A 57,671-nucleotide genomic window follows, 5' to 3' on the forward strand; every position below is an offset into this window, starting at 1 on the left:
CCGTGCCGGCGTCGGCGGGGCCGGCGCCGAAGAGCATCCGCAGCACCGCCGGACAGCCCGTGTGGACCACGGCGTTGGTCACGAGCTCCGAGATCAGCAGGATCAAGGTCTCGGCCAGCGGCTCGTCGTCACGGACGCCGGAGCCCAGCAGACGTGAACGGGCCCATCTCCTGGCTCGCCCCACCTCCGCGGGGTCGGGGCCGATCTCCAACTGCACCTGAAGCACCTGCACCGCTCACACCATCCGAACCGGCGGACACATCGCCTTGCGCCTCACTGCCATCACGGAACGTGATTCCCTTGCCGGACAGCATGGTTGACGTACAGTCACCGCAACAAGCGCTTCGGGCATATTCCAGCGAGAAGGAGTACCCGTGGTGCATACTGTGCGACGCACCGCGCGGGGACTCGAACACAGGGTCGCGGCCCGTACGCACGCCGGATGATCAGCGCGCATCGACGGCACCGGAGCGGCCGTTGTGGCCGTGCCGGGGAACTCCGTCCTCGCAGCGACTCGCATCCCATGGAGGGTACCGGAGCCGGAGGACGACTCCGGGCCGTGACGACCCCTTCCGAGGACACAACCCGGTATCGACGCGACGGTCGACGCAGGGTGACGCCCCGGAGTCCTCGGGCCACAACACTCGGGTCAGAACACGGTCAGAACACTGGGGTCGAAGCAGCGGCCGGGCTCCGGTCCCGCCCGCCTTCCGCGCGGGGTGGGACCGGAGCCCGTGCGAATCACCGCATCCGGTCGGGCCGTTGCGGATCTAGTGGGGCTGTTCCGGGGTGACGCAGTACGCCGCGAAGGCGGTCAGCACCTCCTGCTCGGAGATCCGGCCGTCGCCGTCCGCGTCCAGGGCGCGGGCGGCCTGCTCCGACGCCTCCTCGGCGACACCGAGGGCACGCAGCACGCGTGCCGCGGCGGACGGGGTGACGCCCTGCCCGTCCTCGTCGGCGACGGCGATCACGGCGTGCAGGAACGGACGGGCGATCTCGCCGAAGCGCTCGGGGTCGTCGCGCAGTCTCTTCGCCGCGCCGGTGACGAACTCCTGGCGGCTGACCCGCTGGTCGCCGTCCACGTCGGCGATGCCGGCCATGCCCTGCCAGAACGCCTCCGCCCCGCCGTAGAGGGCCTGCCCCCTGTCGGAGCGCGCCGCGACGGAGAACTCGGCGAGAACCGCGGCGGCGGCCTTGCTGAAGTCCTCTCGGTCGATGGAGCCGTTGCCGTTCTGGTCGAAGGCCGCGAAGCGGGAAGCGATCTTCCGCTCGTACTCTGCGCTGTCCATGCCGGGAGCGTACGGCCCCGGCGGCCTCCGCGGGTACCGGGCGGTCACCGGATCGGTCACGGCCTCGCCACACAGGAGCCCCTCCGGGCACCGCGCACAGCCCCGCCGGAACCGCGCAACGGCCCCGCGCACGGCACCGGCCGGCCGCGCTACGCGGAGAGGGGGCGCGCCTCCTCGTCGGCGGCCGAGTCCGCGTCCGCGTACACGTCGAAGAGGCGGCGGACGCCGAGCGCGGCCAGGACGCGGTTCACATGGGAGCCGTCCTCCGCGCCCCGGGCGGGCAGTACCAGCCGCAGCCGCCCCCGGCAGGAGCGCATCAGGCGGCGGGCCGCGACCAGCACCCCGACCCCGCTGGAGTCGCAGAAGAGGACCTCCGAGAGGTCGAGCACCACGTCCCGGCGGCCGGCGGCGACCGCGTCGTGCACCCGCTGGCGCACCACGGGCGAGGAGACGAGATCCAGTTCGCCGGACACATGCAGCAGGGTCCATCCGCCCTGCCGGGCCTCGGCCACCTTGAGCATCATCAACGGACCCCTTCGCGCACCGGCGGCCCGAAGACCGGAAGCCGCCCTTCCACTCGCCCCTGCCCTGCCGTGCATGCGTGAAACGCGACGGAGGACACCCGGAGTTCCCCCTTCCGCGACCGCTTCCGGGGCCTATCACGCGCGAGGGGCCTCTGTCCGTACTTGTCGCAAAGGGGAGCACACACGCCACATGGCGCACTACATTCGATGAGGACGTACGGTGGGCCCGGGCCGACGCGGGCAGTAGCGGGAACGGGACAGCGCCGCAGGTACGACGCACCGCAGGGACTGGGGGCAGCATGGCGAAGGACGCACCACCGCGCTGGGACCGCAGGATGCAGCAGCGTCTCGCGCGCGGCGAGGCCGCCGCCCTGGGCGAGCTGTACGACCGGTTCGCGTCCCTGGTCCACAGCCAGGCACACCGGGTCCTGGAGGACGAGGAGGCCGCGGACCAGGTCACCCGCGAGGTCTTCGGCTACATCTGGGAGAACCCCGACGCCTACGACCCCAAGCAGGGATCCATGCGCGCGTGGGTCGCCCGGCTCACCAACAGCCAGGCCGTGCACCGGCTCCGCCGGACCGAGGCGGCCGCCCTGGCCGCGGGCGGCGAGGGCACGACCGAGGAACTGGAGCAGCGGGTGCGGCGGGCGGCCGTGGCCGCCCGGGCCGACTACATCCGCACCTCCATGCCGGCCCCGCTGCGCGCCGCCCTGGAACTGGCGTACTTCCAGCGGCGGGACTACCGGCAGACCGCCGCCGACCTGGGCGTCACCGAGGACGAGGCCCGCCGCCGGCTGCGGCTCGGCCTCCAGTTGCTCTCCACCGCGCACACCCGCCCGCTGGAGGGCTCCTCGCCGCCCGGATACGGACGCGCCCTGTGAGCGCGCACGACGACGGGCCCTACAACGGCGGGACCGGCGGCGGGGACGGCGGCGACGACCGCGAACGGGGCCGCGACGAGGTCCGGGGCGCACCGCGGATACCGGGTCCGCGCGGGGCGGCGGACGATCTGCCGCCGGAGGCGTACCGTCCGCGCCGGCCCGCGCTGCCGCACCGCAAGGACCCCGCGCGGGGGTCGCGTCCGCCCGTCCTCGGCGCCCGGCCGGAGTCCGGGGCGACGGACCGCGACGACGGCCGGCCCGCCCCTGACGCCCCGCCTGCCGCGGTCGAGCCGGAGGTGCCGCCCGAACCGGGCGCGCCGGAGCCCGAACCGGCCACCCCGGCGGTTCCGCCCGAAACGACCACCCCGGCGGTTCCGCCCGAAGCGGCCACCCCGGCGGTTCCGCCCGAAGCGGCCGAAGCCGCCGAACCGCCCTCGCACGGTGTGCTGAAGTCGCTGCTCGGCGCCTGGGCGCTGTCCGCGTGCTCGGCGGAGGAGACCGCGGCCGTCGAGGAGCACCTCGGCGACTGCGCGCCCTGCGCGGAGGAGGCGCTGCGGCTGCGCGATGCCGTGGGGCTGCTGCACGCCGACCGCGATCTGGACCTCGACCCGCTGCTGCGCTTCCAGGTCCTGGAGAACTGCCTCGGCCGCCGCCCCGCCCGTATCCCGGTGCCCGACTGGGCCGACGCCTACGACGCGGAGACCGCCCGGCTCGACGCCCTGCTGTGCGACATCGGCGACGGCGAGTGGCACGCTCCCGTGCGCCTCAAGTGGTTCGACGGCGAACGGCAGGCGGACCGCGGGACCACCGTCGCCGGGGTCATCGCCCATCTGATGGGCGTCGACGGCCTGGTGGCCGCCGCGCTCGGCCTGGACGACCCGCTCGGCCCGGAGGCGCCGCGGCGGCCCGGCCGGCGGACCGAGGTGTTCTGGGAGTGCGGGAGGCTGCCGTCGGGCCGCCAAATCCGCGAACCGTGGCGGGAGCAGACCCACACGCTCATCCGCACGGTCTCCTTCGCGGGCCGGGGCGTCGCGGAACTCCCGGTCTCCTACGGCGCGTTCGCCCTTCCGCTGGGTGACGCGCTGCTCGACCGCGCCTTCGAGTGCTGGATCCACGCCGACGACATCGCGGGCGCCGTCGACTACCCGTACACCGCGCCCAGCGGCGCCCATCTGCACCGGATGATCGACCTGGCGGCCCGGCTGCTGCCCGCGGCCCTCGCCGACCGCCGCCGGGCCGGACTCGCCTCCCCGGCGCGGCACCTGGTGACGCCCGGCTCACCGGGGCGTTCGCTGCACCTGGAGGTCGAGGGCCCCGGCGGCGGGAACTGGTACATCGCGCTGGACTCCCCCGCGGCGGTCGGCTCGGCGGACCGGGCGGTCGCCCAGGTGGCCCTGGACGGGGTGGAGTTCTGCCGGCTGGTCGCCGGGCACGTCTCCCCGCAGGAGGCCGCGGCCGGGCAGGACGGGGACCGCGAGGCGATCAGCGACGTCCTCTTCGCGGCGGCCGCGCTCAGCCGGCTCTGAGGCCTGTCCGAGGAGGTGTCCGGCCCCGGCCTGTCAGGAGGTTGCCGGCCCCGGGCCTGACGGCCTCATGGCCTCACGGCCTCATGGCCTCACGGCCTCATGGCCTCACGGCCTCAGGCGAAGACGACCGTGCGGCGGCCGTTGAGCATGATGCGGTGCTCCGCGTGCCACTTCACCGCGCGCGCCAGCGCCTGGCACTCCACGTCCCGGCCGGTGGCGACCAGTTGCTCCGGGCTGACCTGGTGGCCCACCCGCTGGACCTCCTGCTCGATGATCGGGCCCTCGTCGAGGTCCGCTGTCACGTAGTGGGCGGTCGCGCCGATCAGCTTCACCCCGCGGTCGTGCGCCTGGTGGTACGGCTTGGCGCCCTTGAAGCTCGGCAGGAAGGAGTGGTGGATGTTGATGATCCGGCCGCTGAGCTGCTTGCACAGGTCGTCCGAGAGGACCTGCATGTAGCGGGCCAGGACGACCAGTTCCACGTCCTCCCCGCGCACCAGCTCCAGCAGCCGCGCCTCGGCCTCGGCCTTGGTGTCCTTCGTCACCGGGATGTGGTGGAAGGGGATGCCGTAGGAGGCGACCAGGTCCGCGAAGTCGGTGTGGTTGGAGACGACCGCGGCGATCTCCACCGGGAGGACCCCGGTGCGCGCCCGGAAGAGCAGGTCGTTGAGGCAGTGGCCGAACTTGCTGACCATCAGGACGACCCGCATGCGCTCGACGGCGCTGTGGATCTCCCACTCCATTCCGAAGGAGTCCCCGACGGCGGCGAAGCTGGCGCGCAGCTTCTCCACGGTGACCGGCGTCTCGGCCGAGAAGTGCACCCGCATGAAGAAGAGGCCGGTGTCCTGGTCGCCGAACTGCTGGCTGTCCTCGATGTTGCAGCCGGTGATGAAGAGATAGCTCGAGACGGCGTGCACGATGCCCTTTTTGTCCGGGCAGCTGAGCGTGAGGACATACTGGTCGGTCATCCCCGTAGCCTGCCACAGTCCCCGCCCCGATCCGCACCACCGTCCGACCGGCGGACGCGGCCCCTGGCGCGGACGCGGCGGCCCCGGCCCGGGCGGCGGCCGTCAGGACGCCGCGCTGGTCATGATCCGCAGTACGTCCAGCGAGCGCGGCGGCGCGTCCGGGTCCTCGCCGTCGCCGGCGGCGAGGCGGACGTGCGCGTCCCGCGCGGCCCGCACGGCCTCGGGCCAGCCGTGGTGCTCCAGGTACGCGGAGACCGGGGCGTCCGCGCCGACCTGGTGCATGATGCGCAGCACCCGCAGCACGGCGACGTCCACGAGGGCGGCCTCGCCGGAGTCGCGGAAGATCGTGCCGACGTACTTCTCGGCCGACCAGTTGTCCAGCCAGGTGTCCTCGACCAGGCGGTACACGGCGTCGGTGACGTCGCCGTACCCCTCCCGGCCCGCCAGCCAGCACTCCTGGTGGAAGACGGGGTCGGACAGCATGTGCAGCGCCGAGCGCACGTTGGCGCGCCAGCGCCACCAGGGCATGTCAGTGAGCGGCATGCCGCCCATGGTGGAGGAGCGACGGCCGCGACGGGAAGGGTTGACCGAACCTTGCTGCACGAGTTCGATCGTACGTTCCCTTTTCGATCACCCTGAGCCGCCCCCGCAATTCACTTTCCGGTCACCGAGCGTTGAAGAGCGCTCACTGCGGTGTTCCCCGTGGGGAGGAAGTGTGCGGAGTCATGACCGGTTGGCGTCGTTCCCCGTCCCCCCGCCCGTCCAGGACCGTGTCCCGGGTCCGAGTCCTCTGTACGACGGCCGCCGTGGCCGTGACGGCGGGGGCCGCGCTCGTCGCCGGGTGCGGCGTCCTCCCCGGAGACCCGAAAGGCTCCCGGGAGCCCGTCACCGTGATGACCTTCGCCCCCGTGGACACCCAGGCCACCAACATGCCCGGGATGACCGCGATGGCCCGGGCCTACGCGCGCTGGGCGGCCACCCGCGACGGGCTGGACGGCCACGAGCTGCGCGTCCTCACCTGCAACGAACGCAACTCCCCCGAGGGCGCCTCCGCCTGCGCCCGCCGCGCGGTCAAGGAAGAGGTCGTCGCGGTGGTCGGTTCCTACAGCCAGCACGGTTCGTTCATGGCCCCGCTGGAGGCCGCCGGCATCCCCTTCATCGGCGGATACGGCATCTCCGCGGACGAGTTCACCAGCTATCTGTCCTACCCCGTCAACGGCGGCCAGCCCGCCCTGCTGGCCGGCAACGGGCAGCAGCTCGCGGGGTCCTGCGGGGACGTGTCCCTGGTGCGCCCGGACAGCCTGGCCGGGGACGATCTCTCCCAGCTGCTCACCTCGGGCCTGAAGAAGGGCCGGAGCGGGGCCTCCACGGCCGACATCATCGCGCGGGACGACGCGACCGACTACACCGAGCAGGCGGAGCTGGCCCGGAAGCGGGCCGCGGAGCCCGGCGGCGGGATCGGCACCCTCGCCGGGAGCGCGGGCACCACGGGGTCCGCCGGGAAGTCCGGGAGCACGGCGCGGCCGGGCTGTGTGACCGCCGCCCTGGGCGACCGGACGGAGACCTTCTTCGACTCCTACCGCCGCCTGCCCGAGGACGGCCGGGACATCCGGATCTCCTCGGTCATCGGCAGTGTCGGCCAGCCGCTGGTGGACCGGACGGGCGGGCGCTCCGGCCCGTTCGAGGGCGCGTACATCACCAGCTGGTACCCGGCCGCCGACGACAGCCGCTGGGCGGCGATGCGCGAGGTGATCGACGAGCACGCCTTCGGCGACAACGCCGTGGACCCGGCCGACCCCGGGGTGCAGACCACCTGGATCGCGTACACGGTCCTGGAGCGGGTGGTGGCCGCGCTCGACAGCGACACGATCACCCCGCGGCGCATCGCGTACGCCCTGGACCAGGGGCTGACGGTCTCGACCGACGGCCTCACCCCCGAGCTGCGCTGGGGTCACGACGACATGCTCGGCGTGCCGGACTACCCGCGGATCGTCAACCGCAGTGTGACCTTCCAGGTCGTCCGGGAGGGGCGGCTGGTGCCTCAGCGGGAGGAGTTCGTCGATGTCGCGGACACCCTGACCGCGGCGTCCTGACGCGGCGCCTGGACGTGGGGGGCGGGGCCGGCCGGCCCCGCCCCCTCGTCGTCACAGCTGCTGGCTGCGGCGCTCGGTGAGGCCGTGTTCGCGGGCGATGGCGTTCCACAGCGGCGCGGCCTTGTTCTTGGCCCGGGTCGCCTCGCCGCTGGCGCGGTTGCCCTGCGCGGTCTGCGAGGTGGCGCGGGCCTTGCCGTTCTTGCAGACCTTCTTGCCCTTGGCCTGCTCCGCCCACGCCGCGTAGTGGTCGTCGGCGGAGGCGGACGCCCGCCACGCCTCGTTCAGTGAGGCGGTCAGCGCCGCGTGGTCGGGCAGGGCGTCGACGGTCAGCCCGCCGAGCCGGGTCACCAGGTCGCGGCGCTGGGCGGCGGCGGCCTTCAGGTCGGTGACCGCCTGGTCGAGGTTGGTGCACTGCTTGATGTTCTCGACGGAACGGATCACCGCGGCCCGGCTGTTGTTGCTGTCGGCGAGCAGCTTGTCGAGCGCCTCGGCCTGGGTCTTCGCCGGATCGGGCGGCGCCTGGGAGGACGGGCTGCTCTCGACCGGGGCGGAGGAGGACGCGGCGACCGTCTTGTCCGGTTCGTCCGAGGAGTCGTCCCCGCCGAACATCACCGCGCCGACACCGAGTCCGAGCACGGCGCAGCCGACGACCAGCGCGGCCACCACCGGCACGGCGGACCGGCGCCGCTCCGGTGGGTCGTCGTCGTGGCGCTGGGTGGGGAACGGGGGCTGGTCGTCGTAGCGGTGGCCGCCGCCGTGCCGGGCCGGCCGGCGGGGGCCGGGAGGCGGTCCGGCGTCCATCCGCGGCAGCTGGGCCGTGGCATCGACGGGGGCGGCGGCGTACGGGGCGGCGTCCGACCGGAAGAGGCTGTCGAACTCCGCGGGCGGCCGGCGGTCGCCGGGGGCGCCGGGGCGGATGCCGAAAGGGGCGCCGGCGGGGGCGGGCGGCACGGGGGCGATGTACTGCGTGGCGTCGTCCTCGCCGCCGGGGGCGGAGTGGGCCTGCGGGGCGGGGCGCTTGGTGCCGAGGAAGGTCGTGGACTCGGCGGGCCGCTCGGGCGGCAGCGCCCCGGGCCCGGCGCCGCTGCGGACGGGCGCGATGTACTGGGTGGCGTCGGACGCGTCGGGGGCCCCGGGCCCGGCGCCCGGGCCGACGGGCGCGACCCCGGTCTGTGGCGGGATGAGCTGGGTGTGGTCCTCCTCCGCACCGGACCGCCCCGGCACGGGGAACGGGCCGCCGGACACGGGCGGGATGAGCTGGGTGTGGTCCTCCTCCGCACCGGACCGCCCCGGCACGGGGAGCGGGCCGCCGGACACGGGCGGGATGAGCTGGGTCCGGTCGTCGCCCTCGGGGGCCCGAGCGGGCGGCAGGGGCCCGGGGCCGCCGTGGGTTCCCCGGTCCGCCGGCTCCGGGTACGCGCCGGTGCCGTGCTGCGGGGGCAGGGGCTGGGCGGCGGGGACGCCGTATCCGGCCTCCGGGCCGGGGTAGCCGTAGCCGGGCTGTGCGGGCGCGGCGGGGTAGCCGTAGGCCCCGGTCGCCTGGCCCGGTCCGGGAGACGGGTACCCACCGGGATACCCGGCGCCGGGCGCGGGCGGGTACCCGTAGCCGGGCGCTGCCGGGGAGCCGTAGCCGCCCGTGGCCGGGGAGCCGTAGCCGTCCGGAGCCTGCCCCGGGAGCGGGGCCGGTGCGCCGCCCGGGTGGCCGTGGCCGGGCAGGTCGGGCGCGGCCGGGGAGCCGTACGCAGGGGAGCCGTGGCCCGTGCCCGGGCCGCCGGGGGCCGGGGGCTGTCCCTGGGGCGGGCCCCAGGGCTCCCCCCACGGCCGTCCGCCCGTGGGAGCCGCCTGCGGACCCTGGTGGGCGCCGGGTATGAGGGGCTCGCTGCCGTCCGCGGGCAGCACGACGCCCTCGTGCGCGGGCCGCGCGGCCCGCGGGTGCTGCTCGTCACCCTGTCCGCTGTGCGTCACCGGGACTCCTACATCTGGACCTACGGAATCGTCGGTTCACGCTACCGGGTGCCCGGAGGCCGCCGCACACACGTGCGGCAGCAGTGACACGATGGGGACACAGGACGCTGTTCGCGCCCCGCCCGCACGGCCGTTCACCGGGAACGCCCGCCGCCACCCCGCTTCCCGGGGCGCGCGCCGGGGCGGGCCCGCGCCCCTCACCCGCCCTCGCCCCAGGGCCGGTTCGGGGTCGGACACCCGCCCCCGGGAGGGACGGTCCGCGCCGATCAGGCCGCCGTGCGCAGATCCAGCCGGGTCGTGAACTCGCGGACCGCGGCCTCCCGCGCGTACGGCTCCAACCGCTGCCGCAGGTCGTCGAGATACTCCGCGCCACGGCTGGAGCGCAGGGTGTCGAGGAGTTCCACGGCCTGCATGCCGGTGCGGCAGGCGTGGTCCACCTCACGTTGCTGGACCTGCGCCGAGGCGAGGAGGACCAGCCCGATCGCCCGGCGGCGCGCCTTGGCCTCCGGGAGCCCGGCCAGCGCGGTGCGCGCCTGCCGGGCGGCCGCGTCCGCCTCGCCCAGATCGCGGTGGCAGTGGGCCAGTTCGTCGGCGAGGTACGCCTGGTCGAAGTGGGCGATCCAGTCGGGGTCGTCGCCCGAGCCGGGCTCGGCCCGCTCCAGCGCGGCGACCGCCCGGCCCGCCGCCTCGTGGCAGGTGTGCGCGTCACCCAGGAGGGCGTGCCCCCGGGCCTCCGCCGCGTGGAACATGGCCTCGGCGCGGGGTGTGACCCGGCCCCGTGCGCCCTCCTGCGCGGCCCGCGCCAGCTGGGCGATCTCGCGCGGGTTCCCCAACTCGGCGGCGAGATGGCTCATGGAGGCGGCCAGGACGTACCCGCCGTAGGCGCGGTCCCCGGAGGCCTGGGCGAGCCGCAGCGCCTGGATGTAGTAGCGCTGGGCGAGGCCGGGCTGGCCCGTGTCGACGGCCATGTAACCCGCAAGCTCGGTCAACCGGGCGACGGCGGCGAACAGTTCGCGGCCGACCGCCTCCCGGTAGGAGCCGGAGAGCAGACCGGAGACCACGCTGTTCAGGTAGTGGACCAGGATGGGGCGGACCTGCCCGCTGCCGAAGCGGTGGTCCAGTTCGGTGAGGGCCGCCGTGGTGGCCCTCACCGCCGCCACGTCCGAGGCGCCGACCCGGGCGCCCGCCGAGCGCGCGACGTGCGGGTCCGCGCCGGTGATCAGCCAGTCCCGGCTGGGCTCGACCAGCGCGGACGCGGCGACCGCCGACCCGGAGAGGAAGTCGCGGCGGCCCACGTCGGACCGCCACAGCTCGCAGACCTGCTCGATCGCCCCGGGCACGGTCGGCGCGAACTGGAGGCCCACACCGGTGGCCAGGTTCTTGCCGTTGGCCATGCCGATCTCGTCGATCGTGACCGTGCGGCCCAGTTTGCGGCCGAGCGCCTCCGCGATGACCCCGGGCGCCCGGCCGCGCGGCTGCTGCCCGCGCAGCCAGCGCGCCACCGAGGTCTTGTCGTACCGCAGGTCGAGGCCGCGCTCGACGCCGACCACGTTGACCCGGCGGGCGAGACCGGCGTTGGAGCACCCGGCCTCCTGGATGAGCGCCTGCAACCGTTCGTTCGGCTGTCGTGCGACGAGCGGCCTGGCTGCCATGAAGTACCCCCTGGTGCCTGGATGATCGATGAGTCGATCACTGCCCGGCTGGTATACGGAGAATGCACAGTTGGTCGGATTGATTACCTTTGCTGCTGTTGCCGCGGTACACGTACTCCCGGTGCGAGTGCTCCCGTTACGAGTGCTCCAGGTACAAGTGCTCCCGGTGCGCGGGCTGCTGCCGCCCGCCGGGCGCGCGCACGGGAAGCGGCCCGCACGTGTCCCCGCCGCAGTGGCTACCCGCTGCGGGCGGCCCGCCCTCACGCGCGCCCCCGGACGTGCATCCGTGCGCCCCGCATGCGGGACCGATGCGCCGACGCGCGTACGCGGGCGGGCCGTAACCGGAGGTGATCGCCGCAGTTGAGTGTGGCGTGGATGAGACCTTGGGAGTCACGGAAGCCGCTCGGATCCCCCAGCAGCGCGGCGAGCAACTGCTGGACAGTGCCGTGCGGTACGCGGAAGAGCGGCACTGGGACGTCTTCCCCGGCACCTGGCTGGAGGCCGTCGACGGCGCGGAGCGCTGCTCCTGCGGCGACACCGGCTGCGCCGCGCCCGGCGCCCACCCGGACCGGCCCGACTGGGCGGGGCAGGCGACCGGGAGCGCGTCGGCCGCCCGGCGGATGTGGACCAAGCAGCCCGGCTCGTCGATCCTGCTGCCGACGGGCCGTTCCTTCGACGCCCTGGAGGTCTCCGAGTCCGCGGGCTTCCTGGCCCTCGCCCGGCTGGAGCGGATGGATCTGCCGCTCGGCCCGGTGACCTGCACCCCGGACCGCCGGATGCTCTTCTTCGTCCTGCCCGGGGCGTCCGCGAAGGCCCCCGACCTGATCCGCAACCTCGGCTGGATGCCCTCCGCGATCGACCTGGTCACCCGGGGCGAGGGCCACTGGATCGCCGCCCCGCCCACCCGGATCGGCGGCCGGGGCGCGGTCCAGTGGGCCCGCCGCCCCACTCCCGCGAACCGCTGGCTGCCGGACGCGGAGGAGCTGATCAGCCCGCTCGCGTACGCCTGCGGCCGGGAGGCGGCGGAGCGGCGGACCCGCAAGGGCTGAGCCGGGCCGGGCCGCGCCGGCGCCTGGCCCGGCGGGGCCGTACCGATTCCGGCGGGGGACGGTTCCGGCGGGGGACGGTTCCGGCAATGCCGACCTGCTGGGGCTTCCCGCTCCAGACCCTGTGCGCTCACCAGGGGCCTCCGTAGGCTGAGGGCCGTACCGACGGGGAGCACAGGAGGCAGTGAGCATGCCGGAGCAGACGGACGGCACGGCGGGGGGCGGGGAGCACACGGTCCCGCCCGCCGTCCAGGTGGAAGGGCTGTGGAAGCGGTTCGGCGAGCAGATCGCCGTGTCCGGGATCGATCTGGCCCTGCCCGCGGGCAAGTTCATCGGCCTGGTCGGCCCGAACGGCGCCGGGAAGACGACGACCCTCTCCATGGTCACCGGTCTGCTCAGGCCCGACCAGGGCCGGGTGCTGGTCGCCGGGCACGACGTCTGGCGGGACCCGGTCCAGGTCAAGGCCCGGATCGGGGTGCTCCCGGAGGGCCTGCGCATGTTCGAGCGCCTCTCCGGACGCGAACTCCTCGCGTACAACGGCCGGCTGCGCGGTCTGCCGGGCGAGGAGGTGGACAAGCGCGCCGCGCAGCTCCTCGACGTTCTCGACCTCGCGGGCGCCGGGAACAAGCTGGTGGTCGACTACTCGACCGGCATGCGCAAGAAGATCGGACTGGCCGCGGCCCTGCTGCACAACCCCGAAGTCCTCTTCCTGGACGAGCCGTTCGAGGGCGTTGACCCGGTGTCCGCGCAGACGATCCGCGGGGTGCTGGAGCGCTACACCAGCTCCGGCGCGACCGTCGTCTTCTCCAGCCATGTGATGGAGCTGGTGGAATCGCTGTGCGACTGGGTCGCGGTGATGGCAGCGGGCCGCATCCGGGCACAGGGCCCGCTGGCCGAGGTGCGCGGCTCCGCGCCCACCCTCCAGTCGGCCTTCCTCGAACTCGTCGGCGCGCAGGGCCGCGACACGGGCGCCTCGCTGGACTGGCTCGGCGGCGGTGGCCGGTGAGCGCCACCGACGTACTGCGCCCGGCGCCCTTGGACGGCGGCGCGGGGCGGCCCGCGCTGGGCACCGCCGCACTGACCCGGGTCGTGGTCCGGCTGAAACTCGCCCTGCTGCGTAACGGACTGCACCAGTCGACCGGCCGCACGGCCGTGTTCGTGATCTCCCTGGTGTTCACCCTGCTGCTCGCGGCGGGCCAGCTCCTGGGGCTGATCCTGCTGCGCGGCGAGGAGCAGGCGTCCACCGTGGTGGTGCTGCTGGCCGGGATCGTCGCCCTCGGCTGGGCGACGCTGCCCCTCTTCTTCCCCAGCGGCGACGAGACCCTCGACCCGAGCCGGCTGGTGATGCTGCCGCTGCGGCCGGGGCCGCTGGTGACGGCCCTGCTCGGCGCGTCGCTGGTCGGCATCGGCCCGCTGTTCACCCTCTGCCTCGCCCTGGGCGCGGTCCTGGCACTGGCGCAGGGCACGGCGGCGACGGCGGTGGCCGTCCTCGCGGTGCCGCTGCTCCTGCTGGTGTGCGTGGCCCTCGCCCGGGCGGTCGCCGCCGCCAACATCCGGCTGCTCACCTCCCGCAAGGGCCGCGATCTCGCGGTGCTGAGCGGTCTGCTGGTCGCGGTGGGCATCCAGGTCGTCAACTTCGGTGCGCAGCGCATCAACCAGGCGGGCGGTCTGGCCTCGCTGGAGCCGGTTGAGGCCGTGGTGCGCTGGGTTCCGCCCGCCTCGGCGGTCGCGGCGGTCGGCTCGGCGGCGGACGGCTCCCTCGGCACGGCGCTCGTGCAACTCGCCCTCTCCGCGCTGGCGCTGGTCGCCCTGCTGGGGTGGTGGCAGCGGAGCCTGACCACGCTGATGACGGCGCCGGACGCGTCCACGATGGCGGCGGCCACCACCGACCCGGGCCGCGAGCCCACCTCCTCGGCCGGGCTCGGCCGGCTGCTGCCCGACGGCCGGACGGGCGCGGTGGTGCAGCGCGCGTTGCGCTACATCTGGCGGGACCCGAAGACCCGGGGCGCCTGGGTGACCTCCCTGGCACTCGGCCTGATCGTGCCGGTGTTCAACGCCCTCCAGGGCACCGGCTCGGTCTACTTCGCCTGCTTCGCGGCGGGCATGCTCGGCATGCTGACCTACAACCAGTTCGGCCAGGACTACTCGGGCTTCTGGATGGTCGCGACGACGATCTCGACGACCCGGGACGCGTACGAGGAGCTGCGGGCCCGCGCGCTGGCGATGCTGCTGGTCACCGTCCCGTACACGGTTCTGGTGTGCGCCGTGACGGTCGCGATGCTCGACGCCTGGGGGGACCTCCCGGAGGTGCTGGGGCTGTCGTTCGCGCTGCTCGGGGCGCTGGCGGCGACGGGGGCGGTGGCGTCGGCGCTGTTCCCGTACTCGATCCCGCAGGACAGCGCGTACAAGAACGTCGCGCCGGGGCAGGGCGGGCTCGCCTGGATCTCGATCATGGGCGGACTGCTGGCCTCGGCCCTGCTGGCCTCGCCGGTGCTGGTGCTGTCGATCTGGCTGCACGTCTCGGAGGCGGGCGGGCTCTGGCTCGTCCTGCCGGTGGGCGCGGCGTACGGGGCGCTGCTGGCGTGGGCGGGGGTCCGTCTCGCGGCCCCGCGCACGGCGGGGCGGCTGCCGGAGATCCTGACGGCGGTCAGCAAGGGCTGACGCGGGCGGGACCGGGCGGCCGGCAGACCGGGCGGGCGGGCGCGTCCTGAGCCGGTGTGACCCCGGGCCGGGGTCACACCGGCTCAGGACGGTTCATTCCGGTTCATTCCGGTTCGGGCCGGTTCAGGCTGGTTCAGGCCGGGAGAACGTTGTCCAGGAAGGGTTCGATCGCGCGGCGCCAGCCGGCGGGGTGGTCGTAGTGGACCAGGTGGCCCGCGTCGGCGACCTCCCCGTACTCGCCGCGCGGCAGGACGCGCACCATCTCCTGCGCCTCGGCCCGGCCGAGCCGCCCGTCGAGCCCGCGGACGACCAGCGTGGGGCAGCGGACCTGGGCCAGCTCGTCCCAGTGGGGGTGCAGGGCCCAGGAGGCGCGGGCGTCGAGCATCTGGCGCGGGGAGAAGACGGGCCGCCAGCCGTCCGGCCCCTCGGCCATCACCTCGGCGAAGAACTCGCCGCGGGCCGGGTTGGGGCGCTCCACCCAGGGGTCGTCCTCGCCGAACCACTTGCGGACGTCCGCGAGGGTCGCGAAGGGCACCGGCCAGGAGCGGAACCACTCCTCCCAGTCGCGCTGCGAGGCCGCGCCGAGGGCGGAGGCGCGCATGTCGCAGATGACCAGGGCGCGGACGAGGTCGGGCCGCCCGGCGGCGAGCTGCCAGGCGGTCAGCGCGCCCATCGCGTGGCCGACCAGGGTGACCGGGGCGAGGCCGAGCTGTTCGACGGCCGCCTCCGCGTCCGCCACGTACGCCTCACGGGTGAACGGTCCTTCGGCGGGCTTGTCGCTGCGGCCGTGGCCCCGCTGGTCGAGGGCGACCGCGCGGTGGCGTTCGGCCAGCCAGCGGGCGGTGGGCGCCCAGTGGGAGGCGCGCCCCATCAGCCCGTGGAGCAGTAATACGCCGGGCGCGTGCTCGTGCTCCCCGCGCCCTTTGGGCGGGTCCGCGAACTCCCAGGCAGCCAGGCGTACGCCGTCGGCTCCGGTCACGTCGATGCGCCGCACCATCTGGCCTGGCACCCCCTTCTTCCCCCGGTTCGAACGGTTGCTGTCGAGCACCGCCCACACTATCGAACCTTTATTCGAAAACGCGGTTCCGCCACGCAACACCCCTCGTTCGAGTGACTGCCGGGCGGGATTGGACGCGGGCGGCGCGGGGAGATTCCCTGCGGGAGGCGGACCGCTCGGGGATTGACCGGTCCGAGGGGACCGACCCTGGGAGCTCGGGGCTCCGGGTCGGATCGGGGAGGCGGAGTCCCGGCACCCTCGGGTGCCGGGACTTCTCCCGTCCACCCGGCCCGCGCACGGCGGGCACGGGCAGGTCCGGCGTACGGCGCAGCACCGTGGCTCCCCTCCCCGGCCGTGGGTCATATGCCTCGTCCTATGCCCCGGCTTCAGAGTGGCACGGGCCGCGCACCGGCCGCTGCCGTTCCGGGCGGAAACCGGACGCGTCACACCCCAGGGGCGCCGGGCCGGACACCCCGCCGCCCGGGGGCCTCGGGCAGCATCCCGTGCCCCCCGGGCGAGCAACCCCCGGACATACGGACATACGGACGGCCCCGGAGCGGAGTGCTCCGGGGCCGTCGCACGGCCTGCACGCGCGGGGCTACCGCTTCGCCACGAAGACGTGCGACGCGACCTCCGCATCCAGCTCGGCCGCCTCGCCGCTGCTGCCGACGAGCACCCCGCCCGCCGACTCCGTCACGCTCACCACGGACCCGGGCTGCACCCCGGCCCTGCGCAGGGTGTGCATCAGCTGGGCGTCCGTCTGGATCGGCTCGCCGATCCGGCGGACGACGACCGTCTTGCCGTCGCTGCCCGGGTCCAGCTCGGCCAGCGAAACCATGGTGTCGTCCAGGAACGGATCGGCCTCCGCCTCCTCGCCCAGCTCCTCCAGGCCCGGGATCGGGTTGCCGTACGGCGACTCGGTGGGGTGGCGCAGCAGCTCCAGGACGCGGCGCTCCACCGCCTCGCTCATCACGTGCTCCCAGCGGCACGCCTCCGCGTGGACCTGCTCCCACTCGAGACCGATGACGTCCACGAGCAGGCATTCGGCGAGCCGGTGCTTGCGCATGACACGGGTCGCCAGCCGGCGGCCCTCCTGGGTCAGCTCCAGGTGCCGGTCCCCCGCGACGGTGACCAGACCGTCGCGCTCCATCCGGGCCACCGTCTGGCTGACCGTGGGACCGCTCTGGTCCAGCCGCTCCGCGATACGGGCCCGCATGGGCACCACACCTTCCTCTTCGAGCTCGAGGATGGTGCGGAGATACATCTCCGTCGTGTCGATCAGTCCGGACATACGTGCCCCTCGATGCTGTGGCGTGGAAACAGTCGTGCGTGGCCCCGGCTCAATTCTTGCGCATCGCGCCGACAACCGTGCCGCACATGCCCTCACCCCGTATTGACAGAGCAATGGTCCAGACCTCAACGTGATCCGCGACACGGATGTTCCCCGTCCCGCGTCACCCGCGCGCACTACCCTCGTAACCACCTCCGGAAAGGGCTCGGGATGAGCGAGAGCAAGCTGGCCGGTCAGTTCTTCGACGCCGCGATCGGTCTGCTGCAGCGCACCAGGGACGAGGAGTCCGCGAACATCGCGGCCGCGGGCACGGCCGTCGCGGACGCCGTCGCCGCGGGCGGACGCCTCTTCGCCTTCGGCGCGGGGCACTCCTCCCTCGCCGCCCAGGACGTGGTCTACCGGGCGGGCGGTCTCGCCCTGATGAACCTGCTGACCGTGCCCGGGGCGGTGGGCGTCGACGTGATGCCGGCGACGCTCGGCTCCGCGCTGGAGCGGGTGGACGGCCTGGCGAGCGCGGTCCTGGACTCCAGCCCCGCGAAGGCCGGGGACGTCCTGGTGATCATCTCCCTGTCCGGGCGGAACGCGCTGCCGGTGGAGATGGCGATGAACGCGCGGGCGCTGGGCCTGACCGTCATCGGCGTCACCTCCGTCGCCTACGCGACCGAGACCCGCTCCCGGCACACCTCCGGCACCTTCCTCAAGGACCACTGCGACATCGTCCTCGACTCCAAGATCGCGGTCGGCGACGCCGAACTCACCCACGAAGGCATCGAGGCCCCGTTCGCCCCGGCCTCCACGGTCGTCACCAGCGCCCTGATGCAGGCGACGATGGCCGCGGCGGCGGAACAACTCGCGGAACGCGGCATCGAGCCGCCCCTGCTGCGCTCGGGCAACGTGGACGGGGGGCACGAGTGGAACGGGCGCGTGATGACCGAGTACCGCGACCGGATCTTCTTCCGCCACTGACCCCCACCGACCCCACCGGGCGGGCCCGGGGCCGGTGGCCACAGGTCCCGGGCGGCCCCGGGCCGCCGGGCGGGTCCGTGGCGTCGGCGAAGGACACCGGCCACGGTGGGCGGCCCGCCGAAGGCCGACGTAACGCCGAGCCGGTGACCGGAGGTCCCGTGCGGCCCGGGCCACCGAGCGGGGCATGTCGTCGGGCGGGAGCGCGCCGTCGGGCGGGTCCGTGGCGTCGGCGAAGGACACCGGCCACGGTGGGTCGCCCCGGCAAAGGCCGACGTCACACCGCGCCCACCCCCCGGCGCGTGCCGCCGGCCACGAGGCCGGCGCGAGACGCGGGCCGGTCCGGGATCCACACAGGCCGGGCCGCGCGGCCCGAGCCGGGGAACGGCCGGCTCGCCGAAGGCGGACATCGCCCCAGGGTGCGGACCACGCGCCCACGCCCGACGCGCGCCGGGCCCGGGCCGCCGGGCGGGTCCGTGCCGTCGGCGAAGGACCCTGCCCACGGGGGTCGGCCCGCCGAAGGCCGACGACACACCGCGGCCACCCCCCGGCGCCTGCCGCCGGCCACGAGGCCGGCGCGAGACGCGGGCCGGTCCGGGATCCACACAGGCCGGGCCGCGCGGCCCGAGCCGGGGAACGGCCGGCCCGAGCCGGCGGCCGAGCCGGGTGTGCGAGCCGGCCCGCGCCGGCGTACACCGGCTCGCCGAAGGCGGACATCGCCCCGGCGTGCGGACCACGCGCCCACGCCCGACGCGGATCAGGCCGCCGCCGCGGTCGTCGCGCACGAGTGCGGGCCACGCGCCCACGCCCGACGCGCGCCGGGTCCGTACCCGGCGAGACGTCCCGCCGTCAGGCGACCGGCAGGGCGAGGGCGCCCGCCGCCGTGGCCGCGAGGCTTTCCGCGTAGACCGCGTCCTGGGGGGTGAACGCGGGGCGGTTCGCGGTGCGCAGGAGGGTCAGGACGGCGACCGTCCGGCCGCGGGCGCGCAGGACCGTGCAGAGGGCGTGGACGCTGCCGGCCGGCCACTGTCGGCGGTGCGCCCAGTCGTCGGCCGCGTCCGGGTCGGGGGCGCCGGCGCGGACCGGGCCGAGGCGGTCGAGGGACTGGAGGGCCGGGTGGCCCTTGGCGTACCGGACGGGCAGACCGCCGCCCGCGGTGCCCGGGGAGGGGCCGGGCGCACGCCCCGGGGACACGGCCGCACGGACCATGCGACGGCCCTCGTCCTCGACCAGGTCGACCAGGGCGTGGTCGGCGAAGCCCGCCAGCGCGAAGTCCGCGCAGACCCGGGCCGCCTCCAGCGGGTCGGCGCACTCCGCCACCGCCCGTCCGGCCCGGTGCAACTGGCCCGCCCGGAAACGCAGCCGGTCCGCCTCCTGCTCGGCGAGCCGGGCGTCCGTGACGTCGTGGAACAGCCAGCCGACGCCCAGCGGGACCGGTTGCTCGGCCAGCGGGGACGCCAGCCGCAGAAAGCCGCTCCGCCAGCAGCGGCGGCGCTCGCCGTCGGGCCCGGCCACCGTGACCCACAGGTCCGCGAGACCCCGCGGCGGGCCCTCCGCCAGCACATGGTGCAGGGCGCCCTCCAGCTCCTCCACGCCCTGGACGACGACCTCCCCGAGCGGCCGCCCCAGCACCCCGGAGCGCCCCGCGCCCAGCACCCGCAGGGCCTCTGCGTTGACCACCGCGGGCCGCAGGTCCACGTCGACCAGGACCACGCCCCAGGCCGCGTCGTCGAACAGGGCCTCGCTCAGGGCGATGGAACGCTCCAGGTCGATCTGGGCGTGCACCTCGGTGAAGGCGCAGTACACCCCGGCCGGCTCGCCGTCCGCGCCGGGGACCCGCGCGGACTGGGTGCGCACCAGGACCCGGCCGCCGTCCTTGCGCAGCAGCGCGAACTCGTGCACCTCGCGGCCCGGTGAGTCCATCGACGCCATCAGCCGCCCCTGCACCTCGTCCGCGTCGGCCTCGCGCACGGCCCATCCGGCCAGCCCCCGCCGCCCCACGGCCTCCGCCGCGGTCCAGCCGAGGACCCGTTCGGCCTCCCGGTTCCAGTGCGTGACCGTGCCCTGCGCGTCGAACGCGCAGAGCGCCGCGTCCATCCCGTCGAGCAGCGCGGCGAGCAGATCCGCGCCGTGCGGGGCGCACTCCGCCGACCCGTCCGGACCCGCTCCGGCTCCGGACGCGGGCGCGCCCGGACCGGGCTCCCCCGGCCCGACGTCGTCGGTGATCTCACTCCTGGAAGCACTCATCCCGGCACCCCCTGCAGGACGCGTCCATGGTCCGATCCCCTCGCGTTCATTCAACGTCAACGTGACCCGGAACACATAGGGTTCCCGCAAACTTCGGCCGGTCCCCGACGCCTCCGCGCCTACGATGACCGGCCATGCCGAACGAGACGGCCCCGCACGGCCCGGCCCCCTCCCCCGCACCCGCCCCGCAGGACACCGCCCCTGCACCGCAGGACACCTCCCCTGCCGCGCAGCGGACCGCCCCGCACGACCCGGTCCTGTGCGGCCTCGCCCGCAACCCCGCGCTCTCGCCCGCCCTGCTGCGGCGTCTGCTGCGTCACCGCACGGCCCGCGGCCGGGCCGCGCACGAGCGGACGGACCTGACCGCGGAGACGGCCGAGGCGGTCCTCGCTTCCGGCGACGACTGGGCCGCCTACTGCCTCGCCGCCAACCGGCACGCCCCCGCCGAGGCCCGGTCCCGGCTGGTGCGCGGCGCGGACGCCCTGGTGCGCACGGTCCTGGCCGGCCGGCCCGAGGACCTGACGGCCGATGAGGCCGCCCTGCTGGCCGAGGACCCGTCCGCCGAGGTCCGCAAGGCCCTCGCGGCGGCGGACGGCACCCCCGGCCCCCTCCGCGCCGGGCTCGCGGCCGACCCCGACCCGGCCGTCCGGGCGGAGCTGGCGCGGTGGTGGACGGACGCCCCCGAGGAGGTGCGGCGGCGGCTGCTGACCGACGAGGCGGCCGAGGTGCGGGCGGCGGCCTGCGCCGTGAACGCGCCCCGGCCGCCCCGGCCGGTGCCGCCCGCCGACCTGCACGGGGCGCTGCTCGCGGACCCGGTGACCCGGGCCGGGGTGGTGGCTCATCTGCGCCTGGACGAGGCCCTGGCCGAACGCCTGGCGGCCGACCCGGACGAGGAGGTGCGCGCGGCCCTGGCGGAGCACCCCGCGCTGCCCGCCGCCGTACGGGACGCGCTGGCCGCCGACCCGGCCCCGGACGTGCGGGTGCGGGTGTTCCTGCGCGAGGACACTCCGCAGGCCCTGCGCGCCGCCGTCCACACCGGACTGACGGCGGGCGCGGCGGAAGGCGCGGGCGGGGCGTTCGCGGTGACGGAGGAGGGCCTGTCCTGCGAGATCGCCCTCGCCGCACTGCGGTTCACCCTGGTGCCCTGGGTGCGGGCCGACCCCCTCCCGTACGCGGCCTCGCCCTATGTCTGCTTCCGCCGCTCGGCGGCGGCCGCCCGGGACCTTCCGCCCGGGGCGCGCGAGAGCCTGCTGGACGATCCGGACGCCCTCGTACGGCACACGGCGGCCGCCGCCGCGCCCGTGCTGTCCCCGGAGGCCGCCGAGCGGGCGGAGCGCCGGCACCGGCGCGGCGGCGAGACGCGCGGCGGACCCGCCGATCACGCCGTCTTCCCGGCCGGGACCCTGCGGCGGTTCGCCGGGGACCCGGACGCCCGGATACGCGTGCTGGCCCTGCGCGACCCGGAACTGCCCGCCGCCCTGGTCGCCCGGCTGGCGGCGGACGACGAGACGCCGGTCCGCCGGGCGGCGGCGAGCCATCCGGCGCTGCCCGTCCCCGCACTGCTCGCCCTGGTCACGGACGGGGAGGAGGACCCGGAGGTCCGGGAGGAAGCCGCCGCCTCCCCGGTGCTGCCGGTCTCCGACATGGCCGACCTGCTCACCCTCGCACGCCTGTGACCTGCGGTTTCGACGGTTTCGCCGATCGGTCCGGGGCCGGTTCGGGAATTCGGCGGTAAATCGCTTGAACCACCCCCCGGGGTGTTCCTAGGGTGTGGGCACACGCGAAAGGAGGTGATCCGAAAACATGGTTTCTTTTCGGACTCGTGAGGTGACTGCGGGCTAACGGCCTGCCGTCGCACTCTGTGCACCTCGGCAGGTCGTCTGCCGAAAACCCAGCAGTCACCCGACCCGTGGGCCGCCGGTAAGTCCGGCCGGCTCCCTCCGATCCGGACGGAGGGACCAAGGCCCACGGGTCGTCTGCGTTCCCGGGCCGGGCGGGCCGGGGTTCGGATTCCGATTCGTCCGGGCGGTGCGTCAGGGCGCCAGCCACGTCCGCCGCCGTCATCGGCATGGCCTGCCGCGTCCGGGCGGCGCGTCAGGGCGCCAGCCGCTCCACCCGCCAGCCGCCCGCTCCCTGCGCGCCCTCCCCGTCCTCCGCCGTGCGCACGAAGCGCAGCCTGTCGTGGAGCCGGTTCTCATGGCCCTGCCAGAACTCGACCCGCTCGGGGACGACACGGATGCCGCCCCAGTGCTCCGGCACCGGCAGGGACCGTCCCGCCGGATGGCGGTCCGCCAGCTCCTCGTAGCGGTCCAGCAGCTCCGCGCGGGAGCCGATCACCGCGGACTGGTCGCTCGCCCACGCCCCGAGCTGCGAGCCGTGCGGGCGGGTGCGGAAGTACGCGGCCGTCTCCTCGCGCCCGATCGGGGACGCCCGCCCGTCGACGATGATCTGGCGGGCGATCGGGTGCCAGGGGAAGAGCAGCGAGACATACGGGTTGGCCGCCAGTTCCCGGCCCTTGCGGGAGGTGTAGTTGGTGAAGAAGACGAAGCCGTCGGCGTCGTACTTCTTCAGCAGCACGGTCCGCGAGGACGGGCGGCCGTCCGGTGTCGCGGTGGAGACCACCATCGCGTTCGGCTCGGGCAGCGCGGCGGCGGCCGCCTCGGCGAACCAGCGGCCGAACTGCTCCATCGGGCCGGCCGCGAGGGCCGTCTCGTCGAGCGGGGTCGAGCGGTACTGCTCGCGCATCACGGCCGGGTCGGGGATCACCAGCCCGGTCGCGTCCGGGTCGGGCGCCGGGAGGCCGGTGACGGTCACCGCGGGCGCGGGCGGCGCGGGACGGGCGGGGCTCCGGTCGACGCGCGGGGCGCGTTCACCGCGCGGGGCGCGTCCGGCGGCGGGATCACGGTCGGCGTGGTCGGTCACGGGGACATCCTGCCGCAGCAGCCCTGCCCGCCGGAGCCCGGTCTCCGGACCCGGAACGGTGGAGCAGTCTGCCCGGCACGGAGTGCCACGAACCCTCCCTCGGCGGTTGCCGGCGTGTGCCGGATGTCACGCTTCCCGGCATCGTCGGGACCGGCCAAAATCTGACGTGGGCTGCTGTGCCCTCCGTACAGCCCCGGTTCCGGCGGCGGGGTGACGACCGCCGGAACGGGGAATCACCGGGGTGCCGGTTGTCCCGCCCGCGGGTGTTCGCCCGCGCCTGCCGACCATCGTGAGGAGCCGCCTGATGTCCGACTTCGTACCTGGGCTCGAAGGAGTCGTCGCGTTCGAGACGGAGATCGCCGAACCGGACAAGGAGGGCGGCTCCCTCCGGTACCGGGGCGTCGACATCGAGGATCTGGTCGGTCACGTCTCCTTCGGCAATGTGTGGGGCCTGCTGGTGGACGGGGCGTTCAACCCCGGCCTGCCGCCCGCCGAGCCGTTCCCGATCCCGGTGCACTCCGGTGACATCCGGGTCGACGTGCAGTCCGCGCTGGCCATGCTGGCGCCCGTGTGGGGTCTGCGCCCGCTGCTGGACATCGACGAGGCGCAGGCCCGCGACGATCTGGCGCGCGCCGCCGTGATGGCCCTCTCCTACGTGGCACAGAGTGCCCGCGGGCAGGGGCTGCCGATGGTGCCGCAGAGCGAGATCGACAAGGCGCAGTCCGTCGTCGAGCGCTTCATGATCCGCTGGCGCGGCGAGCCGGACCCCCGGCACGTCAAGGCCGTGGACGCGTACTGGACCTCGGCGGCCGAGCACGGCATGAACGCCTCCACCTTCACGGCCCGGGTGATCGCCTCCACCGGCGCGGACGTGGCCGCGGCGCTCTCCGGCGCGGTGGGCGCGATGTCCGGCCCGCTGCACGGCGGCGCGCCCTCGCGGGTCCTCGGCATGATCGAGGAGATCGAGCGGACCGGGGACGCGACCGCGTACGTCAAGCAGGCCCTCGACAAGGGCGAGCGCCTTATGGGCTTCGGGCACCGGGTCTACCGGGCCGAGGACCCGCGCGCCCGGGTGCTGCGGCGGACCGCCCGGGAGCTGGCCGCGCCGCGCTTCGAGGTGGCGGAGGCCCTGGAGAAGGCGGCCCTGGAGGAGCTGCACAACCGCCGCCCGGACCGGGTCCTGGCGACGAACGTGGAGTTCTGGGCGGCGATCGTGCTGGACTTCGCGGAGGTCCCGGCGCACATGTTCACCTCGATGTTCACCTGCGCCCGCACCGCGGGCTGGTCGGCGCACATCCTGGAGCAGAAGCGCACGGGCCGGCTGGTCCGCCCGTCCGCCCGCTACGTGGGCCCGGGAGCCCGTGACCCCCGGGACATCGCGGGCTACGAGGACATCGCGGCCGCCGGGGCCTGAGCCGTCTCCGACGCCGGGCCCTGGACCGACGCCGACCCCGGGGCCCGGATCCCCGCCGGCGCCGGGGCCGCCGGGGCGGCCCCGGACTCGCGCAGCGCCAGGTCCGCGTGGTGGCGCGCGGCCACCAGGGGGTGGGCCCGCAGCTTCCCCTTCAGCTCGTTCCGGCCGTACTCGGCGAACAGCGGGTTCGCCGGGTCGGCCGTGGCCCCGGGGGCGAGGGCGGCGTGCGGGAAGTCCAGCGGCTCGATCCGGGCGTCCAGACGCGGGTTGTAGAAGAACGGTACGGAGAACCGCTCGCGTGCCCCGGGCGGGGAGACCACCCGGTGGTTGGTGGCCTTCAGATAGCCGTCGGTGGCGACCTCGAGGAGTTCGCCGAGGTTGACCACGAAGGCGCCCGGCAGCGGCGGGACGTCGTGGAAGCGGCCGTCCTCCCGTTCCACCTGGAGCCCGCCGACGGTGTCCTGGCGGAGCAGGGTCAGGAAGCCGTAGTCCTTGTGCGCGCCGACGCCCTGGCCGCTGCCGTCGGCGGAGCTGCCGGGGTAGCGCACCAGCTTCAGGTGCGGGTGGGCGCCGTCGCCGAAGGCGTCGTCGTAGAAGCCCGGGTCCGCGCCGATGGAGGCGAGGAGTTCGCGCAGCAGCCGTCCGGCGACCGAGGAGAGCCGGTCGATCCAGGCGAGGGCCGCGGTGCGCAGCTCGGGCAGGGCGGCGGGCCACTGGTTGGGGCCCTGGAGCCACCAGTACCCGGGCTCGTCCGGCCGGGGGACGCGGGCGGGGCGCTCGGCGCCGATGTCGAGCTGGTCGCGCCAGTCCCGGCTGCCGCCGGTGCGTTCGTCGCCGACGCGGGTGTAGCCGCGGAAGTGGGGCGAGTGGACGTTGTCGAGGGCGAGCCGGTCGGACTCGGGCAGGGCGAAGAAGGCGCGCATCGCCCGGTCGAGGGCCGCGGTCTCGGCCTCGGTGACGCCGTGGCCGACGAGCTGGAAGAAGCCGACGTCGTGGGCGGCGGCGTGCAGCCGCGCCCGCAGCAGGTCCCGCTCGCGTCCGCCGCGGCCGGCGGCCGAGAGGTCGATCACGGGGAGCTGCCGGTGGTCGGGGTGCGACACGGGGTACGAGGCGGCGGGACGGGCGGGCGTCCCGGGGTACGACGGGGTGCTGTGCGACATGGTGGGCATCCGCTGGGTGTGCAGGGTCCCGGGGCCGCCTGTGGGTGGGGCGGGGCCGGGGGTCGCCGGGACGGCGGGGATCGCCCGGGGAGCGGGCGGGGAAGGGGACCGCGGAGGGTCAGGCCGGACGGCGACAGCCCATGCTCGTGACGCGGACGAAGTCCACGTGGCGACGGCGTACGAGCAGAACCATGGGCACAGGATACTGCGGACGCCCCGTTTCCCAGGTGACGCGGGTCACACACCCTGGAATCCCAGGAGCGGGCGCCCGGCTGCCCCGGTGTCCCCGGCGCACGGCCCGCACCCACGGCCCGCCGCGCACAGCCCGCGCACTCCTCCCGCCGCGCACGGCCCGCGCACTCGGCCCGCCCGGGGGTCAGCCCAGCCCGTGTTCCACCAGGGCCGCCCACTGGGCGACCACCCGGCGCCGGCGGGCCGCGTCGTCGGTGAGGACGTTGGCGAGGCCGAGGCCGCGCGCCATGTCCAGGAGGCCCTGCACCGTCTCCCGGACCCCGGGCACCGACTCGTCCGCGCCGAGCAGTCCGACCGCGATGCGATGGGTCTCGCGGCCCACCCGTGCCTCCAGCTCGGTGACCCGGGGCCGGAGCTGCTCCTCGTTGGAGGCGGCCACCCACAGCTGGAGGGCGGCCCGGAACAGCGGGCCGGTGTAGAGGTCGACGAGGGCGGCGACCACCTCGGGGCGGCTGCGGGGCGCGAGTTCCCGCAGGGCCTGGGAGCGCTCCTCGGCGACGTACTCCACGGCGGCGGTGAACAGGTCCTCGCGGGTCGGGAAGTGGTGCTGGGCCGCGCCCCGGGAGACGCCCGCCCGCTCGGCGACCACCGAGACCGTGGAGCCCGCCCAGCCGACCTCGGCCAGACAGGCCACGGCCGCCTCCAGGAGCCGCTGCCGGGTCGCGCGGCTGCGGTCCTGCTTCGGGCCGGTGGCGCCCGGGGCGGCCGCCGGACCGGACGAGGGGGCCGGGGAGGAGGTCACAGCACCCATGCGGGATCCCGTCGTTCGAGGAAGGCCGTCATCCCTTCGCGGGCCTCGGACGAGGCGAACAGCTTCGCCGACCGCTGCACCAGGTCCTCGGCGTCCCGTTCGAAGGTTTCCAGCACCCTAGCCGCGACCAGCCGCTTCGATGCCGCCAGCCCCTGCGGGGAGCCCTTGCGCAGCCCGTCGAGGACCGGTGCGAGGGCCGCGTCCACGTCCTCGGCGGCGAGGGTGAGCAGCCCGCAGCGAGCTGCCTCCGCCGCCTCGAAGCGCTCCCCGGTGAGGTAGTAGCGCTCGGCGGCCCGGGGGTCCATCCGGGGCAGCAGGGGCAGCGAGATGACCGCCGGGGCGACGCCGATCCGCACCTCCGTGAAGGCGAAGTCGGAGGCGCTGGTCGCCGCCGCCACGTCGCAGGCCCCCACCAGCCCCAGCCCGCCGGCCCGGACGTGCCCCGCGATCCGGGCGACCACCGGCTTCGGCAGGGTGACGATCTGCCGCAGCAGGGCGACGAAGGCGTACGGGCTGGGCGGCGCCTTCAGGTCCGCGCCCGCGCTGAACGTCCCCCCGGTGTGCGTGAGGACGACCGCCCGTACCGAGGGGTCCTCGGCACAGGCGGTGAGCGCCCCGGCGAGGTCGCCCACCAGGGCGGCGGAGAGCGCGTTGCGGTTGACCGGGTTGTCGAGCACGAGCGTGGCGACGCCCCGGTCGGTGGTGGCGCGGACGGTCATCTGCGGCTCCTCCTTCTCGGCCTGCGGCGGCCGGACGCGTCCTACTCCTTGGCGGCCCCCGGCGGCACGGCCGCGCGCTCGCTCGCGCGCAGCTCCCGCCGGAGGATCTTCCCCGAGGCGGCCCGGGGGATGCCCGCGGTGAACTCGACCCGGCGGACCTTCTTGTAGGGGGCGACCCGCTCGGCGACGTACGCGGTGACGGACTCCGCGGTCAGGTCCTCGGCCCCGGCCTGCTTGACCACGTACGCCTTGGGGACCTCGTTGCCCTCCTCGTCCGTGACCCCGATGACGGCCGCGTCGGCGATCGCCTCGTGGGTGAGCAGCAGCGCCTCCAGTTCGGCCGGGGCGACCTGGAAGCCCTTGTACTTGATCAGCTCCTTGACCCGGTCGATGACGAAGAGCCAGCCGTCCGCGTCCACCCGGCCGACGTCGCCGGTGTGCACCCAGCCGTCCGCGTCGATCATCGCGGCGGTGGCGTCGGGGCGGCCGAGGTAGCCCTTCATCACCTGCGGTCCCCGGATGGCGATCTCGCCCTCCTCGCCGTCGGGGGCGTCCTCGCCGGAGCCGTCGAGGGCGAGAATGCGCATCTCGGTGCCGGGCAGCAGCCGGCCGACCGTGCCGGGCGGCGGGTCCTCGGCGGAGAGCGGCACCACATGGGTGCCGGGCGAGAGTTCGGTCATCCCGTACGCCTGCCGGACCGGCGGCAGGCCGAGCCGCCGGGAGCACGCCTCGCCGAGCCGGGCGTCCAGCGGGGCGGCGGCGGAGACGAGGTACTCCAGCGAGGAGAGGTCGTAGCCGTCGACCGCCGGGTGCTTGGCGAGGGCGAGCACGATCGGCGGAGCGACGTACAGGCCGTTGACGCGGTGCTCCTGGATCGCGCCGAGGAAGGTGTCCAGGTCGAAGCGGGGCAGGACCACGACGGTCGCGCCCTGCCGCAGCGGCGCGTTCATCAGCGCCGTGAGGCCGTAGATGTGGAAGAACGGCAGCACGGCCAGGATCCGGTCACCGGGGCCCATCGGGATGAAGGGCTCCAACTGGCCCAGGTTGGTGGCGATGGAGCGGTGGGTGAGCATCACGCCCTTGGGCACGCCGGTGGTCCCGGAGGAGTACGGCAGGGCCGCCACGTCCTCGGTCGGGTCGATCGCCACCTCCGCGTCGGGCGCGGTGGAGGTGAACATGTCCGTGACGCTGACATGCCCCTCCGCGCGGTCGCAGACGAAGATCTCCTCGATGCCGCCCACCAGTTCGGCGGCCCGGCGCGCGGTCTCCAGCAGCGGGGAGACGGTCACGATCCAGCGGGCGGCGGAGTCCCGGAGCTGCTTGGCGAACTCGTCCGGGGTGGCCAGCGGATGCACGGTGGTGACCGAGGCGCCGGCCCGGGTGGCACCGTAGAAGACGGGCGGATAGGCGACGGTGTTGGGGCTGTGCAGGGCCAGCACGTCGCCCTTGCGCAGCCCGGCGGCGACCAGGGCGGCGGCGATCCGGCGGTGGAACAGGTCGAGCTGGCGGTAGGTGACGGTGGTGCCGGCCACGCCGTCGATCAGGGCGATCGTGTCGCCGCGGTCGGCGGCACGGCCCAGCACGGCCTCGTGGATGGGTTCGACGACGGCGGGGACGTCGGGGTACACGCTGCGGAACACCATGACAGCCCTCCCTGCGGTGGTGGCGGCCCGCGGTCGCGGGCGGCCGGGTGCGCCGCGCCCCGGGCGGGCCGGGAGCGGCGCTCCTGGTAGACCATGCCGTCTGTCAGTAGGACTTGGGGAGACCCAGGGACTGGTGGGACACGTAGTTCAGGATCATCTCCCGGCTGACGGGCGCGATCCGGGCCACCCGGGAGGCGGTCACCAGCCGGGCGAGGCCGTACTCCCGGGTGAGGCCGTTGCCGCCGAGGGTGTGCACGGCCTGGTCGACGGCCCGGACGCACGCCTCCCCCGCCGCGTACTTGGCCATGTTGGCGGCCTCGCCGGCACCGAGGTCGTCGCCCGCGTCGTAGAGGGCGGCGGCCTTCTGCATCATCAGGCGGGCGAGTTCGAGTTCGATGTGGGCCTGGGCGAGCGGGTGGGCGATGGCCTGGTGGGCGCCGATCGGGTCCTTCCACACCTGCCGGGTCTTCGCGTACCCGACGGCCTTGGCCAGGGCGTGGCGGCCCATGCCGATCGCGAAGGCGGCCGTCATGATGCGCTCCGGGTTGAGCCCGGCGAACAGCTGGAGCAGGCCCGCGTCCTCGTCGCCGACCAGGGCCCCGGCGGGCAGCCGCACCTCGTCGAGGACCAGCTCGAACTGCCGTTCCTGGGCCTGGAGTTCCATGTCGATCGGGGTCCGGCCGAAGCCCTCGGCGTCACGCGGGACGATGAACAGGCAGGGCTTGAGCCTCCCGGTGCGCGCGTCCTCGGTGCGGCCGACGATCAGGGTGGCGTCGGCGATGTCCACGCCGGAGACGAACACCTTGCGGCCGGTGAGCACCCAGCCGTCGCCGTCCCGGCGGGCGGTGGTGGTGATCCGGTGGGAGTTGGAGCCCGCGTCGGGCTCGGTGATCCCGAAGGCCATGGTCAGACTGCCGTCGGCGAGGCCGGGCAGCCAGGTGCTCTTCTGCTCGTCGGTGCCGAAGCGGGCGATCACGGTGGCGCAGATCGCGGGCGAGACGATCATCATCAGCAGCGGGCAGCCGGCCGCGCCGGACTCTTCCAGGACCAGGGAGAGTTCGCTGATCCCGCCGCCTCCGCCGCCGTACTCCTCGGGCAGGTTCACCCCGAGGTAGCCGAGCTTCCCGGCCTCCTCCCAGAGGGTGGCCCGGTCGTAGCCGGGGCCGTGGCGGCGGGCGAGGGCGGCGACGGCGGCGCGCAGGTCCCTGCGCTCCTGGCTCTCGACGGCGCTCGTCGCCGGACCGGCGGGGGCGGTCCCGGGGCCGGTGGGGGCGTGGGTGCTGGTACTGGCGCTGGTGCTCGTGGCGGGGCTCATGGTGCGAATGCCTCCTGTGCTTCGTGGGAGTCGTGCACGACGGCGAGCAGGGCGCCGACCTCGACCTGGCGGCCGGGGGCGGCGTGCAGGGCGGTGAGCGTGCCGGAGGCCGGGGAGACGATCCGGTGCTCCATCTTCATGGCCTCAAGCCAGATCAGCGGCTGACCCTCGGTGACGGTCGCGCCGGCCTCGACACCCTCGCCGAGGCGGACCACCGTCCCGGGCATCGGCGCGAGCAGCGAGCCGGGGACGGCCCGGTCGGCGGGGTCCGTGAAACGGGGGCGGCGGGTCAGGGTGTGGTGGCCGAGGGGGCCCTCGACATGGACCGGACCGTCGTCGCCCCCGTACGCGCTGACCACGAAGTCCCGTGCCACGCCCTCGACTTCGAGGGTCACCCGGTCGGACCGCGCGGACAGCACGCGCAGGCCGGGCGCGTCCTCGACGGTGAAGCCGCCGTCGCGGGCGGGCCGGTAGCGCACCTCGTGCTCGCCGTAGACCGCGCTCTGCGGCTGGGAGGGCAGATTGCGCCAGGCGCCGCCGAAGCGCCCGGACCGGCCGGCGGCGGCCGCGAGGGCGGCGGCGACGGCCGCGTGCGCCTTTCCCGCCACGGGGGTGGTCAGTGCGTCGAGGTGCCGGTCGTAGAAGCAGGTGCCGAGGCGGGCGTCGGCGAAGTCCGGGTGGCGCAGGGAGCGCACCAGCAGGTCACGGTTGGTGGCCGGGCCGTGCAGCCGGGCCCGTTCCAGGGCGCGGGCGAGGAGCCGGACGGCGGCCGCGCGGGTGGGGGCGTACGCGACGACCTTGGCGAGCATCGCGTCGTAGTGCACACCGATGCTGTCCCCGGCCGCGTACCCGGCGTCGACCCGGATGCCGCAAGCCGTGCGGTCCCGCCAGGGCTCGCCCGGGACCTCGAAGGCGTGCAGCACACCGGCCTGGGGCGCCCATCCCGCCGCCGGGTCCTCCGCGTAGAGCCGGGCCTCCACCGCGTGGCCGTGCGGGGCGGGCGGCTCGGGCGGCAGGGCCTCCCCCTCCGCGACGGCGAGCTGGAGGGCGACCAGGTCGATGCCGAACACGGCCTCGGTGACGGGGTGTTCGACCTGGAGGCGGGTGTTCATCTCCAGGAAGTGCGCCCGGCCGTCCGGCCCGACCAGGAACTCGACCGTCCCCGCGCCCCGGTACTCCACCGCGCGTGCGGCGGCGACCGCCGACTCGTGCAGGCGTGCGGTCAGTCCGGGCGGCAGACCGGGCGCGGGGCACTCCTCGACCACCTTCTGGTGGCGGCGCTGGAGGGAGCAGTCCCGGGTGCCCAGCGCCCACACCGTGCCGTGCGCGTCGGCGAGGATCTGCACCTCCACATGGCGGCCGTCCTCCACGTACGGTTCGGTGAACACCTCCCCGTCGCCGAACGCGGCGGCCGCCTCGGCGCTCGCGGCGGCCAGCGCGCCGGGCAGGTCGGCCAGCGTGCGCACCACCCGCATCCCGCGCCCGCCGCCGCCCGCCGCCGCCTTCACCAGAACCGGCAGGTCGGCCTCGGTGACCCCGGCCGGGTCCCTGAGCGGGGTGAGGCCCATCAGCTCCTTGGCCCGGGTCTTGGACGCCATGGCCTCGATCGCGGCGGGCGGCGGGCCGATCCACACCAGCCCGGCGTCCGCGACGGCCCGGGCGAACCCGGCGTTCTCGGAGAGGAACCCGTAACCGGGGTGGACGGCGTCGGCCCCGGCGGCGAGGGCCGCCTTGACGATCAGGTCCCCGCGCAGATACGTCTCGGCGGGGGTGGCGCCGGGCAGCCGGACCGCCGCGTCCGCCTCCCGGACGTGCAGTGCGCCGGCGTCCGGGTCGGAGTGCACGGCGACGGTCGCGATGCCCAGCTCCCGGCAGGTGCGGAAGACCCGGCAGGCGATCTCGCCCCGGTTGGCGACCAGGACGGTGGAGATCGGCGCGGTGATCGGTGTGGAGTGGGGTGCGGAGTGGGGTGCGGTGGTCATGGGGGCCTCACATCCGGAAGACGCCGAAGCCGCCGCGGGCGCCCTCGACCGGTGCGGTGTGGATCGCGGACAGGCACAGCCCGAGGACGGTCCGGGTGTCCCGGGGGTCGATCACCCCGTCGTCGTACAGCCGCCCGGACAGGAAGGCGGGCAGGGACTCGGACTCGATCTGGGCCTCCACCATGGCGCGCAGCCCCGCGTCCGCCTCGTCGTCGTAGGGCTGCCCCTTGGCGGCGGCCGAGGCGCGGGCGACGATCGACAGGACACCCGCGAGCTGCTGCGGGCCCATCACGGCGGACTTGGCGCTGGGCCAGGCGAACAGGAAACGCGGCTCGTAGGCCCGGCCGCACATCCCGTAGTGCCCGGCGCCGTAGGAGGCGCCCATCAGGACGGAGAGATGCGGCACGGTCGAGTTGGCGACCGCGTTGATCATCATGGCGCCGTGCTTGATGATGCCGCCCTGCTCGTACGTGCTGCCGACCATGTAGCCGGTGGTGTTGTGCAGGAAGAGCAGCGGGATGTCCCGCTGGTTGGCGAGCTGGATGAACTGCGCCGCCTTCTGCGACTCGGCGGAGAACAGCACCCCCTGCGCGTTCGCCAGCACCCCCACCGGATAGCCGTGCAGCCGCGCCCAGCCGGTGACCAGGCTCGTCCCGTACAGCGGCTTGAACTCGTCGAAGTCCGAGCCGTCCACCAGCCGGGCGATCACCTCGCGCGGGTCGAACGGCGTCTTCAGGTCCTCCGGGACGATCCCGAGCAGTTCCTCGGCCGGGTACTTCGGGGGCTCGGCGAGCGGCGGATCGGCCTGTGCCTTGCGGTGGTTGAGCCGGGCGACGATCCGGCGGGCCTGGCGCAGGGCGTCCGGCTCGTCGGCGGCGAAGTGGTCGGCGAGCCCGGAGACCCGGGCGTGCATCGCGGCACCGCCCAGGGACTCGTCGTCGCTCTCCTCCCCCGTGGCCATCTTCACCAGCGGCGGGCCGCCGAGGAACACCTTGGAGCGCTCCGCGATCATCACGGTGTGGTCGGACATGCCGGGGACGTACGCCCCGCCGGCCGTGGAATTGCCGAACACCACGGCCACGGTGGGGATTCCGGCGGCGGAGAGCCGGGTCAGGTCGCGGAAGAGGGCCCCGCCCGGGATGAAGATCTCCTTCTGGGAGGGCAGGTCCGCGCCCCCGGACTCGACGAGGGAGATCACCGGGAGCCGGTTGGCGAAGGCGATCTCGTTGGCGCGCAGCGCCTTCTTCAGCGTCCAGGGGTTGGACGCGCCCCCGCGCACGGTCGGGTCGTTGGCGGTGATCAGGCACTCGACGCCCTCGACCGTGCCGATCCCGGTGACCAGGGACGCGCCCACGGGGTAGTCGCTGCCCCAGCCGGCCAGCGGGGACAGCTCCAGGAAGGGGCTGTCGGGGTCGATCAGCAGCTCGATCCGCTCCCGGGCGAGGAGCTTGCCGCGTCCGTGGTGGCGGGCGGTGTACTTCTCGCCGCCGCCCGCCAGCGCCTTGGCGTGCTCGGCCTCCAGGGCGGTCAGCTTCTCCAGCATCGCGGCCCGGTGGGCGGCGTGTTCGGGGCTCGCCGGGTCGACGGCGGACGCGAGGACGGTCACGGGGTCACCTCCGGTGCGGGGTGGGTGTCGGCCGGGGCGGACCTGGCGCGGTCGGCCGGGCGGCCCGGTCCGGGCCTGGGGCGGTCGGCCGGGCGGCCCGGTCCGGGCCTGGCGCGGTCGGCCGGGCGGCCCGGTCCGGGCCTGGCGCGGTCGGCCGGGCGGCCCGGTCCGGGCCTGGCGCGGTCGGCCGGGCGGCCCGGTCCGGGCCTGGCGCGGTCGGCCGGGCGGCCCGGTCCGGGCCTGGCGCGGTCGGCCGGGCGGCCCGGTCCGGGCCTGGCGCGGTCGGCCGGGCGGCCCGGTCCGGGCCTGGCGCGGTCGGCCGGGCGGCCCGGTCCGGGCCTGGGGCGGTCGGCCGGTGCGGGGGCCGGGTCCGCCGGTCCGGTCCTGGCGCGGTCGGCCGACGCGGAACCGGCGCCGCCCGCCGGTCCGGACCTGGCGCGGTCGGCCGACGCGGAACCGGCGCCGCCCGCCGGTCCGGACCTGGCGCGGTCGGCCGGTGCGGGGGCCGGGTCCGCCGGTCCGGACCTGGCGCGGTCGGCCCGCCGGCCCGGGCCGGAACCCGGGCCGGAACCGGGGCCGGGGCCTCGCCGGGCGCGTTCACGTGCGCGGGACGGCGTCACAGCAGCGCCTCCGGGACGTCCACGCAGCGCGCCCGCAGCCACTCCCCCAGCGCCTTCCCCTGCGGGTCGAACCGGGCCTGCGCCGCGACCCCCTCGCCGAGGATGCCGGTGACCGTGAAGTTCAGCGCCCGCAGGTTCGGCAGCACATGCCGTACGACCGGCAGCCCCGCCGTCTCCGGCAGCAGCTCCCGCAGCCGCTGTGCGGTCAGTTCGTGCGCGAGCCAGCGCCAGGCGTCCTCGCCCCGCGCCCAGACGCCGATGTTCGCGTCCCCGCCCTTGTCGCCGCTGCGGGCGCCCATGACCCGGCCGAGCGCGGTCCGGCGGACCGGGAGGCCGGGCGGCAGCGGCTCGGGCAGCGCGGGCGCCGGCACCTCGCCGAGCGCCCGGGTCCGGGCGGCGGGCGGGACGGGCACCCGGGTGCCGTCCGGCAGGACGGCGGTGTGCGGGACCCCGGCCGCGTCCGTGTACCCGGCCTCGAACACCCCGTAGGGCGCGCCCTTTCCGGGCGGTGCCGTGACATGGAAGCCGGGGTAGCTGGCGAGGGCGGCCTCGATCGCGGCGCCGCTCACCGCGCGGCCGACCTTCTCCGGGTCCGGGTCGCGCACCACGAGCCGCAGATAGGCGCTGGCGCGTTCCTCGGTGTCGGCGTCGGCGTGCTCGGTGCGGGCCAGCTCCCAGCGGGTCTCGGCGGGCGGCTGCTTGCCGAGGGCCTCGGTGAGCTGCTCGCGGACCAGCCGGGCCTTGGCCTCGATGTCGAGCCCGGTCAGCACGAAGACCACCTCGTTGCGCCAGCCGCCGAGCCGGTTGAGGCCGACCTTGAGCGCGGGCGGCGGGGCCTCGCCGCGCACCCCGGAGACCAGGACCCGGTCCGGGCCGTCCTCCGTCAGGTTCACCGTGTCGAGCCGCGCGGTCACGTCCGGTCCCGCGTACCGGGCTCCGCCCGTCTCGTACAGCAGCTGCGCGGTGACGGTGCCGACGTCGACGAAGCCGCCGGTGCCCGGGTGCTTGGTGATCACGCTGGAGCCGTCGCGGCGGATCTCGGCGACGGGGAAGCCGGGGCGGCGCAGGTCGCGGCCGGACTCGGCGAAGAAGGCGTAGTTGCCGCCGGTGGCCTGGGTGCCGCACTCCAGGACGTGACCGGCGACGACCGCGCCGGCCAGTTCGTCGTACGCCTCCGGACCCCAGCCGAACCACCAGGCGGCGGGGCCCGTGACCAGGGCCGCGTCGGTGACCCGGCCGGTGACGACGACCTCCGCGCCGGCCGCCAGACAGGCGGTGATGCCGGCGCCGCCGAGGTAGGCGTTGGCGGTGAGGGCGCCGGGGTGGCGGTCGGTGAGGTCGTCGCCCTCGACGTGCGCGACGGCGGTGGGCACGCCCGTCCGCTCGGCCAGGTCCCTGATCGCGGCGGCGAGTCCGGCGGGGTTGAGTCCGCCCGCGTTGGTGACGATGCGGACGCCGCGTTCGCGGGCGAGTCCGAGGGTGTCCTCCAGCTGGCGCAGGAAGGTTCTGGCGTAGCCGAGGCGGGGGTCCTTCAGCCGGTCGCGGCCGAGGATGAGCATGGTCAGCTCGGCGAGGTAGTCGCCGGTGAGGACGTCGAGGGGGCCGCCCGTGAGCATCTCGCGGACGGCGTCGAACCGGTCGCCGTAGAAGCCGGAGGCGTTGCCGACGCGGAGCGGGCGGGGGGCGGGGGCGGTCACCGGGGCTCCTCGCCGGCGGGGCGGCCGGGCGGGCGCCCGCCCGGTGCCTGCCCTCCCGGGCCCTGTGCCCGCTCTCCCGGGCCCTGTGCCCGCTCTCCCGGGCCCTGTGCCCGCTCTCCCGGCGGGCGGTCTCCCCGGGTCCGGCCGCTCGGCGTACGCCCGCCCGGCCCGCGCCCCTTGCCCGGCAGTCCGGCGAACGCCTGGGCGATCCCCAGCCAGCGGTCCGCGTCCGGGCCCTCCGCGCGCAGTGCCAGGTCGTCGCGGTGGGCGCGCTGGGTGACGAGGAGGGCGAAGTCGAGGGCCGGGCCGGTCACGCGCTGGGCCGCGTCCTCGGGGCCGTGCGCCCACGACTCGCCCGCCGGGCCGGTGAGTTCGACCCGGAACGGCTCGGCCGGCGGGGTCAGCCCGTGCACTCCGTACGCGAAGTCCCGGGTGCGCACCCCGATCCGGGCGATCTGGGCGAGCCGGGCGGTGGGGGTGCGGGTGACGCCGAGGGCGTCGGCGACGTCCTGGCCGTGCGCCCAGGTCTCCATCAAGCGTGCGGTGGCCATCGAAGCGGCGCTCATGGGCGGCCCGTACCAGGGGAAACGCATGCCGGGAGGGGCCTGGCGCAGGGCCTGGAGGAGGCGTTCGCGGCCGGCGCGCCAGCGGGCGAGGAGTTCGGCGGGCGGCAGGGCGGCGCCCTCGGCGGCCCCGTCGTCCACGAAGGTGCCGGGCGCGGCGAGGGCCTTCGCCACGTCGTCGGCGAAGGCCCCGGCGTCGGTGACGGCGAGGTGTGCGGCCCGGTCGGTCCAGGCGAGGTGTGCGATCTGGTGGGCGACGGTCCACCCCTCGGCGGGCGTCGCGAGCGCCCACCGTCCGGGCGGCAACGGTGCGACCAGCCGGTCGAGTTCGTCGCTCTCGTTGCGCAGGTCGTCGAGTACGGCGGCCGGTTCGGACACGATGCGCTCCCTCGGGGGCACGGCGGCTCTCACGTCGGTGTGCCCAGGAGCATGGCAGCGTGACGTAAATCAAGCAAGCATGCTTGCTTGATTTTTGGCCGGATGCGGTGGGGCGCCCGGACGGGCGATCCGGGACGGGCGAGCGGGGCCCGGACGGGGCGAGGAGCGCCGGCTCCGCGCGCCCGGCAGGGGTGGGCGTCCGTCCGTGGTGCGCCCGGCCGGGGCGGGCGTCAGTCCGTGGTGGTCCCGGCGCGCCGGCGGTTGGCCCGGAACCGGCCGGGCCCTGCGGCGCGGGCGGCCCGGGACGGGCCCGGCCCCGCGCGGCGGGCGGTCTGGGTGCGGACCGCGCCCATACTCGCCGCGACGACGAGGGCGATGGCCGCCGCGTCCGCCACCGAGAGCGCCTGCTGGAGGACGAGGAAGCCCGCCCCCGCCGCGACCGCCGGCTCCAGGCTCATCAGGACCGCGAAGGTGGCCGACGGCAGTCGGCGCAGGGCCAGCAGTTCCAGGGTGTACGGGAGGACGGACGACATCAGGGCCACCGCGAGGCCGAGCCCGATCGTGGTGGGCTCCAGGAGCCTGGTGCCGGACTCCCAGACGCCCAGCGGCAGGCTGATCAGCGCGGCGACCACCATCGCCAGGGCGAGCCCGTCCGCCTGGGGGAAGCGGCGCCCGGTCCGGGCGCTGAAGACGATGTACGCCGCCCACATACCGCCCGCCGCGAGAGCGTAGAGCGCACCCACCGGATCGAGCCGGTCGAAGCCGCCGCCGCTCAGCAGGAACACACCGCCCAGCGCGAGCCCGGCCCAGACGAGGTTCACCAGCCGGCGGGAGACGATCACGGAGAGGGCCAGCGGGCCGAGGACCTCCAGGGTGACGGCCGGGCCCAGCGGGATCCGGTCGACGGCCTGGTAGAAGAGGATATTCATGCCGCCCATCGCCGCGCCGAAGGCGAGGACCGTCCCCCAGTCGGCGCGCGAGTGGCCGCGCAGCCGGGGCCGGCAGACGACGAGGAGCACCAGCGCGGCGAGCACCAGCCGCAGGGTGACGACACCGAGGGCGCCGGTCCGGGGCATCACGGAGACGGCGACGGCCGCGCCGAACTGCACGGAGAGGGCGCCGGTGACGACGAGGGCGACGGGACCGAGCAGGATGCCGCCCCGGCGCGCCGGGGCGGATGCGGTGCCGGTGGCCGCGTCGGTGGCCGGGCCGGCGGCCTCGGGCAGCGCGACGGACGCCGCCGCGGCCTCCGGCACGGCCGCGTCCCGGCGCGGGGCCGCCGCCCTGCCGCCCGTGCCCTGCGACTCCTCCACCACTGCCCCTGCCTCCGATCGCCCCGCGCAGTGCGCGCCCGGCGCACACCGCGCCCGCTTCGCCGCGCCCGCTTCTCGCCCCGCGCCCGTACTCCGCACGCCACGCGCCCCTCCCACGCTACGGACCCGGGAGCCGCGCGTGAAATGCCCGTCTCGCTGCGCTTATGCTCCGGGCGTATGAGCATCGAGCTGCGCCACCTCCGCTGCTTCCTGGCCATCGCCGAGGAGTCGAGCGTCACGGGGGCCGCGGCCAGGCTGAACCTCAGCCAGCCGAGCGTGTCCCGGTCGCTGGCCGCCCTGGAGCGCCACCTCGGCACCCGGCTGGTGGACCGCTCCACCCATCACCTGGCGCTCACTCCGGCGGGCCACGCCTTCCGCGAGAAGGCCGCGGCGGTCGTGACCGCGTTCGACGAGGCCCTCGACGCGGGCCGCCTGCTGCGTCCCCCACTGCGGCTCGGGCACGCCTGGTCGGCCCTCGGCACGTACACCACCCCGCTGCTGCGCCGCTGGGCGCACGAGCATCCGGACACCCCGATCGAGCTGCTGCGCGTCGACGACCGCACGGCCGGGCTCACCCAGGGCCGGGTGGACGCGGCGGTGCTGCGGGGCGCCGTGGACACCCCGGGCCTGGCGACCGCGCCGCTGTTCACGGAGGCCCGGGTCGCGGCCGTGACGGCGGACGGTCCGCTCGCGGAACGCGCGGCGCTCTCCCTCGCGGACCTGGCCGCCGAGCCGGTCGTCCTCAACACGGTCTCCGGCCTGACCACCCTCGACCTCTGGCCCGCCGCCTCCCGCCCCACCCGCACCCTCACCGTCCGCAACACCGACGACTGGCTGGCGGCCATCGCGACGGGCAACGCGGTCGGCGTCTCGGCGGCTTCCACCGCCGCGATGCACCCCAACCCGGGCGTCGTCTACCGCCCCCTCACCGACGCCCCCGAAACCCCCGTCCACCTCGCCTGGCGCCCCACGGCCCCGCACCCCGCGATCCCGGCCCTGATCACCCTGATCCGCGAGGTGGCCGCCGGCTGACCGGGAGGCCGCCCACCGAGGTCGCCGCCCGGCTCGCCGGGCTGGGCTACGCGCTGCCGCCCGGTGTCGCGTTCGCCCCGCCCCCTCCCGCCTCCCGCTGATCCATCCCCTCCGCCAGCACCTCCGCCAGGTGCCGCGCCCGGTATCCCCCCAGTTCCGCGAGCTGCGTCCGGCAGGAGAAGCCGTCCGCCAGGAGGACGGTGCCGGAGGTGGCCGCGCGCGCGGCCGGGAGGAGTTGGTCCTCGGCGCAGGCGACGGAGACCTCCCAGTGGCCGCGTTCGAAGCCGAAGTTGCCCGCGAGGCCGCAGCAGCCGCCGCTCAGTTCGCCGGTCAGGCCGGCCCGTTCGCGCAGGCGGCGTTCGGCGGTGTCGCCGAGGACCGCGTGCTGGTGGCAGTGGGTCTGGCCGGCGGCCGGGCGGTCCAGGCGGGGCGGGCGCCAGTTGGGGGCGCACTGTTCCAGGGTCGCGGCGAAGGTCCGGACCCGGTCCGCGAGGGCGGCCGCGCGCGGGTCGCCGCCCAGGAGTTCCGGCAGGTCCGTGCGGAGCGTCGCGGCGCAGCTCGGTTCCAGGACGGTGACGGGGACGCCCAGGTCGAGGAGGGGCTCGACGGTGTCCAGGGTGCGGCGCATCACCACGCGGGCCCGGTCGAGCTGACCGGTCGAGACATAGGTGAGCCCGCAGCAGACCCGGCCCTGCGGCAGGACGACGCCGACGCCCGCGTCCGCCAGGACGCGCAGGGCGGCCGTGCCCACGGACGGGGTGAGGCGGTCGGTGAAGGTGTCCGGCCACAGGGCGGTGAGCCGGCCGGTGGCGAGCACCTCGGTCCGGCCGCGCAGCCACTCCCGCGCGAGCGAGGTGAACGTGCGCGGCGCCAGGCACGGAAGGGCGCGCTCCGGCGCGACGCCCGCGAGGCGCTTGGCGAGGGCGGCGAGCGGACGCACCCCCGCCAGCCCGTTGAGCAGCGGCGCGAGGGGCGTGGCGAGACGCAGCCACTGCGGCAGGCGGCCCATCGTGTAGTGGGAGGCGGGCCGGCGCCGGCCCGCCCAGTGGTGGTGCAGGAACTCCGCCTTGTACGCGGCCATGTCGACGCCCACCGGGCAGTCGCTACGGCAGCCCTTGCAGGACAGGCACAGGTCGAGCGCGTCCCGGACCTCCTCCGAGCGCCAGCCGCCGGTGACGATCTCGCCCGCGAGCATCTCGTGCAGCAGCCGGGCCCGGCCGCGCGTGGAATGCCGTTCCTCGCCCGTCGCCCGGAACGAGGGACACATCACACCCGGACCCGGACTCGGGCCCTCCACGCGGCACTTGGCGACGCCCACGCACCGCCGGACCGCGCGCGGGAACGCGCCCGCGTCGTCCGGGTAGCCGAAGGCGGCCGGGACCGGGCCGGACGGCAGCACCTCGAAGCGCAGATCGCGGTCGAGCGGCGCCGGGCGCGCGAGGACACCCGGGTTGAGGCCGCCCGCCGGGTCCCACAGGTCCTTGAACTCGCCGAACAGGCGCACCAGTTCGTCCCCGTACATCCGCGGCAGCAGCTCCGCGCGGGCGAGCCCGTCGCCGTGCTCGCCGGAGAGGGAGCCGCCGTGCGCGACGACCAGACCGGCCAGGTCCTCGGAAAAGGCCCGGAAGCGGCGCACCCCCGCCGCGCCGGTGAGGTCGAAGTCGATCCGGACATGGATACAGCCGTCACCGAAGTGCCCGTACGGCGTGCCGCGCAGCCCGTGCTGGGCGAGCAGGGCCCGGAAGTCGCGCAGATAGGCGCCGAGCCGGGCGGGCGGCACCGCGCAGTCCTCCCACCCGGGCCACGCCTCGGCCCCGTCGAGCATCCGGGTCGCCGTGCCGGCCGCGTCCTCCCGGATGCGCCACAGAACGCGCTGCCCGGCCGGGTCGGACACCACGGCCGCGTCCAGGGCGTCCGAGGCGGCGGCCAGGGCCCCGGCGGCCGCCTCCGCCTCGGCTGCGCTCGCGCCCCCGGTCTCGGCGAACAGCCAGGCCCCGCCGCGCGGCAGGCCCGCCCGTGCCGCCGGGTCGCGGACCAGGTCCTCCGCCATGCCCTCCACGGTCAGCGGCCCGAGCGGCAGCAGCCCGGGGGCCGCGTCGGCCGCCGCGCTCTCGTCCGGGTAGCCGAGGACGGCCAGCGCGCGGTGGGCGGGCGCGGGGACCAGGCGGACGGTCGCGGCGGTCAGTACGGCGAGGGTGCCCTCGCTGCCGCAGTGGGCGCGGGCGGTGTCGGCGCCGTTCTCGGGGAGCAGGGCGTCCAGCGCGTAGCCGGAGATCCGGCGGGGCAGACCGGGCGGGTACGCGGTGCGCAGCGCGGCCAGGTGCGCGGTGACCAGCTCGCGCAGCCCGGCGGGGGCGCCCGCCCAGCCGGGGCCGAGGCGCAGCCGGTCGCCGCCGTAGGTGACCACGTCCAGCGCTCGGACGTTGTCGGCGGTGGTGCCCCAGGCGACCGAGTGGGAGCCGCAGGCGTTGTTGCCGATCATCCCGCCGAGGGTGCAGCGGCTGTGCGTGGACGGGTCCGGCCCGAAGGTGAGCCCGTGCGGGGCGGCCGCGTCCCGCAGCCGGTCCAGGACGACGCCCGGCTGGACGCGTGCCGTGCGCGTCTCGGGGTCCAGACTCAGGATGCCGCGCATGTGGCGTGTGAAGTCGAACACGACCCCGGTCCCGGTGGCCTGCCCGGCGATCGACGTGCCCGCGCCGCGCGCCACGACGGGGACGCCCGCCTCCCGGCAGACCGCCAGGGCCGCTGCCACGTCGTCCGGGTCGCGCGGGGCCACCACACCGACGGGGACGCGCCGGTAGTTGGAGGCGTCCATGGTCACCAGAGCCCGGGCGGCGGCGGTGAAGTCGACCTCGCCGCGGACCGCGCGGCTGAGCGCGCGGGCCAGTTCGCCCGTATCTCCGAAGGACGCGCCGGAACGGCTCGCCTCTCCGGGGAATCTGCCGGAACGGTTCGCTTCCTCAGGGGACCCGCCGGAACGGTTCGTTCGCTGCGCCATGCCTCCAGCATGGCCCCGCCCGCACCGGTTCGCAGGGACGGGGAGGGCGTGGGGGCGGGGGCGGGGCGGAAACCGGGTCGGTTGCGGACGTTGCGCACCGGCACCGAAGCCGGGACCGCAGGACCCTTGCCCAACTGATCGTCAGCTCTCCTATAGTGACCACGGATTGATCGGACTCGTGATCGGACGCAGGCTCAGAGGCCGGCGAATCACCTCGCGCCCACCGCACCCCCGGAAGGCACCGCTCGATGACCGGCACCCCCGAGAAACACTCCCCCCGGACACCATGACCCGCGCCGGGACGCCCCTCAGTGCGACGAGAGCCGCTGCGAAGAGGACCGCCGCGACGAAGATCGCCGTGGTCGGCGGATACGGGACCGGCCGGACGACGATGGTGCGTTCGGTCAGCGAGATCCGGCCGCTGCACACCGAGGAGGCGATCAGCGACGCCGGCGACGCCTCCGCCGGCGCGGTGCTCACCCCGGCGAAGACCGCGACCACGGTGGCCCTGGACTTCGGCCGGATCACTCTCGACGACGGGTCCGTCCTCTGCCTCTTCGGCACGCCCGGCCAGGAGCGTTTCCGCTTCCTGTGGGACCGGGTGCTGGACGGCTCCTACGGGGCGGTGGTGCTGGTGGACACGCGGGCGGTCCAGGCCGCGCGGTTCGCCGTCGACCGGCTGGTGCACCACGGCACGCCGTTCATCGTGGCCGTCAACGACTTCGGCGGGCCGTTCCGTTCGGAGGACGAGATCCGGGGCGAGCTGGCGCTGCCCGCCGGGGTGCCGCTGGTCGAGTTCGACGCCCGGGACCACTCGTCGAGCAAGTTCGTGCTGATCGCCCTCATGGAGCACCTGAGCACCGCGCGGAGGTGAGCCGCAAGGCACTGCGGGCGGGCCACAAGCACCGCGGGGGTGAGCCACAGACCACCCCGGGCGTGAGCCCACGGGCGCGGCACGGGGGCGCGGACTCCCGTGCCGCGCGCCCCGCGCCGTGCCGCGCACCCCCCGTCACCCCCCGCAACCTCCCTCCCGCGGTCTCATCGTCCGGACCGGGGCCGCGCGGGGACCGCCGAGCAGATACGCTCCGGCTCGTGGCTGATATCCAGATTCCCGCTGACATCAAGCCCGCCGACGGCCGTTTCGGCGCGGGCCCCTCCAAGGTGCGTACGGAGGCGCTGGACGCCCTGGCCGCCACCGGCACCTCCCTCCTCGGCACCTCCCACCGCCAGGCCCCGGTCAAGAACCTGGTCGGCGAGGTCCGCGAGGGTGTGCGCGCGCTGTTCTCCCTGCCCGAGGGATACGAGGTGATCCTGGGCAACGGCGGCTCCACCGCCTTCTGGGACGTCGCGACCCACGGGCTGATCGAGAACAAGTCGCAGCACCTGTCGTTCGGCGAGTTCTCCTCCAAGTTCGCCAAGGCCGCGAAGCTGGCCCCGTGGCTGGCCGAGCCGACCGTGGTCTCCTCCGACCCGGGCACCCACCCCGAGCCGCACGCCGAGGCCGGCGTCGACGTCTACGGCCTCACCCACAACGAGACCTCCACCGGCGTGGCCGCCCCGGTCAAGCGGGTCGCGGGCGCCGACGAGGGCGCGCTCGTCCTGGTGGACGCCACCTCCGGCGCGGGCGGCCTGCCGGTCGACATCGCGGAGACCGACGTCTACTACTTCGCCCCGCAGAAGTCCTTCGCCTCCGACGGCGGCCTGTGGATCGGCGTGTTCTCCCCGGCCGCGATCGAGCGCACCGAGCGGGTGCACGCCTCCGGCCGCCATGTCCCGGAGTTCTTCAGCCTGCCGACGGCGATCGACAACTCCCGCAAGAACCAGACCTACAACACCCCGGCGCTGGCGACCCTCTTCCTGCTGAACGAGCAGCTGAAGTGGATCAACGGGCAGGGCGGCCTGGACTGGTCGACGGGCCGCACCGCCGCCTCCGCGCGCGCCCTGTACGGCTGGGCCGAGGCGTCCAAGTACGCCTCTCCGTTCGTGGTCGACCCCGCGAAGCGCTCGCAGGTCATCGGCACCATCGACTTCGCGGACGAGATCGACGCGGCCGCCGTCGCCAAGGCGCTGCGCGCCAACGGCATCGTGGACACCGAGCCGTACCGCAAGCTGGGCCGCAACCAGCTCCGGGTGGCGATGTTCCCGGCGATCGACCCGGCGGACGTCGAGGCGCTCACCGCCTGCGTGGACTACGTGATCGAGAAGCTGTAGTCGGCTGGAGCACGAAGAAGCCGGAACGGCGGAAGCCGCAGCGCGGCGCGGCCGGGCCCCCGGGCCCGGCCGCGGTCGGCGAGTACCGCTGGTGGCGGCCCTCGCCGCGATCACGGACGCGGCCACGGACGCGGCGGACAGCGCCTCGTAGCGGAGACGCCGCGGCACCACCACCGGGGAGACGACTACGACGACTTGCCGCCCCGCCGGCGCAGCGCGAAGACCAGCAGCGCGCCGCCCGCGAGGAGCAGCACCCCGTACGTCGTCGCGCTGTCCCCCTCGCCCGCCGCGCCGTCGCCGTCGCCCGGCTCCCCGGCGCCGGACCCCCCGGAGCCGCCCGTTCCGCCCCCTCCCGGGCCGCCGCCCTCGCGGGCGGGCGCAGCCACCCGTTCGACCGGGCTCTGCTCGCCCTCGGTGCCGAACATCAGCGCCTTGCCGTCCAGGGTGTACGTCACCGACTCCGCCTGCCGCTGGATCGGCGCCCGGACCCGGAAGTCGGCGCCGGGGCGGCCGTCCTCCCAAACGTAGCCGCGCGCGCTGAAGTACGAGCGCAGCACCAGCTCCCTCCCGTCCGGGGAGAACGCGCCGTCGGTCACCCACGGCACCTCGCCGATGCGCCGGAACACGTTCGTCCCGCCGGCAGCCAGCCGCTCGGGGCCCTCGTACAGGCCGCCGCCGTCCTCGTTCTTGGAGGCGATGTAGACGCGTCCGGTCACCGGATGCACCATCATCGCCTCGGCGTTGCGCGGCCCGTCGGCGTACTTCACGTCGAACTGGGTGGCCGTCACCGTGCGGTCGCCGAGCTGCTTCGGCTCGGGGAAGCGGTAGATCCAGACGTGGTCCCAGCTGCCGTCGAGGTTGTCGCCGATGTCGCCGACGTAGACGTTGCCGTCGGGGCCGACGGAGATCGCCTCCATGTCCCGGGGGGTGCCGACCCCGCGCAGGGTGACGGTCGCGACCGTCTTCCCGGTGGCGGAGTCGACGGCGAAGACCCGGGGCTCGTCCTGGTCGTTGTGCGTCCAGTAGACGCCCGGGTGGGCGCGGCTCGCGGCCAGTCCGCTGGACTCGGTGATCCTCGGGTCCTCGATGGTGAACCCGGAGTCCCCGTCGGCGGTGGCGGGCGCGGCGGCGGCCAGCACGAGCAGGGCGGCAGCGGCGAGAAGGGCAGGCGGGCGCATCCCCCCAGCCTGCCACCTCCCATGCGGTCGCACGCCGCCTACCGGAGTCCCGGCTCCGCCCCCGGCCCGCCGCCCCCGCCGTGACCGGGCCCACAAGCGCCGTGACCGGGCCCGCACAGGCGCGCCGTGGCCGGTCTCACACCGGCGATCACTGCCCGGTTACCGGCCGGTTCCGCGATGATGACCGCCATGCGCTTCATGTTCGTCGGCGATTCCATGACCATCGGGCGCGCCGGGGACTTCAGCTGGCGCTACCGGATGTGGCAGCACCTGTCGGCCCTCGGCGAGCCGTTCGCGATCGTCGGCCCGCGCCACGAGCTGTACGACACCGAGGCGAACGCCCCCGTCTCCACCCGCTACGCAGACCCGGCCTTCCCGCCCGAGGCCCGCCGCCACCTGGCCGGCTGGGGCGAGGGCTGGCTCCACATGGCACCGGTCGTCGAGGACGCCGTGCGCGCCCACCGGCCGGACGTGCTGCTGGTCTCCCTCGGCCTGATAGACCTGGGCTTCTACACCGACGCCGAGCAGACGGCCCTGAACGTGCGGGAGTTCGTGGCCCGGGCCCGCGCGGCGAACCCGTCCGTCCGGATGGTCCTGCTGCCCGTCATCCCGAATGTCCGCGCCGAGACCGACGCTCCCTTCGCGGCCGAGTGCGAGCGCTTCAACGTCCTGCTCGCCAAGGCCGTCGCCGATCTGGACGCCCCCGGCTCGCCCCTCCTGCTGGCCTCCCGTCCGGCCGGCTACGACCTGCGCACCGACACCTACGACGGCACCCACCCCGGCCCCACGGGCGAGGCCAAGCTCGCGGGGGCGTTCGCCGACGCGATGCACCAGGCGTGGGGAGTGGGCCGGGCGTACGGCGTCGCGGCCTGACGATCCGGGACTCGTCGTCCCGGGACTCGTCGTCCCGGGGGTCGTGCCGTCCGGATTGGAACGGCGCCCACCGGGCACCCGGCGTACCGTCGAGACAACGGGGCCGATACGTGAGAGGGGTTGACCCATGGCCCACGAGTTGCGAGCCAAGGACATCATGACGAGCAGTGCGACCTGTGTGGGAGCACACCAGTCACTGCGGGACGCGGCGATGATGATGCGGGATCTCGGCGTCGGCGCGCTGCCCATCTGCGGGGACAACAACCGCCTGACGGGCATGGTCACCGACCGGGACATCGTGATCAGCTGCTGCGCCGAGGGCGTCGACCCGGCGACCGTCCAGGCCGGGACCCTCGCCGGCGAGCTGCACTGGGTGGACGCCGAGGCGAGCGCCGCCGAGGTCCTGGAGACGATGGAGAACCACCACGTCAAACGCCTTCCGGTGATCGACGTGAACGGCGGCCACCGCCTGGTCGGCATGATCACCGAGGCGAACGTGGCCAAGAACCTCAGCGACGAACAGATCGCGGCCTTCGCGACGGCGGTCTACGCGCAGTCCTGACCGCCCACGGCCACTGCCCGCGACCACTCCCCGGGGCCGGGTCCTCCTTCGAGGGCCCGGCCCCGTGCCCTGCCCGCCAGGCCGTCCGGCAGCGTCCCCCGCCGCGCGCCCGTACGGCCGCCCCGGGCGCGGGCGGGTTCACGCGGGGCGTTGACGCGGGGGTGTGCACACTGGCGCGTTCACACAGGTGTGTCCACGCAGGTGTGTCCACGCGGGTGTGTTCACCAGGCGAAGGCCTCCGGGGACGGGCCCGGGCCCGGGAAGATCTCGTCGAGGGAGCCGAGGACGTCGTCGCCGAGGTCCAGCTCGACCGCGCGCAGGGCGGAGGCGAGCTGCTCCGGGGTGCGCGGGCCGACGATGGGGCCGGTGACACCGGGGCGGGTCAGCAGCCAGGCGAGGGCGGTCTCGCCGGGTGCCAGGCCGTGCTTGTCGAGCAGGTCCTCGTACGCCTGCACCTGCTCGCGGACCGAGGTGTTCGCCAGCGCGTCGGCGCTGCGCCCGCTCGCGCGACGGCTGCCCTCGGACTCCTTCCTGAGGACCCCGCCGAGCAGTCCGCCGTGCAGCGGCGACCAGGGGATGACCCCGAGGCCGTACTCCCGCGCGGCCGGAAGGACCTCCATCTCGGCCCGGCGCTCGGCCAGGTTGTAGAGGCACTGCTCGCTGACCAGTCCGTACGAACCGAGGCGGGTGGCCGTCTCGTTGGCCTGGGCGATCTTCCAGCCGGGGAAGTTGGAGGAGCCCACGTAGAGGATCTTGCCCTGCTGGACGAGGACGTCGACCGCCTGCCAGATCTCCTCGACCGGGGTGCGCCGGTCGATGTGGTGGAACTGGTAGAGGTCGATGTGGTCCGTCCGCAGGCGCTTCAGTGAAGCGTCCACCGCACGGCGGATGTTGAGGGCGGAGAGGCGGTCGTGGTTGGGCCACGCCTCGCCGTCCGCGCCCATGTGGCCGTAGACCTTGGTGGCGAGGACCACCTTGTCGCGGCGGTCGCCGCCCTTGGCGAACCAGGTACCGATGATCTCCTCGGTACGGCCCTTGTTCTCGCCCCATCCGTAGACGTTGGCGGTGTCGAAGAAGTTCAGACCCGCGTCGAGCGCGGCGTCCATGATCGTGTGGCTGGTGGCCTCGTCGGTCTGAGGCCCGAAGTTCATGGTGCCGAGGACGAGTCGGCTGACCTTGAGACCGGTGCGTCCGAGCTGCGTGTACTTCATGGTGTCAGCCAACGCCTTCGAGTCCGCTCGAAGCAAGGGGGCGCGGCCCGTCGGCACGGCCCGTCGACACGGCACGGCCCGTCGGCGCCGCACGCCCCCGAGTGGTCTTTCGCAAGTTTCCGCAAAGCCTTTCAATCACGAGTCGTGACGCTCTAGGCTCGCTCCGTAAGGACGACTTCGAGAAGTGAAGGCTGGAAACCTCATGCGTTCCGTCGTGCGTTCAACAGTTCTTCTCGCGATACCCGCGGCCGCGGCCGTACTGGCGGGCGCGGGCACGGGCCTCGCCACAGCGGCCGCCCCCGCCGCCAATGCCGCCACCGCCGCCCCGGCTCAGGTCACGGCCCCCGTTCCGGCCCCGGAGTGCGTCACCCACTCCGCGAGCTGGCGCTACACCTTCGTCACCAACGGCTGCGAGGGAGCCCAGCACCTCACGCTCAGGTACCTGGACGGCGGCGAGGTCCCCTGCCGGACGGTCGCCCCGGGTGCGACCGCGACCTTCCCGGGCTACGGGACGCAGGGCAACCAGGTGGTCGCGGTCGACCTCTGCCCCCAGGACGACTGAGCCGGGGCCACACCCCCCCAGCCGGGGCCACACCCCCGAGCCGGGGCCACACCCCCCCAGCCGGGGCCACACCCCCGAGCCGGGGCCGCACCCGTCGGCCCGCCGGGAAGGGGCCGCGGGCGGGTCAGCCCAGCGCGCCGGCCACCGCGACGATCGCGAACAGCAGCACGAGCACGGCGGCCATGATCTGGTTGCGGGTCTTCGTCTTCACGCGTCGAGGTTAACCCGCCCCCTCCAGCGGCCAGGACTCGACCACCTCGTAGCGCGGCTGCTCCCCCGGCACCCCGCCGGACGGCGGACGGCTGCGGACGAGAGCCATCCGGTCCACCCGCCAGGGCGTGCCCTCGAAACCGTCGAGGGCCTCTGCGTACGGCCGCAGATCCAGGTCCGCGCGGGCCCGGGCGAGGGTGAGGTGGGCCGTGAACCGCTCGTGCCCGCCCGTCTCGACACCCGCGCGCCGGGCCGCAGCCCCGGCCCGTTCCGCCAGCCGCCGCAGCTCGTCGACGCCCCCGGCCGCGCCGGTCCACAACGCCCGCCGCCCGAACCGCCCGCCCCGGTGCAGCCGCAGCGGGAACGGGGGCGTGCGGTGGGCGGCGCGGCCGAGGCGTGCGGCCAGCTCGGGCCGGAGCGCGTCCTCGACCTCCCCCAGGAACGCCAGCGTGAGGTGCCACCCCGCCCGCTCCGTCCAGCGCAGCCCGTCCGCCCCGGGCAGCGCGTGGAGCGGGACGAGCGCCTCGGCCAGCTCGTCGGCGACGGCCGGGGGCGGCAGCGCGGCGGCGAAGAGTCTCATGCCGCCCAGTATCCGGGGCGGGCCCGGCGCGTACGCGGGGGTGCCGGGCCTGCCCAGGCGCGCCTCCCTGACCTTCCGACCGGGTGACTACGATCACCCGGAGAGCAGTCATGGCGTCAACTCCGCAGGGGGGAACGAACGTTGACGGAACCGCTGGCACCCGAGGATCCCGAACGGATCGGCGACTACTGGCTCGCGGCACGGCTCGGCGAGGGCGGCCAGGGCGTGGTCTACGAGGCGTACGACAGCGCGGGCGAACGGGTCGCCGTCAAGGTGCTCCGCCCCGGTGCCCACCCGTTCGTACGGGAGCGTTTCGCCAAGGAGGCGGAAGCGGCCCGCCGGGTGGCGTCGTTCTGCACGGCACGCATCCTGGACGTCTCCGCCGACGGCGAGACCCCCTTCCTGGTCAGCGAGTTCGTACCGGGCCCCACGCTCGCCGAACGCATACGCCGGCACGGGCCGCTGGACGAGGACGCGGTGCTGCGCCTGGCCACCGGCGCGGCGACGGCGCTCGCCGCCATCCACGGGGCCGGGGTCGTCCACCGCGACCTGAAGCCGGGCAACATCCTGCTGGGCCCGGACGGGCCGCGGATCATCGACTTCGGGATCGCCCGCGCCTCCGACATGTCCCTCACCGCGACGGGCGCCATGATGGGCACGCTCGGCTACATGGCACCGGAGGTGCTGTCCGGCGGCCGGGCGACGGCAGCGGCGGACGTCTTCGCCTGGGGTGCCGTGCTGCTCTACGCGGCGACGTCGGCGGAGCCGTTCCGGGGCGAGCACATCGGGGAGGTGGCACACCGCACGGCCACCGTGGATCCGGATCTGTCCGGAGTGCCGGAGCCGGTCCGCCCGCTGATCGCCGAGGCGCTGTCGAAGGATCCGGCTCGGCGGCCCACCGCGTCGGAGCTGCTGCTCCGTCTCGTCGCGCCAGGCACCGCGCCAGGCACCGCGCCGGGCACCGCGCCGGGCACGGCACCGGCGGGCGGCACCCCGGCCGCGGCGGCTCGGGGCGCGGCGACTCCGGACGCGGAAGCGCCGACCCCGGAAGCGCGGACCCCGCAAGCCCCGGCCCCGGAAGCCCCGACCGCCCCCGCGAACGCCACGCCCCCGGGAGCCGGCGTGCCCTCCCCGGCCGGGGAGGGGCCGGCCACCCCCGCGTCCCCCGCCCCCGACGCCCCGCCGCCCACCGCCTCGCCCCCGGCCGCCGACCCCGCCCTGCTGGCCGCCGGCGCCCGGCAGGCCGCCGCACCGGACACGCCCGGCCCCGGCAACGGGGGCGGCCCCGGTGCGGGCGGCGGGCCGGTGCGCGAGGAGACGGTCGTGGTCCCGCCCCTCGGCGACCGGGCCGAGGCCGCGTTCACCGGGCTCCGCCCGGCGGCCCAGTTCGCCGCGCACGAACTGCTGCTGCGCCTGGTCGTGCCCGGTGACGCACCCGACGGATCGCAGGATTCCGTTCGCACGGCACCCCCCGGGGAGCTGTACGACGACCGCCCGGAGAGCGAACGCCGCAGCTGTCACGAGGCCGTCGCCGCGCTGGCCGGGGCGGGCGTGCTGGTCGTGGCGCCGGACGGCTCCGTGCGGCCGGTGAGCGCGGCGCTGCTGCCGGCCTGGCCCCGGCTGCGCGCGGCGGTCGCGGCCGACCGCGCGGGCCTCGCCCTGCACCGCCGGCTCGGCCGCGCGGCCACGGCCTGGGCCGAGCAGGGCGAACGGGCCGAGGACCTGCTCCAGGGCAGCGCCCTGCGTGCCTGTCTGGACTGGTCGGCGAGCCCCTCGTACGGGCTCCGCCCGAGCCCGCCGGAGCTGCGGTTCCTCTCCGCGTCCCGGGCGCACTCGGTCCGCGGCGCACGTCGCCGCCGGCAGATCCTGTCGGCCACCGCGGTCCTCGCGGTGCTCGCCCTGGTGGCCGGGGTGATCGCCTGGGCCCAGCTCCAGGAAAGCAGCCGGCAGCGCGCCGAGAACGAGCGCCGGCAGGCCGAGGCGGCGGCCCGTTCGGTGGCGCGGGCCGCGCAGGGCCTGCGCGGCACGGAACCGGACACCGCCCTGCTGCTCAGTCTGGCCGCCTGGCGGATCGCCCCCACCCCGGAGGCCCGTTCCGCGATGCACGCGGCGGCCACACAGCGCGTGACCGAGATCGTGCAGTTGCCGGATCTCCCGACCGGCGACCTGTCCGGCACCCATCTGGCGGTCGACGGCAGCCGGGTCACCAGCATCTCCCCGTCCCGCATCCGCTCCTGGCGGCTGGGTCCGGACGGCACCGGCGACCGTCGCCCCTCCTTCGACCGCAAGGGGCTGACCCGCGCCACGAACAACCACCTCCCCCTGGTCAGCCCGGACGGCGGCACACTCGTCCTGCACGGCGAGGACGCCCTGGAGGTCGTGTCGATGAAGGAGGACCGGGTGCTGAACACCTCCCGGGTCCCGGCGGGGTGGCTCCCCGACCAGGTGTCCGACCGCGGCCACGTCCTCCTCAAGCAGCCCGGCTCGCGGGACGAGTTCCGGCTGGTCGGTCCGGACGGGAGGACGGTCAGGGAGTGGAGCGGCTCGCTGGTGGGCGTCGGCGACGGCGTGCTCTCCCCGGACGGGACGCGCTTCGCCGGGTGCAGCCACTCGACGGGCCTCGTCGAGCCGCAGCTCGTCCTGCTGGACCTCACGGCGGACACCTTCGGGGACGTCGCGGAGGGCACCGGGTGCACGGGTGCCGTCGGATTCAGCGGCGACGGGCGCCGCGTCCTGGTGCAGGACGAGGACTCCTTCGAGATCGTCGACACCCGGGACACCAGGTCGGTGGCCGTGATCCGCGCCGAACTCGAAGACGTCCGCCTCAGCGCCGGCGGGTCCTACGTCGTCGGCCGGACCGAGGGCGGGCACATCGGGGTCTGGTCGGGCGCCGACCCCACCGACCCGCTGTTCACCCTCCCCGTGCAGGGGAGGGTCGACGGGCCCCCCGCGCCGTCCACTCTGCCGGCCCTCGACGAGCGCACGAAAACCCTCGCCCATACGAACGCCACCGGGCGGGTTCTGCACCGGCTCCACGTCGCGGCCGCGCTGGAGGGCGGCGCCAAGCACTTCGACACCCGGGGTGTGGCCCTCTCCCCCGACGGCCGGGTGGGACTCGTCCGGCGGAGCGTCGCGGAGCGGGAGGCGGACGAGCTGACCGCGCCCCTGGAGCTGACCGCCGTGGACATGCGCACCGGCAAGCGGCTGGGCGAACCGTTCACCCAGCACCGCGGTCCCGGCCAGGCGGTGGGCTTCCCGCTCCCCGCCGCGGTGAGCGGGGAGGGCGAGTACGTCGCCTTCGCCACCTGGCCCGCCGGGGATGCCGACGCGGCGCAGGGTGAGGCAGCGCGGCAGCGCCTCGCCGTGCACCGCACGCGTACGGGCGAGGAGATCGTGTGGCTGCCGGTGGCAGCGGGCCACGGGGTGGCGTCACCGATCCTCTCCCCGGACGGCCGCTACGTGGCCTTCGCCCTGGTCCCGGCCGGTGTCCCCTCGGGAGACGCCGACCCCGTCGAGGTCTGGGACGTCCGGGAACGGAAGCGGATCCACCGGTTCGAGAACATGGGCGGGCACGGAGTCTTCAGCCCGGACGGCAGCCTGTTCGTCAGCACGGCCGGGGCGGTGCTGGAGCTGCCCGGGGGCCGGGCGCGCCAGGGCGCGTTCGGCCCGGCAGCCGCGTCCGGGGTGGCGTTCTCGCACGACGGGTCGCGGATCGCGGTGCTGAAGAAGACGGGGTGGCTGGAGTTGTGGGACGGCCGGGCCCGCGAACGGCTGGCGATGCTGGCGGGGCCGACCGTGGCCGGCGGCACCCACCAGGGCGAATGGATCGCGGCGCCGTCCTTCTCGGCCGACGGGACGATGGTCGCGGCCGTCGTCGGCGGGGGAGAGTACACGGCCGGGGACACGGTGCAGCTCTGGGATCTGGACGCACGTACCGCCCTGGGGCAGCCGTTCACCCCGTCGGGACTGCGGATCGACGTGGTCGCGTTCGGGGAGCGGCCGGGCGGCGGGGCCGGGGGAGGCAAGGGATCCGACGGGGTGCTGCACCTCCTCGGCGCGGGGGCGCACCAGACCTTCGACCTGGCCCCGGACACCCTGGCGGAGGGCCTCTGCGAACGCGTGGGCCGGGACATCACCCGTGAGGAGTGGGCCCTGCACGTCCCGGACGGCGTGCCGTACCGGAGCCTGTGCTGAAGCGGGCCCGGCCCCACCCGGTCGTCCGGGTGGGGCCGGGCCCCGCCGCTGAGCCGGTGAGCCGCTGAGCCGCTGAGCCGCTGAGCCGCTGAGCCGACGGTTGCCCTGTTACGCCGCCGTCGTCAGCCGCTCGCGCCGCGGCACGAAGCGCACCCGCGGGTGGCCGTGGTGCCAGCCGACCGAGAGCCGCAGACCGCCCGCGCGGGCCAGGGCCACGCCGACCGCGACGGCCGCGAGCATGGCGACCGCGCCGCCCGCCGCGAAGCCGATCCGGGGGCCGTAGACGTCGGTGACCCAGCCCACCAGGGGCGCGCCCAGCGGGGTGCCGCCCGTGAAGACCATCATGAACAGGCTCATCACCCTGCCCCGCATCAGCGGGTCCGTCGCCATCTGGACGCTGGAGTTCGCGGTCACGTTGACGGTGAGGCCGAACATGCCGACCGGCACCATCAGCGCCGCGAACACCCAGAACGAGGGCGCGAAGGCGGTGACGATCTCCAGGAGGCCGAACAGGATCGCCGCCCCGACCAGCATCCGCAGCCGGGAACTGCCCCGCCGGGCCGCCAGCAGCGCGCCCGCGAGGGAGCCGATCGCCATCAGGGTGTTCAGCAGTCCGTAGGTGCCGGCGTCCGCGTGGAAGACCTCGTCGACGAAGGCGGCGAGCCAGATCGGGAAGTTGAAGCCGAAGGTGCCGATGAAGCCGACGAGGACGATCGGCCAGATCAGTTCGGGCCGCCCGGCGACATAGCGCAGCCCTTCACGGAGCTGCCCCTTGCCGCGCGGGGCGCGTTCGGCCTTGTGCAGTTCGGCGGGGCGCATCAGCAGCAGACCGGCGATCGGCGCGAGGAAGGACAGCCCGTTGAAGAGGAAGGCGTATCCGCTGCCGACGGCCGTGATCAGCACACCGGCGACGGCCGGGCCGACGAGCCGGGCGGACTGGAAGTTGGCCGAGTTCAGCGAGACGGCGTTGCGCAGCTGGTCCGGGCCGACCATCTCGGAGACGAAGGACTGCCGCGCCGGGTTGTCGACCACGGTCACCAGGCCGAGCAGGAACGCGGTCAGATAGACGTGCCAGACCTGGACGTGGCCGCCGAGGGTCAGCACGGCCAGGGCGAGCCCGGTGAGGCCCATGGCCCCCTGGGTGGCGAGAAGCAGTTGCCGCTTGGGCAGCCGGTCCGCGAGCACACCGCCGTAGAGGCCGAACAGCAGCATGGGGAGGAACTGCAGCGCGATGGTGATGCCGACGGCGGAGGCCGATCCGGTCAGGGTGAGGACCAGCCAGTCCTGGGCGATGCGCTGCATCCAGGTGCCGGTGTTCGAGACCACCTGCCCGAGCGCGAAGAGCCGGTAGTTCCGGATCCTCAGCGAGCTGAACATCGTCTGCTTGGGGGCGGCGGTGCCGGTGGTGGGAGTGCCGGTGTTGTCGTCGGGGTGCGGTGCGGGGGCGGAGTCTGCTCCGGGTCCCGTACTCAAAGGGGTCGCCTCCTCGGCTCGGCGGTCGTGCGGTGGTCGGCGGTCGTGCGGTGATCCGTTCGTTCGGTCGGTCGGGGCGGTCGTTCGCGGGTCAGTCGGTCGGTCGTTCGTCGCTCGCTCGTTCGTCGTTCTCTGGTGATGGTGCGGGCGGCCCCCGGAGATGGCATCCGCAGCCGGTCGCGCCCCGCTGGACCGTGTCCTAGAGCTGCGCGAGCTTCTCCAGGACCGGAGCGGCCTCGCGCAGCTTGGCCCACTCCTCCTCGTCCAGTTCCTCGGCGAGGCCGGCCAGCCAGGCGTTCCGCTTGCGGCGGCTCTCTTCGAGCATGGCCTCGGCCCGCTCGGTCTGGCTGACGACCTTCTGCCGGCGGTCGTCGGGGTGGGGCTCCAGCCTGACCAGCCCCTTCGACTCCAGCAGGGCGACGATCCGGGTCATCGACGGCGGCTGGACGTGCTCCTTGCGCGCCAGCTCGCCGGGGGTCGCGGAGCCGCAGCGGGCGAGGGTGCCGAGGACGGACATCTCCGTCGGGCTCAGCGACTCGTCGACGCGCTGGTGCTTCAGGCGGCGGCCCAGCCGCATTACGGCGGACCGCAGGGCGTTCACGGCGGCGACGTCGGCGTCGGTGCCGTGCGACAGATCAGGCATGTTGCTTAGCATAACTCATTACCCTGACTAAAGACCAGCCGGTATGCGCCCGTGATTCGGTCACGTTCCGCGCCGACGACTCACCCGAATGAGTGAGTTCCGGCCGGAAAGTGACGCACGGACGCCCGGCCCCCGGTGACCCTGGCACGCATGGGATCGACAGTGCTCAGCCTGCGGATAGACAGTGGGCTGCTCGACCGGCTCAAACTTCACGCGGCACGACGGCAGATGAGCGTTCAGGACTACGTGGTCCGGACCCTCGTCCGGGACGACTTCGACGAACGTTTCACGGCGGCCGTCGACGAGACCGAGAAGTTCTACGGGCGGACGCCGACGACCCCCGCCCGGGAGCGGACCGGGACCGGGGGCCGGGCGGCGGAGCCGGCGGCGGCCGGCGAAGGGGATCAGGTCAGGCCGAGCGCCGGCATCGCGTAGTAGAAGACGAACACCGCCGACACCACGTACATCGCGGCGGGCACCTCGCGCCCGCGCCCGGCGGCCAGGCGCAGCACGGCGAAGGCGATGAAGCCGATGCCGATGCCGTTGGTGATCGAGTAGGTGAACGGCATCATCACCATCGCCAGGAAGGCGGGCACGGCGACCGTCCAGTCCGCCCAGTCGATGTCCCGGACGGACCCGGCGAGGATCAGGAAGCCGACCGCGAGCAGCGCGGGGGTGGCCGCCTGCGAGGGCACCATGGTCGCGAGCGGTGTGAGGAACAGCGCCATCGAGAACAGCAGACCCGTGACGACCGAGGCCAGACCGGTGCGCGCGCCTTCGCCGACGCCCGCCGTGGACTCCACGAAGCAGGTGTTGGCGGAGGCGGAGCCGGCGCCACCGGCCGCGACTGCCACGCCGTCCACGATCAGCACCTTGTTGATGCCCGGGAAGTTGCCCTTCTTGTCCATGAGCCCGGCCTCGTCGCCGACGCCGAGGATGGTGCCCATTGCGTCGAAGAAGCAGGACAGCAGCACGGTGAAGACGAAGAGGCAGCCGGTCAGCAGGCCCACCTTCTCGAAGCCGCCGAACAGGCTGAACTCCCAGAAGAGTCCGAAGTCGGGGGAGGCGACCGGGTTGCCGGGCCACTCGGGCGTGGTCAGGCCCCAGCTCGGGACCTCGGCGACCGCGTTGATCACCATGGCGACCACCGTCATCACGACGATGGAGATCAGGATCGCGCCGGGCACCTTGCGGATCAGCAGCGCGAGGGTGAGCAGGGTGCCGAGCGCGAAGACGAGGACCGGCCAGCCGGTGAGGTGGCCCGCGGTGCCGAGCTGGAGGGGGACGGTGGTGTGCGCGGCGTCCGGGATCCGGGAGACGAAGCCCGAGTCCACCAGGCCGATCAGCATGATGAAGAGGCCGATACCGATCGCGATGCCCTTGCGCAGGCTGAGCGGCACCGCGTTCATCACGCGTTCCCGCAGGCCCGTGGCGACCAGCAGCATGACCACGAAACCGGCCAGCACGACCATGCCCATGGCGTCGGCCCAGGACATCCGGGGCGCGAGC

43 protein-coding genes and 2 pseudogenes (2 of these 45 running past the window's edge) are annotated in these 57,671 nt (G+C 75.1%); 17 read left to right on the forward strand and 28 right to left on the reverse strand.

Annotation, left to right across the window (positions count from 1 at the left end):
* The 3 genes from C593_RS29195 to C593_RS0109225 form a co-directional block, all read right to left on the reverse strand.
* Window positions 1-232: the 5' end (the start) of an ATP-binding protein gene (locus C593_RS29195; protein ID WP_018847011.1), read on the reverse strand. It extends 260 nt beyond the left edge of the window; only the first 232 of its 492 coding nucleotides appear in the window; it begins with the start codon at window positions 230-232; the stop codon falls past the left edge of the window.
* Between the two features lie 538 nt (window positions 233-770).
* Window positions 771-1,289 (reverse strand): EF-hand domain-containing protein, encoded by a 519-nt coding sequence (locus tag C593_RS0109220; RefSeq protein ID WP_018847012.1) that lies wholly within the window; start codon window positions 1,287-1,289, stop codon window positions 771-773.
* A 149-nt stretch (window positions 1,290-1,438) separates the two neighbouring features.
* Window positions 1,439-1,813, reverse strand: a complete 375-nt coding sequence (locus C593_RS0109225; protein ID WP_018847013.1) for an STAS domain-containing protein — start codon at window positions 1,811-1,813, stop codon at window positions 1,439-1,441.
* A gap of 299 nt (window positions 1,814-2,112) precedes the next feature.
* On the opposite strand from C593_RS0109225, the gene C593_RS0109230 reads away from it, so the two are divergent.
* A complete protein-coding gene (locus C593_RS0109230) occupies window positions 2,113-2,694 on the forward strand; it encodes a sigma-70 family RNA polymerase sigma factor (protein ID WP_026277516.1) in 582 nt (193 codons plus the stop codon).
* The gene (locus C593_RS0109235; RefSeq protein WP_018847015.1) at window positions 2,691-4,220 is read left to right on the forward strand and encodes a maleylpyruvate isomerase N-terminal domain-containing protein; all 1,530 of its coding nucleotides are present in this window, start codon (window positions 2,691-2,693) and stop codon (window positions 4,218-4,220) included. Before C593_RS0109230 ends, C593_RS0109235 begins: the two co-directional genes overlap by 4 nt.
* A 113-nt stretch (window positions 4,221-4,333) precedes the next feature.
* Here C593_RS0109235 and purU read toward each other — a convergent pair whose 3' ends face one another.
* Window positions 4,334-5,185: a formyltetrahydrofolate deformylase gene (purU, locus tag C593_RS0109240; protein ID WP_018847016.1), complete on the reverse strand. Its 852-nt coding sequence runs from the start codon at window positions 5,183-5,185 to the stop codon at window positions 4,334-4,336.
* 102 nt (window positions 5,186-5,287) lie between these two features.
* Window positions 5,288-5,737 (reverse strand): SCO4402 family protein, encoded by a 450-nt coding sequence (locus C593_RS0109245; protein WP_018847017.1) that lies wholly within the window; start codon window positions 5,735-5,737, stop codon window positions 5,288-5,290.
* A gap of 173 nt (window positions 5,738-5,910) precedes the next feature.
* On the opposite strand from C593_RS0109245, the gene C593_RS0109250 reads away from it, so the two are divergent.
* A complete protein-coding gene (locus C593_RS0109250; RefSeq protein ID WP_026277518.1) occupies window positions 5,911-7,278 on the forward strand; it encodes an ABC transporter substrate-binding protein in 1,368 nt (455 codons plus the stop codon).
* Between the two features lie 51 nt (window positions 7,279-7,329).
* On the opposite strand, the gene C593_RS0109255 is transcribed toward C593_RS0109250, so the two are convergent.
* Together C593_RS0109255 and C593_RS0109260 are read right to left on the reverse strand one after the other, a co-directional pair.
* A complete protein-coding gene (locus tag C593_RS0109255; protein WP_018847019.1) occupies window positions 7,330-9,243 on the reverse strand; it encodes a hypothetical protein in 1,914 nt (637 codons plus the stop codon).
* A 266-nt stretch (window positions 9,244-9,509) separates the two neighbouring features.
* A complete protein-coding gene (locus C593_RS0109260; RefSeq protein WP_026277519.1) occupies window positions 9,510-10,895 on the reverse strand; it encodes an NsdA family TPR-like regulatory protein in 1,386 nt (461 codons plus the stop codon).
* A gap of 383 nt (window positions 10,896-11,278) precedes the next feature.
* Here C593_RS0109260 and C593_RS0109265 point away from each other — a divergent pair, with 383 nt between their 5' ends.
* The 3 genes from C593_RS0109265 (at window position 11,279) to C593_RS0109275 (ending at window position 14,602) form a co-directional block, all read left to right on the forward strand.
* A complete protein-coding gene (locus tag C593_RS0109265; protein WP_486591096.1) occupies window positions 11,279-11,944 on the forward strand; it encodes a bifunctional DNA primase/polymerase in 666 nt (221 codons plus the stop codon).
* 187 nt (window positions 11,945-12,131) lie between these two features.
* Window positions 12,132-12,947 (forward strand): ABC transporter ATP-binding protein, encoded by an 816-nt coding sequence (locus C593_RS0109270; protein WP_018847022.1) that lies wholly within the window; start codon window positions 12,132-12,134, stop codon window positions 12,945-12,947.
* Window positions 12,944-14,602, forward strand: coding sequence for a hypothetical protein (locus C593_RS0109275; protein ID WP_018847023.1), 1,659 nt, complete (start codon window positions 12,944-12,946; stop codon window positions 14,600-14,602). Before C593_RS0109270 ends, C593_RS0109275 begins: the two co-directional genes overlap by 4 nt.
* A 133-nt stretch (window positions 14,603-14,735) precedes the next feature.
* Here C593_RS0109275 and C593_RS0109280 read toward each other — a convergent pair whose 3' ends face one another.
* A complete protein-coding gene (locus tag C593_RS0109280; protein ID WP_026277521.1) occupies window positions 14,736-15,599 on the reverse strand; it encodes an alpha/beta fold hydrolase in 864 nt (287 codons plus the stop codon).
* A 598-nt stretch (window positions 15,600-16,197) separates the two neighbouring features.
* The gene (locus C593_RS0109285; RefSeq protein ID WP_018847025.1) at window positions 16,198-16,890 is read right to left on the reverse strand and encodes an iron-dependent transcriptional repressor DtxR; all 693 of its coding nucleotides are present in this window, start codon (window positions 16,888-16,890) and stop codon (window positions 16,198-16,200) included.
* A 210-nt stretch (window positions 16,891-17,100) separates the two neighbouring features.
* Here C593_RS0109285 and C593_RS0109290 point away from each other — a divergent pair, with 210 nt between their 5' ends.
* The gene (locus C593_RS0109290; RefSeq protein ID WP_018847026.1) at window positions 17,101-17,856 is read left to right on the forward strand and encodes an SIS domain-containing protein; all 756 of its coding nucleotides are present in this window, start codon (window positions 17,101-17,103) and stop codon (window positions 17,854-17,856) included.
* A gap of 846 nt (window positions 17,857-18,702) precedes the next feature.
* Here C593_RS0109290 and C593_RS0109295 read toward each other — a convergent pair.
* Window positions 18,703-20,100: a PAS domain S-box protein gene (locus C593_RS0109295; RefSeq protein ID WP_018847027.1), complete on the reverse strand. Its 1,398-nt coding sequence runs from the start codon at window positions 20,098-20,100 to the stop codon at window positions 18,703-18,705.
* Window positions 20,101-20,234: 134 nt separating this feature from the next.
* Here C593_RS0109295 and C593_RS29200 point away from each other — a divergent pair, with 134 nt between their 5' ends.
* Window positions 20,235-21,776, forward strand: a complete 1,542-nt coding sequence (locus C593_RS29200; RefSeq protein ID WP_018847028.1) for a hypothetical protein — start codon at window positions 20,235-20,237, stop codon at window positions 21,774-21,776.
* 418 nt (window positions 21,777-22,194) lie between these two features.
* Here the strand turns inward: C593_RS29200 and pdxH are convergent, their stop codons facing one another.
* Window positions 22,195-22,845: a pyridoxamine 5'-phosphate oxidase gene (gene pdxH, locus C593_RS0109305; RefSeq protein WP_037745311.1), complete on the reverse strand. Its 651-nt coding sequence runs from the start codon at window positions 22,843-22,845 to the stop codon at window positions 22,195-22,197.
* A 481-nt stretch (window positions 22,846-23,326) separates the two neighbouring features.
* Between pdxH and C593_RS0109310 the strand changes: the two genes are divergently transcribed.
* Window positions 23,327-24,436: a citrate synthase 2 gene (locus C593_RS0109310; protein ID WP_018847030.1), complete on the forward strand. Its 1,110-nt coding sequence runs from the start codon at window positions 23,327-23,329 to the stop codon at window positions 24,434-24,436.
* Here the strand turns inward: C593_RS0109310 and C593_RS29205 are convergent.
* The 10 genes and pseudogenes from C593_RS29205 to C593_RS29210 all read right to left on the reverse strand — a co-directional run bounded on the left by C593_RS29205 (window position 24,406) and on the right by C593_RS29210 (window position 38,378).
* Window positions 24,406-25,596: a 2-oxoglutarate and iron-dependent oxygenase domain-containing protein gene (locus C593_RS29205; protein WP_018847031.1), complete on the reverse strand. Its 1,191-nt coding sequence runs from the start codon at window positions 25,594-25,596 to the stop codon at window positions 24,406-24,408. The genes C593_RS0109310 and C593_RS29205 overlap by 31 nt on opposite strands.
* 376 nt (window positions 25,597-25,972) lie before the next feature.
* Window positions 25,973-26,599: a TetR/AcrR family transcriptional regulator gene (locus C593_RS0109320; RefSeq protein WP_026277523.1), complete on the reverse strand. Its 627-nt coding sequence runs from the start codon at window positions 26,597-26,599 to the stop codon at window positions 25,973-25,975.
* A complete protein-coding gene (locus tag C593_RS0109325; RefSeq protein ID WP_018847033.1) occupies window positions 26,587-27,318 on the reverse strand; it encodes an enoyl-CoA hydratase family protein in 732 nt (243 codons plus the stop codon). The genes C593_RS0109320 and C593_RS0109325 overlap by 13 nt, the downstream gene beginning before the upstream one ends.
* A 41-nt stretch (window positions 27,319-27,359) precedes the next feature.
* Window positions 27,360-28,961, reverse strand: coding sequence for a 4-coumarate--CoA ligase family protein (locus C593_RS0109330; protein WP_018847034.1), 1,602 nt, complete (start codon window positions 28,959-28,961; stop codon window positions 27,360-27,362).
* A 103-nt stretch (window positions 28,962-29,064) separates the two neighbouring features.
* A complete protein-coding gene (locus C593_RS0109335; RefSeq protein WP_018847035.1) occupies window positions 29,065-30,276 on the reverse strand; it encodes an acyl-CoA dehydrogenase family protein in 1,212 nt (403 codons plus the stop codon).
* A complete protein-coding gene (locus C593_RS0109340; RefSeq protein WP_018847036.1) occupies window positions 30,273-32,258 on the reverse strand; it encodes an ATP-binding protein in 1,986 nt (661 codons plus the stop codon). The genes C593_RS0109335 and C593_RS0109340 overlap by 4 nt, the downstream gene beginning before the upstream one ends.
* A gap of 7 nt (window positions 32,259-32,265) precedes the next feature.
* Entirely contained in the window at window positions 32,266-33,864 is a 1,599-nt protein-coding gene (locus C593_RS0109345; RefSeq protein WP_018847037.1) for a carboxyl transferase domain-containing protein, read from the reverse strand.
* 616 nt (window positions 33,865-34,480) lie between these two features.
* Window positions 34,481-36,181 (reverse strand): acyclic terpene utilization AtuA family protein, encoded by a 1,701-nt coding sequence (locus C593_RS0109355; protein WP_018847038.1) that lies wholly within the window; start codon window positions 36,179-36,181, stop codon window positions 34,481-34,483.
* A gap of 158 nt (window positions 36,182-36,339) precedes the next feature.
* Window positions 36,340-37,122, reverse strand: a pseudogene (locus C593_RS0109360) (TIGR03084 family metal-binding protein); the annotation flags it as partial.
* 230 nt (window positions 37,123-37,352) lie between these two features.
* Window positions 37,353-38,378, reverse strand: coding sequence for an EamA family transporter (locus tag C593_RS29210; RefSeq protein ID WP_078521345.1), 1,026 nt, complete (start codon window positions 38,376-38,378; stop codon window positions 37,353-37,355).
* A 234-nt stretch (window positions 38,379-38,612) separates the two neighbouring features.
* Between C593_RS29210 and C593_RS0109370 the strand changes: the two genes are divergently transcribed.
* The gene (locus tag C593_RS0109370) at window positions 38,613-39,467 is read left to right on the forward strand and encodes a LysR family transcriptional regulator (RefSeq protein ID WP_018847041.1); all 855 of its coding nucleotides are present in this window, start codon (window positions 38,613-38,615) and stop codon (window positions 39,465-39,467) included.
* 46 nt (window positions 39,468-39,513) lie between these two features.
* On the opposite strand, the gene C593_RS0109375 is transcribed toward C593_RS0109370, so the two are convergent.
* Window positions 39,514-42,465, reverse strand: coding sequence for an FAD-binding and (Fe-S)-binding domain-containing protein (locus tag C593_RS0109375; RefSeq protein WP_018847042.1), 2,952 nt, complete (start codon window positions 42,463-42,465; stop codon window positions 39,514-39,516).
* A gap of 286 nt (window positions 42,466-42,751) precedes the next feature.
* On the opposite strand from C593_RS0109375, the gene C593_RS0109385 reads away from it, so the two are divergent.
* Together C593_RS0109385 and serC are read left to right on the forward strand one after the other, a co-directional pair.
* Window positions 42,752-43,339, forward strand: coding sequence for an ATP/GTP-binding protein (locus C593_RS0109385; RefSeq protein WP_026277526.1), 588 nt, complete (start codon window positions 42,752-42,754; stop codon window positions 43,337-43,339).
* Window positions 43,340-43,557: 218 nt separating this feature from the next.
* Entirely contained in the window at window positions 43,558-44,676 is a 1,119-nt protein-coding gene (serC, locus tag C593_RS0109390; protein WP_018847044.1) for a phosphoserine transaminase, read from the forward strand.
* 185 nt (window positions 44,677-44,861) lie between these two features.
* On the opposite strand, the gene C593_RS0109395 is transcribed toward serC, so the two are convergent.
* Entirely contained in the window at window positions 44,862-45,854 is a 993-nt protein-coding gene (locus tag C593_RS0109395) for a hypothetical protein (RefSeq protein WP_018847045.1), read from the reverse strand.
* A gap of 189 nt (window positions 45,855-46,043) precedes the next feature.
* On the opposite strand from C593_RS0109395, the gene C593_RS0109400 reads away from it, so the two are divergent.
* Together C593_RS0109400 and C593_RS0109405 are read left to right on the forward strand one after the other, a co-directional pair.
* Window positions 46,044-46,727 (forward strand): GDSL-type esterase/lipase family protein, encoded by a 684-nt coding sequence (locus tag C593_RS0109400; protein ID WP_078521347.1) that lies wholly within the window; start codon window positions 46,044-46,046, stop codon window positions 46,725-46,727.
* A gap of 127 nt (window positions 46,728-46,854) precedes the next feature.
* Window positions 46,855-47,289, forward strand: a complete 435-nt coding sequence (locus C593_RS0109405; RefSeq protein ID WP_026277527.1) for a CBS domain-containing protein — start codon at window positions 46,855-46,857, stop codon at window positions 47,287-47,289.
* Window positions 47,290-47,510: 221 nt separating this feature from the next.
* On the opposite strand, the gene C593_RS0109410 is transcribed toward C593_RS0109405, so the two are convergent.
* Window positions 47,511-48,500: an aldo/keto reductase gene (locus C593_RS0109410; protein WP_018847048.1), complete on the reverse strand. Its 990-nt coding sequence runs from the start codon at window positions 48,498-48,500 to the stop codon at window positions 47,511-47,513.
* A gap of 214 nt (window positions 48,501-48,714) precedes the next feature.
* On the opposite strand from C593_RS0109410, the gene C593_RS29215 reads away from it, so the two are divergent.
* Window positions 48,715-49,062, forward strand: coding sequence for an alpha-amylase (locus tag C593_RS29215; RefSeq protein ID WP_486591097.1), 348 nt, complete (start codon window positions 48,715-48,717; stop codon window positions 49,060-49,062).
* A 220-nt stretch (window positions 49,063-49,282) separates the two neighbouring features.
* On the opposite strand, the gene thpR is transcribed toward C593_RS29215, so the two are convergent.
* Window positions 49,283-49,852 carry an RNA 2',3'-cyclic phosphodiesterase gene (thpR, locus tag C593_RS0109425; RefSeq protein ID WP_018847050.1) on the reverse strand — a complete coding sequence of 190 codons (570 nt, stop codon included), beginning with the start codon at window positions 49,850-49,852 and terminating at the stop codon, window positions 49,283-49,285.
* 141 nt (window positions 49,853-49,993) lie between these two features.
* On the opposite strand from thpR, the gene C593_RS30940 reads away from it, so the two are divergent.
* A complete protein-coding gene (locus tag C593_RS30940; RefSeq protein WP_051093652.1) occupies window positions 49,994-54,046 on the forward strand; it encodes a serine/threonine-protein kinase in 4,053 nt (1,350 codons plus the stop codon).
* A gap of 108 nt (window positions 54,047-54,154) precedes the next feature.
* On the opposite strand, the gene C593_RS0109435 is transcribed toward C593_RS30940, so the two are convergent.
* Both C593_RS0109435 and C593_RS0109440 read right to left on the reverse strand, forming a co-directional pair.
* Window positions 54,155-55,519, reverse strand: a complete 1,365-nt coding sequence (locus C593_RS0109435) for an MFS transporter (RefSeq protein WP_018847051.1) — start codon at window positions 55,517-55,519, stop codon at window positions 54,155-54,157.
* 199 nt (window positions 55,520-55,718) lie between these two features.
* A complete protein-coding gene (locus C593_RS0109440) occupies window positions 55,719-56,162 on the reverse strand; it encodes a MarR family transcriptional regulator (RefSeq protein ID WP_018847052.1) in 444 nt (147 codons plus the stop codon).
* A 150-nt stretch (window positions 56,163-56,312) separates the two neighbouring features.
* Between C593_RS0109440 and C593_RS0109445 the strand changes: the two are divergent.
* A pseudogene (locus C593_RS0109445) lies at window positions 56,313-56,498 on the forward strand (ribbon-helix-helix protein, CopG family); the annotation flags it as partial.
* Between the two features lie 68 nt (window positions 56,499-56,566).
* Here C593_RS0109445 and C593_RS0109450 read toward each other — a convergent pair.
* Window positions 56,567-57,671: the 3' portion of an NCS2 family permease gene (locus C593_RS0109450; protein WP_018847054.1), read on the reverse strand. The gene runs 350 nt beyond the window's last position; the window shows 1,105 of its 1,455 coding nt (coding positions 351-1,455); the start codon falls outside the window, past its right edge — the gene reads right to left on this strand; its stop codon occupies window positions 56,567-56,569.

Source organism: Streptomyces sp. CNT372 (genome assembly GCF_000377145.1).

Coding starts and splice junctions, on each gene's coding strand:
- C593_RS0109220 (WP_018847012.1), bottom strand. CDS start 1,289: ATGGACAGCGCAGAGTACGAGCGGAAGATCGCTTCCCGCTTCGCGGCC.
- C593_RS0109225 (WP_018847013.1), bottom strand. CDS start 1,813: ATGATGCTCAAGGTGGCCGAGGCCCGGCAGGGCGGATGGACCCTGCTG.
- C593_RS0109230 (WP_026277516.1), top strand. CDS start 2,113: ATGGCGAAGGACGCACCACCGCGCTGGGACCGCAGGATGCAGCAGCGT.
- purU (WP_018847016.1), bottom strand. CDS start 5,185: ATGACCGACCAGTATGTCCTCACGCTCAGCTGCCCGGACAAAAAGGGC.
- C593_RS0109245 (WP_018847017.1), bottom strand. CDS start 5,737: ATGGGCGGCATGCCGCTCACTGACATGCCCTGGTGGCGCTGGCGCGCC.
- C593_RS0109250 (WP_026277518.1), top strand. CDS start 5,911: ATGACCGGTTGGCGTCGTTCCCCGTCCCCCCGCCCGTCCAGGACCGTG.
- C593_RS0109260 (WP_026277519.1), bottom strand. CDS start 10,895: ATGGCAGCCAGGCCGCTCGTCGCACGACAGCCGAACGAACGGTTGCAG.
- C593_RS0109270 (WP_018847022.1), top strand. CDS start 12,132: ATGCCGGAGCAGACGGACGGCACGGCGGGGGGCGGGGAGCACACGGTC.
- C593_RS0109280 (WP_026277521.1), bottom strand. CDS start 15,599: ATGGTGCGGCGCATCGACGTGACCGGAGCCGACGGCGTACGCCTGGCT.
- C593_RS0109285 (WP_018847025.1), bottom strand. CDS start 16,890: ATGTCCGGACTGATCGACACGACGGAGATGTATCTCCGCACCATCCTC.
- C593_RS0109290 (WP_018847026.1), top strand. CDS start 17,101: ATGAGCGAGAGCAAGCTGGCCGGTCAGTTCTTCGACGCCGCGATCGGT.
- C593_RS0109295 (WP_018847027.1), bottom strand. CDS start 20,100: ATGAGTGCTTCCAGGAGTGAGATCACCGACGACGTCGGGCCGGGGGAG.
- C593_RS29200 (WP_018847028.1), top strand. CDS start 20,235: ATGCCGAACGAGACGGCCCCGCACGGCCCGGCCCCCTCCCCCGCACCC.
- pdxH (WP_037745311.1), bottom strand. CDS start 22,845: ATGCGCGAGCAGTACCGCTCGACCCCGCTCGACGAGACGGCCCTCGCG.
- C593_RS0109310 (WP_018847030.1), top strand. CDS start 23,327: ATGTCCGACTTCGTACCTGGGCTCGAAGGAGTCGTCGCGTTCGAGACG.
- C593_RS29205 (WP_018847031.1), bottom strand. CDS start 25,596: ATGTCGCACAGCACCCCGTCGTACCCCGGGACGCCCGCCCGTCCCGCC.
- C593_RS0109320 (WP_026277523.1), bottom strand. CDS start 26,599: ATGGGTGCTGTGACCTCCTCCCCGGCCCCCTCGTCCGGTCCGGCGGCC.
- C593_RS0109325 (WP_018847033.1), bottom strand. CDS start 27,318: ATGACCGTCCGCGCCACCACCGACCGGGGCGTCGCCACGCTCGTGCTC.
- C593_RS0109330 (WP_018847034.1), bottom strand. CDS start 28,961: ATGGTGTTCCGCAGCGTGTACCCCGACGTCCCCGCCGTCGTCGAACCC.
- C593_RS0109335 (WP_018847035.1), bottom strand. CDS start 30,276: ATGAGCCCCGCCACGAGCACCAGCGCCAGTACCAGCACCCACGCCCCC.
- C593_RS0109340 (WP_018847036.1), bottom strand. CDS start 32,258: ATGACCACCGCACCCCACTCCGCACCCCACTCCACACCGATCACCGCG.
- C593_RS0109370 (WP_018847041.1), top strand. CDS start 38,613: ATGAGCATCGAGCTGCGCCACCTCCGCTGCTTCCTGGCCATCGCCGAG.
- C593_RS0109375 (WP_018847042.1), bottom strand. CDS start 42,465: ATGGCGCAGCGAACGAACCGTTCCGGCGGGTCCCCTGAGGAAGCGAAC.
- C593_RS0109385 (WP_026277526.1), top strand. CDS start 42,752: ATGACCCGCGCCGGGACGCCCCTCAGTGCGACGAGAGCCGCTGCGAAG.
- C593_RS0109395 (WP_018847045.1), bottom strand. CDS start 45,854: ATGCGCCCGCCTGCCCTTCTCGCCGCTGCCGCCCTGCTCGTGCTGGCC.
- C593_RS0109400 (WP_078521347.1), top strand. CDS start 46,044: ATGCGCTTCATGTTCGTCGGCGATTCCATGACCATCGGGCGCGCCGGG.
- C593_RS0109405 (WP_026277527.1), top strand. CDS start 46,855: ATGGCCCACGAGTTGCGAGCCAAGGACATCATGACGAGCAGTGCGACC.
- C593_RS0109410 (WP_018847048.1), bottom strand. CDS start 48,500: ATGAAGTACACGCAGCTCGGACGCACCGGTCTCAAGGTCAGCCGACTC.
- thpR (WP_018847050.1), bottom strand. CDS start 49,852: ATGAGACTCTTCGCCGCCGCGCTGCCGCCCCCGGCCGTCGCCGACGAG.
- C593_RS0109440 (WP_018847052.1), bottom strand. CDS start 56,162: ATGCCTGATCTGTCGCACGGCACCGACGCCGACGTCGCCGCCGTGAAC.